Source organism: Streptomyces marianii, assembly GCF_005795905.1.
Taxonomy (GTDB): Bacteria; Actinomycetota; Actinomycetes; order Streptomycetales; family Streptomycetaceae; genus Streptomyces; species Streptomyces marianii.
The window spans coordinates 8119678-8176028 of sequence record NZ_VAWE01000001.1; the positions used below are offsets into that span (position 1 = coordinate 8119678).

Annotated in this window: 52 protein-coding genes and 4 pseudogenes (2 of these 56 only partly in view); 35 read left to right on the plus strand and 21 right to left on the minus strand. The window is 71.3% G+C overall.

From position 1 onward, the window contains the following. Positions 1-39, minus strand: a pseudogene (locus tag FEF34_RS36560) (IS701 family transposase) (it extends 1219 nt beyond the left edge of the window). 145 nt (positions 40-184) lie between these two features. After that, complete coding sequence (locus tag FEF34_RS36565) at positions 185-688, minus strand: MarR family winged helix-turn-helix transcriptional regulator (RefSeq protein ID WP_138056994.1); 504 nt, start codon at positions 686-688, stop codon at positions 185-187. Between the two features lie 638 nt (positions 689-1326). Between FEF34_RS36565 and FEF34_RS36575 the strand changes: the two genes are divergently transcribed. Then, positions 1327-1719, plus strand: a complete 393-nt coding sequence (locus FEF34_RS36575; RefSeq protein ID WP_138056995.1) for a nuclear transport factor 2 family protein — start codon at positions 1327-1329, stop codon at positions 1717-1719. 287 nt (positions 1720-2006) lie between these two features. Further along, the gene (locus FEF34_RS36580; protein ID WP_138056996.1) at positions 2007-2234 is read left to right on the plus strand and encodes a hypothetical protein; all 228 of its coding nucleotides are present in this window, start codon (positions 2007-2009) and stop codon (positions 2232-2234) included. A gap of 337 nt (positions 2235-2571) precedes the next feature. Here the strand turns inward: FEF34_RS36580 and FEF34_RS36585 are convergent, their stop codons facing one another. Further along, positions 2572-2793 carry a recombinase gene (locus FEF34_RS36585; RefSeq protein WP_234042768.1) on the minus strand — a complete coding sequence of 74 codons (222 nt, stop codon included), beginning with the start codon at positions 2791-2793 and terminating at the stop codon, positions 2572-2574. A 217-nt stretch (positions 2794-3010) separates the two neighbouring features. On the opposite strand from FEF34_RS36585, the gene FEF34_RS42180 reads away from it, so the two are divergent. The 10 genes and pseudogenes from FEF34_RS42180 (at position 3011) to FEF34_RS36630 (ending at position 11277) form a co-directional block, all read left to right on the plus strand. Beyond that, positions 3011-3562 carry a site-specific integrase gene (locus FEF34_RS42180; protein WP_407698374.1) on the plus strand — a complete coding sequence of 184 codons (552 nt, stop codon included), beginning with the start codon at positions 3011-3013 and terminating at the stop codon, positions 3560-3562. Continuing rightward, positions 3559-3651 (plus strand): annotated as a pseudogene (locus FEF34_RS43435) (site-specific integrase); the annotation flags it as partial. The gene FEF34_RS42180 and the pseudogene FEF34_RS43435, both read left to right, overlap by 4 nt. 253 nt (positions 3652-3904) lie before the next feature. Beyond that, a complete protein-coding gene (locus FEF34_RS36595) occupies positions 3905-4366 on the plus strand; it encodes a tyrosine-type recombinase/integrase (RefSeq protein WP_234042782.1) in 462 nt (153 codons plus the stop codon). A gap of 17 nt (positions 4367-4383) precedes the next feature. Continuing rightward, positions 4384-4734 (plus strand): helix-turn-helix domain-containing protein, encoded by a 351-nt coding sequence (locus FEF34_RS36600; protein ID WP_138056997.1) that lies wholly within the window; start codon positions 4384-4386, stop codon positions 4732-4734. 1090 nt (positions 4735-5824) lie between these two features. Continuing rightward, positions 5825-7147 carry a hypothetical protein gene (locus tag FEF34_RS42190; RefSeq protein WP_199800724.1) on the plus strand — a complete coding sequence of 441 codons (1323 nt, stop codon included), beginning with the start codon at positions 5825-5827 and terminating at the stop codon, positions 7145-7147. A gap of 25 nt (positions 7148-7172) precedes the next feature. Beyond that, a complete protein-coding gene (locus tag FEF34_RS36610; RefSeq protein WP_138056998.1) occupies positions 7173-7682 on the plus strand; it encodes a GNAT family N-acetyltransferase in 510 nt (169 codons plus the stop codon). Beyond that, positions 7679-8251, plus strand: coding sequence for an integrase (locus FEF34_RS36615; protein WP_234042790.1), 573 nt, complete (start codon positions 7679-7681; stop codon positions 8249-8251). Before FEF34_RS36610 ends, FEF34_RS36615 begins: the two co-directional genes overlap by 4 nt. Further along, a complete protein-coding gene (locus tag FEF34_RS36620) occupies positions 8241-8708 on the plus strand; it encodes a hypothetical protein (protein WP_138056999.1) in 468 nt (155 codons plus the stop codon). The genes FEF34_RS36615 and FEF34_RS36620 overlap by 11 nt, the downstream gene beginning before the upstream one ends. Before the next feature lie 110 nt (positions 8709-8818). After that, positions 8819-10546 carry an IS1634 family transposase gene (locus FEF34_RS36625; RefSeq protein WP_138051768.1) on the plus strand — a complete coding sequence of 576 codons (1728 nt, stop codon included), beginning with the start codon at positions 8819-8821 and terminating at the stop codon, positions 10544-10546. A 206-nt stretch (positions 10547-10752) separates the two neighbouring features. Next, positions 10753-11277 carry a hypothetical protein gene (locus FEF34_RS36630; RefSeq protein WP_138057000.1) on the plus strand — a complete coding sequence of 175 codons (525 nt, stop codon included), beginning with the start codon at positions 10753-10755 and terminating at the stop codon, positions 11275-11277. Between the two features lie 47 nt (positions 11278-11324). Here FEF34_RS36630 and FEF34_RS36635 read toward each other — a convergent pair whose 3' ends face one another. From FEF34_RS36635 to FEF34_RS36650, 5 genes are all read right to left on the minus strand, one after another. Continuing rightward, positions 11325-11927, minus strand: a complete 603-nt coding sequence (locus FEF34_RS36635) for a tetratricopeptide repeat protein (RefSeq protein WP_171053231.1) — start codon at positions 11925-11927, stop codon at positions 11325-11327. Positions 11928-12693: 766 nt separating this feature from the next. Next, positions 12694-12834 (minus strand): DUF6126 family protein, encoded by a 141-nt coding sequence (locus tag FEF34_RS41665; RefSeq protein ID WP_171053232.1) that lies wholly within the window; start codon positions 12832-12834, stop codon positions 12694-12696. Continuing rightward, positions 12824-13501 (minus strand): helix-turn-helix domain-containing protein, encoded by a 678-nt coding sequence (locus FEF34_RS36640; protein ID WP_138057002.1) that lies wholly within the window; start codon positions 13499-13501, stop codon positions 12824-12826. The genes FEF34_RS41665 and FEF34_RS36640 overlap by 11 nt, the downstream gene beginning before the upstream one ends. A 611-nt stretch (positions 13502-14112) precedes the next feature. Next, positions 14113-14409: a WhiB family transcriptional regulator gene (locus FEF34_RS36645; protein WP_138057003.1), complete on the minus strand. Its 297-nt coding sequence runs from the start codon at positions 14407-14409 to the stop codon at positions 14113-14115. 253 nt (positions 14410-14662) lie between these two features. After that, entirely contained in the window at positions 14663-14917 is a 255-nt protein-coding gene (locus FEF34_RS36650) for an EF-hand domain-containing protein (protein WP_138057004.1), read from the minus strand. A gap of 1114 nt (positions 14918-16031) precedes the next feature. Here FEF34_RS36650 and FEF34_RS36655 point away from each other — a divergent pair. Both FEF34_RS36655 and FEF34_RS36660 read left to right on the plus strand, forming a co-directional pair. Beyond that, a complete protein-coding gene (locus tag FEF34_RS36655; RefSeq protein WP_138057005.1) occupies positions 16032-17300 on the plus strand; it encodes an ROK family transcriptional regulator in 1269 nt (422 codons plus the stop codon). A gap of 41 nt (positions 17301-17341) precedes the next feature. Continuing rightward, the gene (locus tag FEF34_RS36660) at positions 17342-17827 is read left to right on the plus strand and encodes a hypothetical protein (RefSeq protein WP_138057006.1); all 486 of its coding nucleotides are present in this window, start codon (positions 17342-17344) and stop codon (positions 17825-17827) included. Positions 17828-17849: 22 nt separating this feature from the next. On the opposite strand, the gene pspAB is transcribed toward FEF34_RS36660, so the two are convergent. The 3 genes from pspAB to FEF34_RS36675 form a co-directional block, all read right to left on the minus strand. Continuing rightward, positions 17850-18467: a PspA-associated protein PspAB gene (gene pspAB / locus FEF34_RS36665; RefSeq protein ID WP_138057007.1), complete on the minus strand. Its 618-nt coding sequence runs from the start codon at positions 18465-18467 to the stop codon at positions 17850-17852. A gap of 88 nt (positions 18468-18555) precedes the next feature. Further along, a complete protein-coding gene (gene htpX, locus FEF34_RS36670; RefSeq protein ID WP_138057008.1) occupies positions 18556-19470 on the minus strand; it encodes a zinc metalloprotease HtpX in 915 nt (304 codons plus the stop codon). 191 nt (positions 19471-19661) lie between these two features. Beyond that, the gene (locus tag FEF34_RS36675) at positions 19662-20156 is read right to left on the minus strand and encodes a peroxiredoxin (protein WP_138057009.1); all 495 of its coding nucleotides are present in this window, start codon (positions 20154-20156) and stop codon (positions 19662-19664) included. Positions 20157-20641: 485 nt separating this feature from the next. Between FEF34_RS36675 and FEF34_RS44520 the strand changes: the two are divergent. After that, positions 20642-20777 (plus strand): annotated as a pseudogene (locus FEF34_RS44520) (L-lysine 6-monooxygenase); the annotation flags it as partial. 101 nt (positions 20778-20878) lie between these two features. Here the strand turns inward: FEF34_RS44520 and FEF34_RS36690 are convergent. Beyond that, entirely contained in the window at positions 20879-21292 is a 414-nt protein-coding gene (locus FEF34_RS36690) for an arsenate reductase ArsC (RefSeq protein WP_138057010.1), read from the minus strand. Between the two features lie 133 nt (positions 21293-21425). On the opposite strand from FEF34_RS36690, the gene FEF34_RS36695 reads away from it, so the two are divergent. Continuing rightward, on the plus strand, positions 21426-21740 hold the full coding sequence (locus tag FEF34_RS36695) for an ArsR/SmtB family transcription factor (protein ID WP_138057011.1): 315 nt from the start codon (positions 21426-21428) through the stop codon (positions 21738-21740). A gap of 40 nt (positions 21741-21780) precedes the next feature. Next, positions 21781-22572, plus strand: coding sequence for an aquaporin (locus FEF34_RS36700; RefSeq protein WP_138057012.1), 792 nt, complete (start codon positions 21781-21783; stop codon positions 22570-22572). 378 nt (positions 22573-22950) lie between these two features. Here FEF34_RS36700 and FEF34_RS36705 read toward each other — a convergent pair. Further along, positions 22951-23333: pseudogene (locus tag FEF34_RS36705) on the minus strand (ArsR/SmtB family transcription factor). A gap of 305 nt (positions 23334-23638) precedes the next feature. On the opposite strand from FEF34_RS36705, the gene FEF34_RS36710 reads away from it, so the two are divergent. The 5 genes from FEF34_RS36710 (at position 23639) to FEF34_RS36730 (ending at position 28212) form a co-directional block, all read left to right on the plus strand. Next, entirely contained in the window at positions 23639-24994 is a 1356-nt protein-coding gene (locus FEF34_RS36710; protein WP_138057013.1) for an NAD(P)-binding domain-containing protein, read from the plus strand. A gap of 27 nt (positions 24995-25021) precedes the next feature. Next, positions 25022-25489, plus strand: a complete 468-nt coding sequence (locus FEF34_RS36715) for an ArsI/CadI family heavy metal resistance metalloenzyme (protein ID WP_138057014.1) — start codon at positions 25022-25024, stop codon at positions 25487-25489. Between the two features lie 160 nt (positions 25490-25649). After that, positions 25650-26171, plus strand: coding sequence for a putative immunity protein (locus FEF34_RS36720; protein ID WP_138057015.1), 522 nt, complete (start codon positions 25650-25652; stop codon positions 26169-26171). A 300-nt stretch (positions 26172-26471) separates the two neighbouring features. Then, the gene (locus FEF34_RS36725; protein WP_138057016.1) at positions 26472-27212 is read left to right on the plus strand and encodes a lysophospholipid acyltransferase family protein; all 741 of its coding nucleotides are present in this window, start codon (positions 26472-26474) and stop codon (positions 27210-27212) included. 349 nt (positions 27213-27561) lie between these two features. Next, entirely contained in the window at positions 27562-28212 is a 651-nt protein-coding gene (locus FEF34_RS36730; protein WP_138057017.1) for a TOPRIM nucleotidyl transferase/hydrolase domain-containing protein, read from the plus strand. Between the two features lie 217 nt (positions 28213-28429). On the opposite strand, the gene FEF34_RS36735 is transcribed toward FEF34_RS36730, so the two are convergent. The 3 genes from FEF34_RS36735 to FEF34_RS36745 all read right to left on the minus strand — a co-directional run bounded on the left by FEF34_RS36735 (position 28430) and on the right by FEF34_RS36745 (position 31824). Further along, the gene (locus FEF34_RS36735; protein WP_171053358.1) at positions 28430-29476 is read right to left on the minus strand and encodes a polyprenyl synthetase family protein; all 1047 of its coding nucleotides are present in this window, start codon (positions 29474-29476) and stop codon (positions 28430-28432) included. A 59-nt stretch (positions 29477-29535) separates the two neighbouring features. Next, entirely contained in the window at positions 29536-30708 is a 1173-nt protein-coding gene (locus FEF34_RS36740; RefSeq protein ID WP_138057018.1) for a tetratricopeptide repeat protein, read from the minus strand. A gap of 345 nt (positions 30709-31053) precedes the next feature. Further along, complete coding sequence (locus tag FEF34_RS36745; RefSeq protein WP_138057019.1) at positions 31054-31824, minus strand: MerR family transcriptional regulator; 771 nt, start codon at positions 31822-31824, stop codon at positions 31054-31056. A gap of 46 nt (positions 31825-31870) precedes the next feature. Here FEF34_RS36745 and FEF34_RS36750 point away from each other — a divergent pair, with 46 nt between their 5' ends. Further along, positions 31871-32350, plus strand: a complete 480-nt coding sequence (locus FEF34_RS36750) for a DUF6194 family protein (RefSeq protein ID WP_138057948.1) — start codon at positions 31871-31873, stop codon at positions 32348-32350. Positions 32351-32437: 87 nt separating this feature from the next. Here FEF34_RS36750 and FEF34_RS36755 read toward each other — a convergent pair whose 3' ends face one another. Continuing rightward, the gene (locus FEF34_RS36755) at positions 32438-32983 is read right to left on the minus strand and encodes a hypothetical protein (RefSeq protein WP_138057020.1); all 546 of its coding nucleotides are present in this window, start codon (positions 32981-32983) and stop codon (positions 32438-32440) included. Between the two features lie 445 nt (positions 32984-33428). On the opposite strand from FEF34_RS36755, the gene FEF34_RS36760 reads away from it, so the two are divergent. Further along, positions 33429-36143 (plus strand): LuxR C-terminal-related transcriptional regulator, encoded by a 2715-nt coding sequence (locus tag FEF34_RS36760; RefSeq protein ID WP_234042804.1) that lies wholly within the window; start codon positions 33429-33431, stop codon positions 36141-36143. Positions 36144-36348: 205 nt separating this feature from the next. Here the strand turns inward: FEF34_RS36760 and rfbB are convergent, their stop codons facing one another. The 4 genes from rfbB to FEF34_RS36780 form a co-directional block, all read right to left on the minus strand. Next, entirely contained in the window at positions 36349-37302 is a 954-nt protein-coding gene (gene rfbB, locus FEF34_RS36765; RefSeq protein ID WP_138057022.1) for a dTDP-glucose 4,6-dehydratase, read from the minus strand. Continuing rightward, positions 37299-38363 (minus strand): glucose-1-phosphate thymidylyltransferase, encoded by a 1065-nt coding sequence (locus FEF34_RS36770; protein ID WP_138057023.1) that lies wholly within the window; start codon positions 38361-38363, stop codon positions 37299-37301. The genes rfbB and FEF34_RS36770 overlap by 4 nt, the downstream gene beginning before the upstream one ends. 210 nt (positions 38364-38573) lie before the next feature. Beyond that, positions 38574-39794: a cytochrome P450 gene (locus FEF34_RS36775; protein ID WP_234042813.1), complete on the minus strand. Its 1221-nt coding sequence runs from the start codon at positions 39792-39794 to the stop codon at positions 38574-38576. After that, entirely contained in the window at positions 39791-41050 is a 1260-nt protein-coding gene (locus tag FEF34_RS36780) for a glycosyltransferase (protein WP_234043291.1), read from the minus strand. The genes FEF34_RS36775 and FEF34_RS36780 overlap by 4 nt, the downstream gene beginning before the upstream one ends. A 406-nt stretch (positions 41051-41456) precedes the next feature. Between FEF34_RS36780 and FEF34_RS36785 the strand changes: the two genes are divergently transcribed. The 11 genes from FEF34_RS36785 to FEF34_RS36835 all read left to right on the plus strand — a co-directional run. After that, a complete protein-coding gene (locus tag FEF34_RS36785) occupies positions 41457-42971 on the plus strand; it encodes a flavin monoamine oxidase family protein (RefSeq protein WP_138057025.1) in 1515 nt (504 codons plus the stop codon). Then, positions 42968-46234: a ferritin-like domain-containing protein gene (locus FEF34_RS36790; RefSeq protein ID WP_138057026.1), complete on the plus strand. Its 3267-nt coding sequence runs from the start codon at positions 42968-42970 to the stop codon at positions 46232-46234. The genes FEF34_RS36785 and FEF34_RS36790 overlap by 4 nt, the downstream gene beginning before the upstream one ends. An 80-nt stretch (positions 46235-46314) precedes the next feature. Then, the gene (locus FEF34_RS36795) at positions 46315-47574 is read left to right on the plus strand and encodes a cytochrome P450 (RefSeq protein WP_138057027.1); all 1260 of its coding nucleotides are present in this window, start codon (positions 46315-46317) and stop codon (positions 47572-47574) included. Between the two features lie 43 nt (positions 47575-47617). Next, the gene (locus FEF34_RS36800) at positions 47618-48445 is read left to right on the plus strand and encodes a methyltransferase domain-containing protein (protein ID WP_138057028.1); all 828 of its coding nucleotides are present in this window, start codon (positions 47618-47620) and stop codon (positions 48443-48445) included. Between the two features lie 17 nt (positions 48446-48462). Next, complete coding sequence (locus tag FEF34_RS36805) at positions 48463-49908, plus strand: NDP-hexose 2,3-dehydratase family protein (RefSeq protein WP_138057029.1); 1446 nt, start codon at positions 48463-48465, stop codon at positions 49906-49908. A 1-nt stretch (position 49909) separates the two neighbouring features. After that, the gene (locus tag FEF34_RS36810) at positions 49910-50914 is read left to right on the plus strand and encodes an NAD-dependent epimerase/dehydratase family protein (RefSeq protein ID WP_199800725.1); all 1005 of its coding nucleotides are present in this window, start codon (positions 49910-49912) and stop codon (positions 50912-50914) included. Between the two features lie 67 nt (positions 50915-50981). Continuing rightward, positions 50982-52091, plus strand: coding sequence for a DegT/DnrJ/EryC1/StrS family aminotransferase (locus tag FEF34_RS36815; protein ID WP_138057030.1), 1110 nt, complete (start codon positions 50982-50984; stop codon positions 52089-52091). A gap of 55 nt (positions 52092-52146) precedes the next feature. Next, entirely contained in the window at positions 52147-52767 is a 621-nt protein-coding gene (locus FEF34_RS36820; RefSeq protein WP_138057031.1) for a dTDP-4-dehydrorhamnose 3,5-epimerase family protein, read from the plus strand. Between the two features lie 233 nt (positions 52768-53000). Further along, positions 53001-53843: an SAM-dependent methyltransferase gene (locus tag FEF34_RS36825; protein ID WP_138057032.1), complete on the plus strand. Its 843-nt coding sequence runs from the start codon at positions 53001-53003 to the stop codon at positions 53841-53843. Between the two features lie 105 nt (positions 53844-53948). Then, on the plus strand, positions 53949-55589 hold the full coding sequence (locus FEF34_RS36830; protein WP_138057033.1) for an FAD-dependent monooxygenase: 1641 nt from the start codon (positions 53949-53951) through the stop codon (positions 55587-55589). A gap of 252 nt (positions 55590-55841) precedes the next feature. Continuing rightward, positions 55842-56351: the 5' portion of a DUF4396 domain-containing protein gene (locus FEF34_RS36835; protein ID WP_234042821.1), read on the plus strand. It continues 405 nt past the right edge of the window; the window shows 510 of its 915 coding nt (coding positions 1-510); it begins with the start codon at positions 55842-55844; its stop codon lies beyond the right edge, outside the window.

Consider the following 56351-nt stretch of genomic DNA (forward strand, 5'->3'; position numbering starts at 1 on the left):
CGGCTCAACACGGCGAAAGCGGCCCGCGATCCGGGCCATGACCTGGTCGAACATCATCCGCCAGAGGGCAGGATCCACGTCATGGCCCGCGGCCACCGAACGATCTTCGTTTGTCCACACACCAACCGGTAATCACGCGGTGGCCGCTCCCGTTCCCAGCCGGGCCCGTCACAAGATCGCGCAATCAGAACGGATTACCAGGAGCCCCGTCGCCGTCGACATTGGCCACCATTCTGCGCAGCACCTTGAGCGCGGCCACGTACTCCTCGTCGCTGATGCCCTGGTGGACCACGGCACGCACCTCGGTCGCCAGCTCACGGAGCCGTACTCTGGCGGCCTCCCCTGCATCCGTGAGGTGCAGACACTGCCCGTCGTCGATCCGGAGCCATTCGCGGTGGAGCAACTGGTCGACGACCCTGGCGATCTCGTGCGGCCCGTCGGCAAGGTGCGTCAACTGCGCGACGACATCCTCGCGGCTCGGCGCCGCGGGGCCACCGTTCACGCGGTTGAGCACCCAGTACTGCGGCTGCGTGACGTCGATCCTGGCCATGCCGTCACGCAGATGCCGGGTGACGGCCGCTTGGGTCAGGCCGCACCAGTACCCGACTGGCTGAGTGGCCAGCATGTCATCGGTGGCGGCCGGGTTCGCCGGCGCCTGGTCGGTGGTGGATCCCGTCAGTAATTCCATGATCGCGACGCTACACTCCTCCGGCGCGCCGAACCATCGGAATGCGACATCTACTGCAACTCACCCCGGGTGCACATCGGAACCACCAGCCACCGTACTCTTCGGGCGCGTCGCAGCCCGGGCCGTCATGCCGAAGCCCACCGCGGCCTATGCCGACGATGGCTCACCCACGCAGCCAGCGGGTGCATCACGAAACCGCACTGGAGTACTAACGGCCTCGCCCGCGATTGAGGTGTGAACTTGCTGGGTTGTGGTTCGGCTGGTGGGTGATCAGCAGGCAGTGTCGCGTGCGAGTACCAGTTCGGTGCTGTGTTCGTGGTGGGTGGGTCGTTTGGTTGCTCGGTCGGAGACCAGGCCGGCGATCGCTCGTGGGGTTTGCGTGTAGGTTTCGCGGCGTTGGGTGAATCTGCGCATGGCTGCCCATTGCCGCAGTTCGGCATTGGTGTGCTCGACGCAGATCCGGGCCGAGGACTGCCGGCGTCTGGCCTCGCGCCAGGCTCTCTTGTCGCCGTCGCAGGCGCAACGTAGAGGCGACCAGGCACGCCGCGGCCCCGGAATGCCATGTTCTCCACTTTGGTCAACGGACAAGGACCCGAAGAGCCTTTGCCGAGGGCTCCGGGGCGAGAGAGGATGTGTCGATGATCGACACGGATGAGAACCCCGAGGAACAGGTGGCAATCGCTGCGGCGAAGGACGGTGAACTGCGCCTGCATGACCCCGCCGTCCGCGCCTCCGCGGTCGGCGTCCGGCTGTTCGACCCAGATTTCGTCGAGGTCGGTGCCTCCGGGCGGCGCTGGACGTACGAGGAGATGGTCGCGGCCCTGCCCACCCTGCACGGCGGAGCGGACAGCCCGCACATCGAGGCCTCCGGCATGCGCGGGGTGCTCCTCGCCCCGGACCTCGTGCACCTGACGTACGAGAGCGTCATCGCCGGCCGCCGGGCCCGCCGCAGCTCCCTATGGCGCAAGGGCGAGGGCGACAGCGGATGGCGGCTCTACTACCACCAGGGCACCCCCGTCCCCGAGGGCTGAACCGTCCCCGGGTCTACTCCTGAACGATGTCGTAGACAGCCCGTTGAGGGTCGGTTTTGGCGATGAGCCCGTCCGCGCACAGGTCGCGCAGGATCTGCCGGACCCGTTTCTCCGCTGCCCGTTGGTCTTCCCACGTGTGACCGTGGTCGCCCAGTGTCGAGTACGGCGGTGAATGGCTCGGGTGGAACGTCGGCGTCTACTCCGGCTACCACTGGCTGCCCGACACAACAAGCCTTGCGAGCGAGCAGGAGCCCACGCGTCCGACGTGGGCAGGCAAGGACGGCGCCGTGGACTTCAAGAAGGTCCCGGCTCGCGTTCAGGTGGCCGACGAGGACGGCACGCCGGCCATGAACAGCGACGGTTCCGCCGCCACCGTACCCTTCCCCGGAGCTGACGACGCACCGGGAAGGAACAAGCGGGCGCCGTCTGATGAGGCACAGCGTTCCGTCACCGTCGACGATGACGGGCGCGTCGTCGAAACCGCGGTGGTGCCACTCAAGAGGCCGCTACCGTAAGACGTCAGCGCGCGAGGTCCGATGGCCCCTCCCGGGCGCACGCGCCGCGCCCGGGAGGGGCCCGCTGAGAGGGGGGCCCAAGAGTGGCTCGGAATGACAGCAACGAACCTCAAGCCGTGGGCCGGCGTACTGCCGCGCAGATGTGCGGCGTACTTGCTCTCGCCGCTGTGGCGGCCTTGCTCATCGTGACATTGGTATTGCTTCTCCAAGGGCCCGAGTTCGCTATGAGCCGCCTCATCAAGGAGGGCAGGCTGCTCCCCTTCGCTGCGGGTGCGGCGTTCTTCGGCGCGGCATGGGGCTTGCTCCGGCGCCCGTGACGAACGCGACGACGGGGACTCTAGTTCCGCGCCGAGCGCGGGCGGGGCAGCCCGAGATGGACGGTTGGCCTGTGAGTGAGGCGGGCTGCCTCCGCCTGTTTGGTGCGCAGGAAGGTGATCGTCATGTCGATACCGTCGATCTCGCCCGGCCACTGTTCTTCCTCGGCGCGTTTGCGGCGGGCGAGGAGGTCCTCTTCCAGTTCCGCGAGGCGGAGCAGCACCTTCGGGTTGACCTGGAGCATGGGGCAGCAGATGCACCGTTGACTGAACGAACCACGTTGATTGTGCAGTTCAGGGCGCGGGTGAGGTTGTCGCCCAGTACGGTCTGCGGTCGTGATGAACGATGGTGTGCCCGAGCGGAATCTGTCGAGGTTGACCGTTCCTCGGTGGGGCCGGCTGGTGGAGACCGGCGACCGGTACGAGCCCTACCGGCTCGTCGACGCCGACGGCGCGGCCGTGATGCCTGCTGCGGTGTTCTTCCAGGAGCTGCTCGCAGCCGGGAAGACGGCGGCGACCGTCCGCTCGTATGGCATGGACCTGCTGCGGTGGTGGCGGTTCCTGCATGCGGTCGAGGTGTCGTGGGATCGAGCGACACGCGTGGACGCTCGGGATTTCAGCTGCTGGATCCAGCTGGCGGTCAAGCCGCGAGCGACCGCAGCCAGGCGGCGGTCGGCCCGTACAGTCGGGGCCCCGAACCCGGTGACTGGGAAAACGGGCCCTGGGCTCGGCTATGCTCCGTCGACCGTCGCCCACAGTGAGACGGTGCTGCGCAGGTTCTACGACCTGCACCGTGATGCCGGATCGGGGCCGTTGCTCAACCCGTTCCCGCTGGACCTGGCTCGTCGTTCCGGCCGCGCGCACGCGCGCACCACAACCCGATGGAAGTCTGGGCGCCAGAGCGGACCGGCCGCTACCGGCCCACGGTTCCCCGCCGGATTCCGCGCTCGATCCCGGACGAGTGGTTCAACTCGCTGTTCGCGGCGCTGCGGTCGAACCGAGACCGGGCCATGATCGCGTTTTGGATCTCCAGCGGAGCCCGGGCCTCAGAGTTGATCGGCGTCCGGCAGTGCGACGTCGCCCCGGGGCAGCAGCTGATCAGCGCTGTGCGGAAGGGCTCCCGGGCCCGGCAGCAGGTGCCAGCCTCGGCAGATGCGTTCGTGTGGCTGCGGCTCTACCAGCAGGAGTTACATGGGCGGGTGCCGCGAGGCCGTACGCAGCCAGTGTGGTGGACGCTGCGGCGTCCGTTTCAGCCGCTGACCTACCACGGGGCCCATCGCATGTTCGAACGGGTAAACGCCACCTTCGGCGCAGACTGGACCCTTCACGACCTTCGTCACAGCGCCGCGCGCCCGCATGGTGCGCGACCCGGCGCTGACGCTGACCGACCTGCAGTGGGTCCTCGGGCACACGCATCTGACCACGAGCGAGATCTACCTCAACCCTGGGGAATCGGTGATGGACTGGGCCGTCGAAGCGGTCGCCGACTACGTCGAGAACGTCCGCCCCCGCTTCGGATTCCCTGATCACCCTGCTCTGTGGATCACCGAGCGCGGTGGCCGCCTGCATCCCGGCTCGATCAACGACCGATTCGAGGCATACCGGGACGCTCTCAGGCTGACGAAAGAGCTGACCCCGCACAGTCTTCGGCATTCGTACGTCACGCACCTGACCGAGGACGGCGTGGACCGGCGCTTCATCCAGCAGCAGGTCGGCCACGAGTGCGACAGCTCCCTGGCCATCTACACGCACGTCAGCGACGACTTCATGAACACTTCCCTGCACAAGGCACTGGCCCCGGCGTTCGCCGGGGCCTGATGAGGAGGGATCCGGCGATGGCCGCCAAGCTCGACTACCACTGGCACCTGCGCAAAGTCATGGCCGACCGCGGGATGTTCTCCACCACCGACCTCCTTCCACTGCTCGCCGAACGCGGCATCACGCTGTCCACGAGCCAGGTCTACCGGCTCGTCGTCGAGCGACCGGAGCGACTGAGCCTGAAGATCCTCATGGCCCTGCTCGACATCCTCGACTGCACCATGGACGACCTCATCGAGCCCATCGCGGCAGCCGGCACCGCGAAGAAGCCGAAGAAGGCAGCCGCCGCCGGCTCGGCGCCCGAGTCGGAGGGACTCGGCGGACTGCTGCCCAAGCGAGCACGGATCAGAGGAGTTGACGGGCCTTGACCACGGCTGACCAGCTGGATCGTGCCGTCGCGGACCCGATCGGCCTGATCACAGACCTTGTCGCCGATGTCGAGAAGGAACTCGGCGCCGAGAGGACCCGAGCCGTGGTCACCGCGGTCGTGGGCGGTCGAGCGAAGTCCCGCCAGGTGGCCAAGGCTTTGGTGATGCGGTCGGCCGTCCTGACCGACGGCAAGACCCCAGCGCCCCGGGCGATCGGCGATCTGCTCATCGAGCTCCGCAAGGCCGGCGCCTCGGCGATCGCGGCACCAGTCTGCGCGGAGTGCGGCAAGCAGCTGCGAACCATCCGGCGCAAGGGCCAGGACTGGTACTGCTCGGTCTGCGGGCAGCAGACCGTTGAGTGCACCACCTGCGGAAACGTCCGACGCATCAGCTTCCGGGACCGCAAGGGCCTACCCCGCTGCAAGATGTGTCCCGACAAGGATGACCGCGATCCCGTGACGTCCGTCCACGAACTGATCACCGCGATCGCCCCGGGCGCTGACCGCGACGTGATCGCCGAAGCCCTTTGCCGCACGGCACCCAGCTGTCCCACCTACCGGCAGAGACTGGTCTGGGCTCTGGAGGAGAACCCTCGTCTGCTGACCGGGGAGGGATACCTGGCGCCGCATCGCGCCATCCTGCGGTTTATCGACCTGCTGCACGAGGCTGGCGTCGCCAGGATCGTCCGGCCCGCCTGCCCTCGCTGCCACCGGGTGGTCCGCATCGACAAGCCGCTCGACGGGCAGCGGGTCTGCCGAAACTGCATCGCCAAGTCCCGACTCGAGGAATGCGTACGCTGTGGTGCTCGGCGAGAGCCAGCCACCAGCGACGCCGACGGGCGACCACTCTGTCCGAGCTGCCTGGTCAAGGACCCGGCAAACCTGGAGACCTGCATCGTCTGCGGCGAGTCACGCATGGTCAGCAACCGCACCGCCGACGGGCCGATCTGCCCCAACTGCCGTCCCCTGCCCATCCTGCCTTGCTCGATCTGCGGCCGCACCGCACCCTGCGCATGCTCTCGAAGCTCACCGGTCTGCCCCGCTGCGGCGGCTGTGACAGGCGCCAAGGCCACTGCACCGTCTGCAGACGAATGCGAGGCATCCACTCCGGCACCGCCGACGCCCCCGTCTGCGGCCCCTGCACCACGCCGGACGCCGAGCTCTGGCGCCCCTGTCCCACCTGCGGACAAGCCGAACGGCTGCACGCACCGGGACCGTGCCCCCGCTGCACCCTCAAGCAGCGGCTCCACGAACTCCTCGCCGATGGCACCGGCTCCATAAACCCGAAGCTACAGCTCCTTCACGACGCCCTGGCCGACACCGAACGGGCCGGCACCGCGATGCGCTGGCTCTCCCAGGGCATCGTCTCCACCGTCCTGTCCGATCTCGGCTCCGGCCGCAGGCCTCTCACTCACAAGGCCCTGGACGAGCTCCCTGAAGGCAAGGTCGTCGAGCACATCCGCAGCGTCCTCGTCGCCACCGGAGCCCTGCCTCAGAGAGATGAGCAGATGGTCCGTCTCGAACGGCACGTGAAGGACCTCGTCTCCTCCCACGCGACGGCCGAGGGCCGGAAAATCCTGCACCGCTACGCGACATGGCACCTCCTGCGCCGGCTCCGCCGACGCAGCCGCGGCAAGGACATCACGCACTACCAGCTCACGGTCGCCCGCCAGCATCTGCGGGCGGCAGTCCACCTCCTGGACTGGCTCGAAGAACATAACCTCACCCTGACCACCTGCCGCCAGGCCGACCTTGAACGCTGGATGACCAGCGACGACGCCCGCCACCGCCCAGGCCACTTCGTGCGCTGGGCCCTGGCCCAGAAGATCGCCCGCGACCTCAGCTTCCCGGCCGAGCGGTGGAACGGCCCCTCCCAGGCCATGGACGACGAAGCCCGCTGGGACACCGCCCGCCGCCTGCTGCACGACGACACCCTCAAACCCGAAGACCGCCTGGCCGGACTGCTGTTGCTCCTCTATGCCCAGTGGCCCGCGGCGATCTCCCGGCTCACCATCGACCACATCGAGGAGACGGACGGAGCCGTCCACATCCGCCTCGGCGCCGTCCCAGTCGAGCTTCCCGCACCCGTCGCTGACCTGGCCCTGCAACAGGTCGCGGTTCGCCGCAGCCATGCCGTCCTCGCCCAGACAGACTCACCCTGGCTCTTCCCCGGCGGCCAGCCCGGCCGTCCGATCAGCGCCTGGGCCATGGGCGAGAGGCTCCGCAAACTCGGCATCCGGCTCGCGGAAGCCCGCTCGACCGCGCTGTTCCAGCTCGCCACCGAGCTGCCCGCCGCAGTCCTCGCCCGCACCCTCGGCATCGACATCACCGTCGCCGTCAAATGGCAGCGAGCCGCCGCCGGGGACTGGGGGGCCTACGCGGCCGAGGTCAGCCGCCGTCACCATGACGTCTGAATCCAAAGGCAAGGGAGCAACACAGATGCTGCTACGTGATGTTGAGTACGGCGACGTCGACGCCTACGTCCGGATGCGATGCGACCCGGTCATGATGGCCGAGCTGGGCGGACCGGTGCCTCGCGAAGGCATGGAGGCAAAGGTCCAACGTGATGTTCAACGGGTGGCAGCGGACACCGACTGGACAAAGATGATCGTGCCCGATGAGGCCGAGCCGGGCGTGGTCGCGGGAACCGTGACGTTGTGGCCCCACGACGCAGACGGCGAGCGTATCTCCGAGATCGGCTGGATGGTGCTGCCGGAGTATCAGGGACGGGGACTCGGAAAGCAGGGCGTCCGCGCGCTGCTTGAACTGGCCCGCAACGACGGCCGGTGGGGCGTGGTACACGCATTCCCGGCGACAACCAACGCCCCGTCCAACGGCATCTGCCGCACGCTCGGCTTCCGATTCCTGGGCAAGCAAGACGTGCCCTTCGCCGGTCGAGTCCTGCAAACCAACCACTGGGCTATCGACCCTCGCACCGACCTGACATGATACATGTCCGCAGCACGCCGGGGACCCACGCAGGGCCTCGGGGGCGGGAGGCATTCGCAGAGTTCCAATACCCGACTCCACCATTAGCGATCTACCCGGCCGAGACCATCGAGGCTCACCGCGCCTTCATCACCCGTCGCAGGGCTGCCCGGCCCAGCGAAGAGTATCGGACCCCCACCGAGGAGGAATGGGACGCTTTCCTCAGGCACTTCGAGAAGCGCAAGGTCTCCATCGGCACCTGCGGCCGCGCGTTTTCAAGCCCTTGTGTCCATGAACACGCCTGCGTTCGTTGCTCGCTTCTCCGGCCGGACCCGGCCCAGCGCGGCCGGTTGGAGGAGATCCGCGACAACTTCGTCGCACGCATCGCCGAGGCCGAGCGCGAGGGCTGGCTCGGGGAGGTTGAAGGGCTCAGGGTCAGCCTGGCTGGCGCCGAAGACAAGCTTGCTCAGATGGACCGACGAGCTACCGGCGGTACGGCGATCGACCTCGGTATGCCGCGCATAGCCGCAGCTCGATCCACCCAGGCGGGGGGAACGGCTTCGCTGACGCAATCACTGGATGACCAGTAATGACATCCGGTTCGACTGCCAGCACTGTGGCGATGGCGGCCCGCTCGTGATCGTCCCCCGCATCGACGGAGCACCACTTACCGAGCTGATCGACGGGTTCGAGATCGCCGCCGGGATGCAGCCCGCAGGCGACGCCTACGGCGGTCTGATTCCGGAGTTCTTCCGGTTCGGCCCGATGCCGGGCCACTTCCTCGGACGGTCCACGAACGCGATGGGGCCGAAGACACCCGTTCTCGATTGTGAATGCGGCGAGTGGGGATGCTGGCCCCTCATGGCCCGCATCACCGCGACGGCCGACTTCGTGACCTGGGACGCCTTTGAGCAACCGCACCGCAAGGCCCGCGACTATGTGGCATTCGGTCCGTTTCAGTTCGACCGTCACCAATACGATGGCGTTTTGCGGGCCCTGACCTGCGTTCCGCGTAATTCGGGGGTTCTGGAGTCCCTACCGGGCTGAAGGTGCAGGTCAGCGGGCTGGAGGCTGGTGACGCGGGCAGATTCGCCTAGAGACGCGATTCTGCGGATTCGCCTGCGCTGACCTCGAGTTGCTCCGTAGGGTCTGGAGTCGTGTATGTGAAGACGACGAAGCGGGAGAACAAGTCCGGCACGGTCCGGTACCTGCACCTGGCCCACAACGAGTGGGATCCGGTAAAGGGCCGGGCGGTCCCGAAGGTGCTGTTCACGTTCGGCCGTGAGGACGACCTCGACCGGGACGCAGTGAGGCGCCTGGTCGCGTCTCTATCGAGGCTGCTGGAGCCGGGTGAGGCACTGGCGTCGACGGCGGCGGGTGACCTGGAGTTCGTCTCGTCGGTCCCGTTCGGCGGCACCTATGTCCTCGATCATCTCTGGCGTCGGCTGAGGATCGACAGGATCGTCGGGCAGGTCGGGCAGCCCAAACGGGGCCGGCGCCGGGACATGTCGATGACCGAGCGGGTGCTGTTCTCCCTGGTCGCGAACCGGGCCCTGGCTCCGTCGTCCAAGCTGGCCGCCGCGGACTGGGTCACGCACGACGTGCATGTCGAGGGCCTGCCGGCCATCGACGACGACGCCTGCTACCGGGCGATGGACTGGCTCCACGAGGTGACCGACGACCTGGAGAAGCGGGTGTTCGACGAGGTCGCGAACCTCCTCAACCTCGAGGTCGACCTGCTGTTCTTCGACACCACCAGCACCTACTTCGAACTGGAGGAGGCCGACGGACCCGTCGCCCGCGACGACAAGGGCCGCCTCCTGACGGACGACCGCCCACCCGCTGAAGAGGACGGCGAGAGCGCGGATCAGGCCGGGTTCCGTGCCTTCGGCAAGTCGAAGGACTCCCGCGACGACCTGCCGCAGATCGTGATCGGGATGGCCGTCACGAGGGACGGGATCCCGGTCCGCGTCTGGTCCTGGCCCGGCAACACCGGTGACAGCAAGCTGATCCGGCAGGTCAAGGACGACATGCGGGACTGGACCCTCAGCAAGATCGTGTGGGTCACCGACCGGGGATTCTCCAGCGAACGCAACCGCCGCTACCTCCGCCAGGGCGACAACGCCTACATCGTCGGCGAGAAACTCCGCTCAGGCAGCCCGGAGGTGAAGGCCGCCCTGTCCCGCCAGGGCCGCTACGGCGAGATCGCCCAGAACATGCGGGTCAAGGAGGTGCGGATCTCCGACACCGAACGGTTCGTGATCTGCCACAACCCCGAAGCCGCCACCCGTGACCAGCACATACGCGAACAACTCGTCTCCCAGCTCACGACCCTGATCGAAGACACCGACAAGCTCAGCGACTTCAAGCGTGGCGAACTCCGCGGCAAGATCGCCGACAAGCCCGGCCTCAACCGCTACCTCCGCACCACCCCGTCCGGCAAGCTCCGCATCGACACCGCGAAGATCAAGACCGAGGAGAACCTCGACGGCAAGTACCTGCTGCGATGCTCCGACCCGGACCTGTCCGCCGAGGACATCGCACTCGGATACAAGCAGCTCCTCGAAGTCGAGCGGGGCTGGCGGGACATGAAGCAGATCATCGACCTGCGGCCCGTCTATCACCGGCTCGAGGAACGCATACGCGCACACGTCGTCCTCTGCTGGCTCGCCCTCCTGTTGATCCGCATCATCGAGACCAGCGCCGACGCGACCTGGACGACCGTCCGCCGCGAGCTCGACCGGCTCCACCTCGGTACGTTCACCGGCCCTACCGGCCTGTTCCGCCAGGTCACCGCCCTCACCAAGCCCCAGAGGGACCTGCTGGCCAAGCTCAACATCCCCGCACCGAAGCAGATCATCGCGCTCGAACCCGCACCCCGCTGACCAGCACGAACACCAGCGCCTAGAGAAACGCCTCTCAGGCGCCCTCACCCATGTCCGCGCAGGTCAGACCCCAGATTCGTGACTCTAGGACGCTGAATTACGCGGAACGCAGGCCTGAGCACGGTGATCGGCTCCAACGTCGACGACACGCGTGCATGAGCGCCACCAGGCGCGGCCTGTTGAGCTAAGGGATGGGGAAGCGGTTCATGGAAAGGTTCGAGACGGAGAGTCTGGCGCTCATGCCTGGCCAGAAGGTGCAGGTCAGGGTCCTCAGCCATCACCCATGGGGTGTTCTCGTTGAGATCGTTGGTTACGAGAACGCTGGCCTGTCTGCCTCTATCGACATGATCCAGCAGTTCTCCCAGACCACGCGCAGCCACGACGAACTACTCGCACTCTTTCCACCCGTCGGTTCGCAGATCGATGCAGTGATCGAGCAAATCCACCGCTGGCATCCGCCGGTATCCGTTCGGCTCACCATCCGACCTGCCGACCTGGAGTCGCTGGTCTGGAGCTGCGATTTCTGTGGTGAACCGATCACGTTGGGCTCAGGTGGAGACGCCCTCGTCCTGGACTCGCGCAGCAGCGACGGTCCAGGAAGCCACACCATCATCTCCCACCGGCACTGCCTGGCCGAGCGCATCCGCCCGGAGAACAGTGGAGAGCGGGCGCGAGCATTGAAGATCGGGAAGATGTGCCGAGGTCGTGAGGCCCGCGCCTGCCGGCAATGATTCCGATGTTCCTCAACCCCCGTATCGCGTTCGGCGCCATCTGGCGGCTACCTGTCCGCGCCCGTATCGGATGAGGTGCTCGGCCGCGTGGCGTCCCTGAACTTCTTCGGTACCTGGGAGTGCAGCGACGGATCGGCCGCGACGGCACTGCGGTAGGCGGTCCGCGCCTCGCCGTCCCGGCCCTTCCTCGACAGCGTGTCGCCGAGCTGGAAATGGGCCGTCGACGCCTTCGGATTGTTGGCGACGGCCCGCTCCAGCAACGTGATCGCCCGGTCGGGATCACTCGTCTTGAGCAACACGGCCTGGTTGAGGAGGGCCGAGGTGAACGAAGGGTCGATCTTCAGCGCGGCCACGTAGGCCTTCAGGGCCTCGTCCGGCCTGCCGTCCCGCGCGGAGACGACGCCCACGTTGTACCAGGCGAGCTTGTTGCGCGGTTCCATCTCCAGGACCCGTTTGTAGGTGGCCTCCGCTCCGTCGAAGTCCTTGTGCTGTGCCTGCACATGGCCGGCCTGCAGCAGTGCGTGCGCCGTGAGCGGGGTGAGGGGTGCCTCTTCGGACTTGCCGTCCGGGGTGGTCGCGGGGTGGGACATGACCGCCCAGGTGACCGCCCCGGCGGCGACCGCGGCCGATGCGCCGAGGCCTGTCCACAATCGCCAACTTTTCACTTGGCCACATCTCATGGGGTGGGAGCGGCCGTCCGGTTGCCGCCGGACGGCCGCAGGAGGGATGTCGGGGACGGTGCCGACGGGAGGGAACCGGAACCACCGTCACTGCCGCCAAAGTTACGAGTTGTTCCGGTATGTCGTCAGCTGTCATGGGCACTTGAGGCGAACAGACCACCCGAACGTACGCACTCCGGTACCGGTCACACGCGATTCCCGTGATCGTGAAACTGGCTCAGGAGATCGCCCGCGAGGTGCTCACGCCGTGGGGGAGGCCGGTCCGGCGGGAGTCGTTGGCCGGGAGCCGGACCGCTTCGGCAGCCGTCGGCCGGGGCGCGGTGAGCGGTACGTGCGGCCGTCCGGCGTACAAAAGTCACGAGACGGCACGGGATCCCGTCCGTTCGATCAAGGGAGTTCGTCGAAGGGTGGATGGCCGCCGGCAGGAGCGGTGCGATCCGGGCACCGGGGAGGCGTTGACACGGAGCGGGAACGCATAGCCGCGGACGAGGCCCGAGCGGCGCGTGGGTTGCGGTTCTCGCAGCTGCCGGGGCGTGTCCGGTGGGACGGCATGGTCGAGGAACGGCCGGCCGTTGACGCACGAACCGGCGCGGTTCGCGTACGACCCGGACGAGTGGCTCGTTCGCACCCGCCTGTGAGCCGTCGTGTTGTGACGGCAGGCGATCGTGTCCGGCCCGTGCGCCTGAGGTGGTCGGGCGAGTGCCGGGTCCGAGGCGCACGCCGCTTCGCGGACCGCCTACTTCGCGCCGACGGAGAACAGCAGGTAGAGGAAGCCAGCCACGAGGTGCCCCGCCACGATGTAGGCGAACAGGCGCAGCGCGAACCCCTTGGGGAACCGGCCGTCCCCGCGTTCGACACCCGTCTTCTCACTCGGCACGGTCGTCTCCTTCGGGAGGGCTCGTGCGCCGTCCGGCGCCGAGCGAGGTCGGACGCTCCCCGCCTCCTACGCACAGATCACTCGCGTGGCTCTGCAGGAGGGTGTGGACGAAGAGGAGGTCCGCGCCCCCCGGCGACACGGCGCTGATCCGGTGGGGGGTTTGGCTGTCGTAGTGGGCGGAGTCGCCCGGCTCGAGGGTGTGCTCCTTGCCGCCGAGCGTGAGCCGGAGCCGGCCCGTGAGCACGTGGAGCCACTCCTCGCCGGCGTGGACCCGGACCAGCACGTCCCGGACGGTCCGCGGGACGTGCAAGCGGAGCGCCTGCATCGCGCGCTGTGAGCCGCCGGCCTGCCGGTAGGTCCACCCGTCCGCTCCCACCGACCCCGTCACCGAGGCCCGGATGACGGGGTCCCGCTCGGGAGGGGTCTCGCCGAGCAGATCGGAGACCGTGGTGCCGTAGATGCGGGCCAGAGTCAGCAGCATGGGCAGCGACGGCTGGCGCTGCCCGGTCTCCAGTCGGGAGAGGTGCGCCGGGGACAGCCCCAGCCGCAGTGCGGCGGCCTCAACGGTGAGGCCGCTGCGTTTGCGCAGGTCCCGGAGCTGTGATGCGACACTGGAGAGTGCGGCACTCGTCTCCCCGGTGTTCCTCGCCGTGGTGTCTTCGGGCATGCCGCCATTGAGCCACACTCATTCCCTCTGGGGCAAATGTCTTGCCTCAGAGGCAAGGGGCTGCGCTCCGAGGGCCCTGCCGATGTCGCAGCGTTGCCGGATCGTGCGCCCCCGAGCTCTCCGGAAGTCGCACGGGCCGGACTGCGGCCCCTGCTTCCGCGGCCCCTGCTTCCGCCGCCCCGGCGGCCGGCCGACGAGCTTGCGTCGACGTTCCGTTGCCCGGCCGGCAACGAGGGGACGGGTGGGGCCGGGAGCGGAGGGAGGTCCGGAAGCGAGTCCTCGGCGCGTTGAGCGCGCGATCAACGGAGCCGTCGGCGGCAGTCAGTCGCCGTTCCCCCGATGCTGTCACGGCTCCACGCCGTGGTCCTCAAGGGGCACCCACCGGGCACGCTTCTGGGCGGGCCGGGGGTGGAGGCCGACGGATCCCGAGGCGACGTCCCGCGTGGGGCGACCGAGGTCCCCCGGGGCCGGCGCGTACGGCTTTCCGCCGGCCGTCCGATGCCCGGGACAGCAGGACCGCAGCCGTGGCTGCCTCGTCCGACGGCTCGGGAGACCGCTCGACGGCGGCGCCGCGCGCCAGTGAGGCGCCCGTGCGCGGCCGGCTCCCTCGCTCAGCCGGCGCGCCGGCGGGCCGCATCGAGCGCGCGACGCCAGGAGGCGACGTGCGGGGACCGGCGCAGCAGCGCGCGACGTTCCCGCTCGGTCATGCCGCCCCACACGCCGAACCGGACCCCGGTGTCGAGTGCTTCGGCCAGGCACTCGGTCTGAACCGGACACGTCGCGCAGATCGCCTTGGCCTTGTTCTGCTGGGTGGCCTCGGCGAACAGCTCGTCCGCCTCACTGCCGCTGCAGGCCGCCCGCTCCCGCCAGTGCTCCCCCGACTCCATACCGGGCTTCCCCTCTTCCATCTTCTGTTCTTCCCAGTGCCGACATCCCGTGCCACGCCGCTGGTGCGCGGACGAACGGCCAGTGGACGATCAACGTTCGCGTCGCTCTCACCGCATTGCCCGCGAGGGCCGGGCCATGCCTGCGCGACAAGGGACGGCTCCTCCGGCTCCCCTGTGAGGCCGACGGGTGGGGTACGCAGCCGGCGGGCGACCGTGGCGGTGCCGCTCGAGGACCCGTTCACCGCCCTGGCGGCGAGCCGGGCCGGTTCGGATGTCACCGCCAGCCGAAACGGCGGTCCACCACCGCGGCGAACTCCTCGAGGGTGAGCACCGCGTCCCCGTTCTGGTCGGCTGCGTCGAACAGCGCCGAGGAGGCATCGGCGTCCCCCACGCCCCAGAACGGAAGATCGCCCGCGGCGGCCAGGTGCGGGCCCTTCGTCCGCAGGGCCGTGATCACTTCCTCGCGGGTCAGCGTTCCGTCGCTGTCCAGATCGAGCGCCTCGAACAGCTTGCGGGCCTTGTCGCTCATCACGTCGTCCCCGTCCCCTTCGTCTTCACGGATGGGCGGCGCGGCCGGCCGCTCAGGGGATCAAACGCCGATCGCCGCGTCCTGGTTCCGTCGTGCCGGTACGCGTGACCGGCATCGCATCCGCGGGCGGCGTTCGTCGTGCACGGCCGCCCGGGCGGTGGGACGCCGCCGGCCGGTCCCCGAGGACGCGCCGCGCCCGCGGGGGGGGCCGGCCTCCCCCGGGGCCGGTGTGCCGGACCCGAAGCGGAGGAGCTGAGGGCATCGGCGGGCCGGACGGGCGGGCGGCCCGGATCCACGACCTCGACGGTGCCGCGGTGTTCGCGGAACTCGCAGTCCACGGCTCATGGTTCGCGACCGACGGCGCGTGGGGGCGCGGTCGGCTGCGTGAGTGGGGTGCGGCACCGTCGGGTGCCGCGGCAAGACCCCTGTCCGTGCCGCTACACCCCGGGCGCGACGTGGCGCGCGGGCCCCTGCCGTGGTCGCGGAGCGCTTGGGCGGCGGGCCGTGCCGGGCCACGCCCCGCGCCGGCCCCTCGGATCAGGAGTACCGCCGTTTCAGGGGGGCTGCCTGGGCGGGGGAGACCTGCCGTGAGTGTGGGTTCGGGCCTTCAGCGGGCCCAGGCGTTCATGGTCCTGGCGACCGGCCTGTACCGGGCGGGCCACCTGGTGGTGGGTGAGCTCGCGGTGGTTCAGCACCAGCGGGGCAGTGCCCTGTCCGGGGCCGGGATCACGGGCGCCGTGTCGACGAGTCTGCTGGTCTTCGGCACGGCCCGGGCCAAGGGCTGGTTCGGCACCTGGCCGCCCCTGATGGACCTGGGGCTCGTGGGATGCGTACTGCCGTTCCCTGTGTACGCGGGTGGTGCCCACCGGCCGGCGGACATCGCCCGGAGTCCCGCCCGGGAACCGCGCCGCAATCACCGGAAGGGACCGGCGGCTGGCCCGAACGGCTGTCCGTGCGGCCCCCGCTCGCCGGTGGGAGCCATGACCGGCCGAACCGGCGGCCCGGCCCGATCCGGCACGGACCGTTCAGCGGGCGCCGGTGACGTTGGAGGGGCGGAACTCTTAGACAACGCCGTTGCCGAACCGGACGGCGGGCGCACAATGAGAGTGTGCGTGTGCACTGGGCAGATGCCATCGTCCCGTCGGGCGAGGAGGCGGCCGTCCCGGCGGTCGCCGACCAGGTGAGCGGCCAGGGCGGGAACCTGTCCCTGCTCAGGAACCACAACGCGTCGCTGGTGCTCGATCTGCTGCGGACGGCCGGGGAGGTCGGCATCAGCCGTCCCGAGATCGCCGACTACACGGGCCTCACCCCGCAGGCGGTCAGCAAGATCACGGCCCGGCTCCGGGATGCGGGGCTCCTGGCGGAGGCCGGACGGCACACGTCGACCGGGGGCAAGCCGCGCACGGCGCTGCGCCTGGAACCCTCGGCGGCGTACGCCGTGGGCGTGCAACTCGACCGGGACGAGATGACAGCGGTCCTGGTGGACCTGTCCGGTGCGCGGGTGGCGACACGGGCGGTGCCCGCAGACCTCGGCGCGGGGCCGGACGTGGTCACCGACCGGGTGGCGGACCAGGTGCGCGCGCTGCTGGACCAGTCGCTGGGCGGCCGGCCCGGAGGCGGCTACGGCCGGGCGGGCGCCGGCGGAGCACTGGAGGCGGGGGAGTCCGGCCAGGGGCGGCAGGGACCCGAGGGCGCTGCGGACGCCGGCGGCGAGGGGGCGCCGCGGGTGCTGGGAGTCGGAGTCGCGATGCCGGGGCCTCTCGACCACCGCGCGGGCGTTCCGCTGCGGGTCACGGGCTACCCGGAATGGGACGGTTACCGGCTGCGCGACGAACTGGCGAGCCGGCTGGGCCTGCCGATGGCCCTCGACAAGGACACCAACGCCGCAGCCCTGGGGATACTGCTGCAGGGCGAGAGCGGCTCCTTCGCCTACCTGCACCTCGGCACCGGCATCGGCGCGGGTCTGGTACTGGAGGGGGCCGTGTACCGGGGCGTGCGGACCGGGGCCGGGGAGTTCGGGCACCAGGTCGTCCAACTCGACGGACCTGTCTGCGCCTGCGGCAAGCGAGGGTGCCTCGAAGCACTGTGCCTGGCCGCGATCGCCCGTGGTGACGTCGCCGAAGCCGCCCGCGTCCTCGCCGTCGGTGTCACCAACCTGGCCGAACTGCTCGACATCGACCAGGTGTTTCTCGGGGGCCGGGCCGTCGCCGCGGCGGAAGCGGAGTTCGTACGCGGTGTGCGGGCCGAGCTCCGGTCCCGGACGCACCTGATGGTCGCACCGGCGGGAGGCAGCGCGTACCGCATCGCCGAGGGGGCGGCCCAGCTGATTCTCGCGCCCGTGTTCGGGCGCACCGAGACCCCCTCCGGGCTGCGCATGCACTGACTGGGTGCCGCCGCGTCCCGCTCCGGGACCCCTTCAGCCGGTTGCCGGAGGGACACCGCGCCTTCGCGCACCTCCGCGTCCTGTTCACCCACGCGATGCTCGCGGAGCCGCGCCTCGCCCTCGGCCGGCTCGCTCCGCTGGGGCCCCTCATGGCCGAACCCTGCCACCGCAACGTCCAGATGTTCCTCGACCTCGGCCGGTCCTTCCCGCCCGAGTACCCGGTGACGACGCCCGTCGAGGAGACCGTTCTCGACGAACACGCCCTCGCCCGCATGCTCGACTACGGTCTGATCGCTCCACGGCTGACCTCGCTCTACGAGTTCTCCGCCGCTTCGCTGGACGAGCCGCGGCTCACGACCCTGCTGGACGACGGGATTCCGTCCTATGCGTGGCCGCACACGGACGTGGCGATCTGGTACGTCGGCAACACGGGCCGCCACCTCCGGGCCATCGCCCGTGCCAGCGGAGCACACCTTCGCCGGGGGCCGTCGCCGGTGCGGCCTCCCCACCGCGGACGCCGCCGGTGATCGCACTGCGCACGGACGCCCGTCATCCGTTTCCGCCGTCCTCCACTTGCGCGGCGATTCCGGGTGCGCCCCAGAGGGGGAACCACCGGCTCAGATCGTCCTCGACGGGCAGGTCGTCCGCGAGCAGGGCCCGGACCTGGAGTTCCAGGGCGTTGTCGCGCTTCTCGGCGCCTCCTGGAAGAGGGGCGAAGGGATAGAAGGTGCCCCGCTTGTAGAGGTACACCAGGGCGAGGTCCCGGTCTGCGGTGGTGTCGCGGAACCCCACCAGCGAGCAGAGCAGTTGCGGGCCGAATCCGGCGTCCTGGAGGAGGATGTTGACGGCATGCAGGTCGTTCACCAGTGAGGCCGTGTCGTCGGCCGGGTGTCGGGCCAGGAGCCACGTGTAGCCGTACGTGTCCCGGGTGAACTCCACGGGCGTGCCGCCCCGGCCGGTGTCGGCGTCGAGCAGTTCGCGCACGTCGCCCTGGATCCTTGCGAAGGCTGCGCCCTCGACACCGGCGAAGCACACCGAGCCGGCCCCGGTCGGGGAGAAGCCGGCTCCCGCCTGGAGGGTGATCGCCGCGGCGGGCAGGCCGAAGAGCCGGTCGAGGTCGGGCCGCACCGGCTTGCTGCGGCCGAGGATGGCGTCGAGGAGTCCCATGGAGAAGTGTCCCCTTCCTGGAGAAGTGTCCCCTTCCTCGGGTGCCGGCCCTTTCCCCCGGGTACGGGCCGGGAGGGTGCCGGGCCCGTCACGAGCGGCCGAGCCGCTGGGAGATCCTGCTGAGCTGGTCGAGGCGCTGCTCCAGCGTCGGGTGGGAGGAGAGCAGCCGGCTCAGGCTCTCCTTGGAGGAGAAGGCCGGGGCGAACCAGAAGGCGTTGAACGGCTCCGCCTTGCGCAGGTCCTGCGTCGGGATCCTCGCCATCTGGCCGGTCACCTTGGTGAGTGCCGAGGCGAGTGCCGACGGGCGGCCGGTCAGGAGTGCGGCGGCGCGGTCGGCGGACAGCTCCCGGTAACGGGAGAGCAGCCGGGTCAGCAGGAAGCTGATCACGTAGACCGCAGCGCTCACCAGGGGTATCACGAGAACCGCTATGGCCGTGTTGCTGTCGCGGCTGCTCCGGCCGAGCCCGCTGTAGAGCCAGACCCGGGCCATCATCCCCGCGAGTACGCCCAGGAAGGAGGCCACGGTCATCACCGCGACATCGCGGTGGGCGACGTGCGACAGCTCGTGCGCGATCACTCCCTCCAGTTCCTCCGGCTCCAGGCGGCGGAGAAGGCCGGTGGTGGCGCAGACGAGGGCCGTCTTCTCGCTGCGCCCGGTGGCGAACGCGTTCGGTACGTCACTGTCGGCGATCGCCACCCGCGGCTTCGGCATGTCGGCCAGGGCACAGACGCGGTCCACGGTCCCGTGCAGCTCGGGCGCCTGCTCGGGGGTGACCTCGCGGGCACCCATGCTGTACGCGGCGATCCGGTCGCTGAACCAGAACTGCGCGATGAACAGGCTGCCCGCGATCAACAGGACGAGGGGCCAGGAGTCTCGCAGGACGGCGAGCAGCACGCCCACGAAGACGACGTACAGCAGCCCGATCAGGAACATGGTCGTCACCATGCGGGTGGTCAGTCCCCGGTCGGCCGCATAGCGTGAATGAGAACGGGTCCCTGGCATCGCTCACACTCCAGGCGGAATGGTTCCCCCACCCCTCGGTACCGAGTATGCGCCGATCCCGGCTATGGCGTGGATAAGGGGGACCTGAGGCCTCGGGCGTGACGGGCGCTTGAGCGCTTGCACGGACTGCGGTGGCGGCGGCTGTGCCGGGAGGATGTCGCCCGCACCCTCGACGCCGTGCGGCCGGAGCACTACCGAGTGCCGTCCTTCCGCAGCGCCTCCAGGTGGCCGGACAGGGTCGAGACGCTCTGGAACGTCATGCCGAGCAGGGAGACGTGCTTCCAGTGGAGGGACCCGTCCGGGGCGATCAGGAACACGGCCCGGCGCAGACCGATGCCCGGGGCGCTGATGCCGAACGCCTTCGAGACCGTGCGGTCGGTGTCGGCCAGGAGCGGGATCCGCAGCGAGTGCTTGCGGGCGAAGGCCTCATGGCTGTCCACGCTCTGCGGGCTGACGCCCCAGACCAGTGCGGCGCAGTCCTCGAACGCCTCCAGCCCGCTGGAGTAGGAACACAGCTGCCTGGTGCACACCGGGGTGTCGTCACCGGGGTAGAACGCGAGTACGAGCGGCTTGCCCCGCTGTTCGGACGCGGTGAACTCACGACGCTCGAACACGTCGCCCACCAGGACGCCGCCCGGCAACGAGAAGTCGGTGATCTGCTCGCCTGTCCGAGGGCTCGTGCTCATGTCCGCCTCCGCATCGCAACGACCGTGATGAGCTGTCACCGCCCGTGTCCGGTGCAGCGGCGCCCATGCTGTCAGGCAGTCCGGAGGGCGGCGCCACCGGGGCGCTCCGGCACGCCGGACGATCCCCCGGCCTCGTCGAGTCCGGCACCCACGACGAACTGCGCACCACCGGGGGCCCTACGCGGCGCTGTGGGAGGCCTGGTCGGACACGCGCGACACCGGGCTCCCGGCCGCCGTCCGGCACGACCGTTCCCGTCGCCCGCACGCCCGCTGAAGCCGACACCGTACGCACGCTCCACCCTCACCACCGCTCCGCCGGAGTCCGAACGAAGGGACGACCGATGCTCCGCTCCCGCAGAGCCCCACGCCTCGCCGCCGCGCCGGCGTCCGCCTTCATGCCGCTCGCCACCGCAGCGTGCGGAGGCGGCCCCGGTACCGGCGGCCTCGGACCCGGTGCGAGCACGTCCGGCGGCGGCTGAGGCGCCGATGTGACGGCGGCCGTCCACCTCCAGGGCGGCACGGAGCACACCCACGGTCTCGCGTCGACCCTGCGGTCGACCACCGCGGCCCCGTGCCGGGGAGATCTGCGGCGCGCTCTTCGCGCGGCGTGGGGTGAGCGCGCCGGGAAGGGGGTTCCGCCGCCTGACTTCGCCTCGGCATCCCGGGACGAGGCGAGGCCGGCGGCCGTGTCGGGAGCCCGTCGCGACGGCGCCCGGCTCCGCTCACCCGGTCTTCTCGGGCGCGAGTTCCTCGATCAGTCCCTCGACGAGCCTCCTGATCTGGTCGCGGATCGGGCGTACGGCCCCCACCCCCTGGCCCGCGGGGTCCTCCAGCGCCCAGTCCAGGTAGCGCTTGCCGGGGAAGACGGGGCAGGTGTCGCCGCAGCCCATGGTGATGCAGACGTCGGACTCCCTGACCGCGTCCACGGTCAGGATCTTCGGCGTCTCGGCGGAGATGTCGATGCCGACCTCTCGCATGGCCTCGACCGCGGCCGGGTTGACCTGGTCGGCGGGAGCGGATCCGGCGGAGCGGACCTCGATACGGTCGCCGGCGAGGTGGGACAGCCACCCGGCGGCCATCTGGGAGCGGCCGGCGTTGTGGACGCAGACGAACAGGACGGAGGGCTTCTCGGCCATCGCGGGTCTCTCTCTTGTCTCGCGTACGGTGTCCTGCCGTGTCGCGGTCTTGCCACGTCACGCAGGGGCGTCAGGCGGGAATGACATCAGCACCTGGTGGCGTCAGCGGCCACTGATGTGACAGTATCAGCCCATGATGACGTCAGTCGACGCTGACCTGATTCGGGTTCTGGCCGACCCGCTCAGGCTCCGGATCGTGACCCTCCTCGCCCAGGAGACGCTCTGCACCACCCACCTCGTCGAGGAGACCGGCGCCAGGCAGACGAACCTCTCCAACCACCTGAAGGTGCTGCGCGAAGCGGGCGTCGTCGAGACCGAGCCGTGCGGGCGCTTCACCTACTACCGGCTGAAGCCCGACGTCCTCGACTCGCTGGCCGGTCAGTTCGCCGATCTGGCCAGGGCCGCGCACGCCACGGCCGAGGCGAACACCAAGCGTTCCTGCCCCTGAATCACCGCGCACCCGCGACCGCACGCATCAAGGAGTTCTGTTGAGCGCCACCGAGGCCGCCTCCGCCCGCCCGGCCGGTTCCGCCATGGCTCCGGCCGCGGACCCGCGGCCCGCGCCGGGTGCCACGCCGCCCCGCGCCCCCCTCCTCGCCCGGGCGGCCGCCGAACTGGTGGGCACCGCCGCCCTGGTGGCCGTCGTCGTCGGCTCCGGTATCCAGGCGACCGAGCTCACCCGGGACGTCGGCCTCCAGCTGCTGGCCAACTCGCTCGCCACGGTCTTCGGGCTCGGCGTGCTGATCGTCCTGCTCGGCCCGGTCTCCGGGGCCCACTTCAACCCCGCCGTGACGCTCGCCGAGTGGTGGACCGCCCGTCGAGGCGGCGGCGTCACGGCCCGCGAGGCCGCGGTCTACATACCGGCTCAGATCACGGGTGCGATCGCGGGCGCCGTCCTCGCCGGCGCCATGTTCGGTGAGCCCCTGGTGAAGTGGTCCACACACGAGCGGTCCGCCGGCAACCTGCTGCTCGGCGAGGCCGTGGCGACGGCCGGACTGATCCTGCTCGTCTTCGGCCTGGCGCGCACCGACCGGCTCCGCTTCGCCCCGGTCGCGGTCGCCTCCTACATCGGCGCCGCCTACTGGTTCACCTCCTCGACGTCCTTCGCCAACCCGGCGGTGACCGTCGGACGGGCGTTCACCGACACCTTCGCCGGCATCGCCCCCGCCTCCGTCCCCGGGTTCGTCGGCGCCCAACTCGCCGGTGCCGTCGTGGGCCTCGCCCTGGTCGCGCTCATCTTCATGCCCGGCCGCACCGCCCAGGCGCAGCCCGCCGCATGATCCGGGCCGCGCGGCGGTCCCGGTCGTGGCCGTCCGGCCCCGCCGCCGGCTGCTCCGTTGCCCACCTCGCCGCCGAGTCGGCCGTTCCCGTCCCCCTCGCCGAGACGGCGTGGCACACCGCCATGCAGGCCGCCATGCGGACCGCGGCGGCGAGGAAGGCGGCCGCATCCGCCGGGGTCGGGCCCGATGCCGCGAGGTGGCCGCCAGTCCAGGACGGGAACGACGCGCCGGCTCCGACGAGGGTCCGCACGGGTCAGGAGGGGCTCCGCCACCGCCCGGCGTCTCACGGTGGGCGGTTCTCCGGGGTGCCGCCGCCTTCGGCCGGAACGCCTGCGGGACGCCCTCGGCCGGCCGGCGTCCCGGGGTCCCGTCCGGCGGTCACACGGCGGGGGCCGCGGCCGTGGCCGTCGTGAGGAGTCTGCCCATGGCCGCAAGGACCGACGGCTCCACGCGGTAATAGACCCACGTACCGCGCCGCTCCGAGGTCAGCAGCCCGGCCTCCTTGAGCTTCTTCAGGTGGTGGGACACCGTCGGCTGGGACACGCCGACGTCGGAGATGTCGCACACGCACGCCTCACCGCCCTCGTGCGAGGCGACCGAGGAGAACAGCCGCAGCCTGACCGGATCGCCGAGCGCCTTGAACATGCGCGCGGCCGTCTCCGCCTCCTCGGCCGTCATCGGCCGCTCGGTCAGAGGGGGCAGCACGGCACGGCGTCCTCGTCGGTGGGCTCGACCAGCGGCAACGTCTTCGCGTTCGACATGCGTCTATGTTGACATGTGTCGAATCAATCGCCCAGTGGCAGGTGTGGCCCGCCCTGTCGGCCCCTGGTCCCAGGTGGGATGGCGCGCTGCGTCGCCCCGCTCCCCGCTCGCGCAGTCCGGCTCTGTTCGGGCGTGTGCGGCGGAGGCTGTCGCGCCGCTCCGGTCCCTCGCGCGCCGGACGTGGATCGTGGGCGGCGACCGGAAGTCGACATCGATGCCTGTCTATATTGACTCACATCTAAGCAGGTGCCATGCTGGCGGAAACAGGTCATCGACGGATGTCGAAACAGAATGGGGAGTCATCGTGAACGTGCCCACCGCCACCCTGCCCGTCGTGGTGATCGGGGCCGGCCCGATCGGTCTGGCCGCCGCTGCCCACCTCGTCGAACGAGGTCTGGAGCCCCTGGTCCTGGAAGCCGGAGCCGGTGCGGGCAGCGCGGTGCGGGAGTGGAGCCACGTGCGGCTGTTCTCCACCTGGGCCGAGCTCGTGGATCCGGCCGCAGAGAAGCTCCTGGCACCCACTGGCTGGGTGAAGCCGGACGGCGCCGGCTACCCGACCGGCGGCGACTGGGCACAGCGCTACCTCCAGCCCCTGGCCGATGTCCTCGGGGGCAGGGTCCGGTTCGGTGCCCGCGTCACCGGTGTCTCGCGCGTCGGCCGCGACCGCGTCGTGGACGCCGACCGCGGACGGCAGCCCTTTACCGTCCACCTCGTCCACGTCGACGGCACCGAGGAGCGGATCACCGCCCGCGCCGTCATCGACGCCTCCGGTACCTGGTCGACTCCCGGGCCCCTCGGCGGCGACGGCCTGCCGGCCCTCGGCGAACGGGCAGTCGCCGACCGCATCTCCTACCGTGTGCCCGACCTGCGCGATGACGCAGTACGTGCCCGGTACGCGGGCAGGCGCACCGCCGTCATCGGCACCGGCGCCTCCGCCTTCACCGCCCTCGCCCAGCTCGCGGACCTCGCCGTGGACGCCCCGGGCACACACGCGGTGTGGATCCTGCGGCGCGGCATCTCCGGCTCCACCTTCGGCGGCGGGGCGGCCGACGAGCTCCCCGCCCGCGGCGCGCTGGGCCTGGCGGCGAAGGCCGCCGTGGACGAGGGCTGCGCCGATGCCGTCACCGGCTTCCGGACCGATGCGATCGAGAGGAACGGCGAACAGCTGGTGCTCGTCGCCGAGGACGGCCGCCGGCTGGACCCGGTGGACGAGGTCATCGTCCTCACGGGCTTCCGCCCCGACCTGACGTTCCTGACCGAGCTGCGTCTCGGCCTCGACGAGCGCCTCCAGGCCCCGGTGGCGTTGGCACCGCTGATCGACCCGAACGTCCACTCCTGCGGAACCGTCTACCCACACGGAGCGGGAGAGCTGTCGCACCCGGAGGAGGACGTCTACCTCGTCGGCATGAAGTCCTACGGCCGCGCCCCGACGTTCCTCGCCATGACCGGCTACGAGCAGGTCCGCTCCATCGCCGCCGCCCTGGCCGGTGACCACGAGGCCGCCGCCCGCGTCGAACTCGCCCTCCCCGAGACCGGCGTCTGCGGCGGAGCCGGCCTGTTCGACGAGCCCGAAACCGCCCAGGCCGGCGGCGGCTGCTGCGCCACGCCCGGCGCCCTTCAGATCGGTGCCGGCGCCCCGGCCGCCTCCGGCGGCTGCTGACCACCCACTCGAGCAGGAGGCTCCTTCATGTCCCGCCTACAGCTTGCTCTCCGTGTCCCCGACCTCGCCGCTTCGGTCGCGTTCTACACCAGGCTCTTCGCCACCGAACCCGCCAAACTCCGCGACGGCTACGCCAACTTCGCCATCACCGATCCCCCGCTCAAGCTCGTCCTCGTCGAAGGGAGCCCGGAGGAGGCGACCCGCATGGACCACCTCGGCGTCGAGGTGGACAGCACCGACGCCGTCCACGCCGCCGCCGGCCGCCTCGCCGAAGCGGGGCTGTCCACCGAAGAGGAGAACGACACCACCTGCTGCTACGCCCTCCAGGACAAGGTCTGGGTCCACGGCCCCGGCCGGGAGCCGTGGGAGGTCTACGTCGTCAAGGCCGACGCCGACACCCTGACCAGACAGCGGGGAAGCACCTGCTGCACCGGTCCCGGAGCCTCCCGCACACACCCCACCCACGCCCCGCGCAACCCCGCACATCGAAGCTGAGGCAACGTCACCCGAGTGTCCCGGCGCCGCACTGCGGTGAACGGGCCACTTCGGGGGGCGGGTTGGGCCTCGCGGCTCCCGATCCGTACGAGGCGGCCGGCTCCGTCACCGGTGAGCCCGGCAAACGACGGACAACGCCCGAACGGGGCACAATGTGCGGATGGACGAAGTGCCCATCAGTGACGAAGACCGGCGGCTTCTCGGCCGCTGGGCCGCAGACTGCGTCGAGCGGGCGCTCCCGCTGTTCGAGGCTCGGGCTCCCGGCGACTTCCGACCTCGCGAGGCGATCGAGGGCATCCGGGCCTTCGTGCGCGAGGGGAAGCGGACCGGGCGGCTGCGCTCCCTCGCCTGGGCCGCCCACGCGGCCGCACGCGCAGTCGACGACCCGGCTGCCGCAGCCGCCGCCCGCGCCGCGTGCTACGCGGCGGCGACCCCCTACATCCACCCCCTGGCCACCCCTCACCAGTCGAAGCACGCCCTTGGACCTGCGGTCCATCAGGCACGGGCCCGTGAGCTCGCGTCGGGCGACGACCCCGGGGTCGGTGACGAGGAGCTCCGGTGGGCGATCGAGCACGCCCCGGAGGAAGTCCGGGCGCTCCTGCGGCGGATGCCGGCGCGCAGCCCGGGCCGCAGCCGCCTGGACACGCTTTACCACCGGCTCGACGCGGCCCTGCGCAGCTGACCGGCGAAGTGCGCTCCGCCTCGATCGTTCCGGAATCCTCGTGGTGGCCGCACGAATCCCGATCTCGTTACCCGTCCCGCCCGCGTCGGCCGGCGGGGGCGCCGCCCCGCGGTGGCGGTGCTGGGTCCGCGCACCGCGCCCGTATGCCGGCTGTTCCGCTCGACGACCGCGCCCCGGGGGCGCGTGCCGGCACCGCCGGTCTGGGTATCCCGCACCGGTGACGGTGAGTACGTGCGCTCATGCCCGCCGGCGTCCCGCGCCCGACGATGGGGACCACCATCGCCGAGACCGGGAGCCCACATGCTCAGCAGCCTCGCCAAGGTCCTGGTGCCGGCCGTCGGACGGCTCACCGTGACCACGGACGCCGGTACCGTCCTCGCACCGGGCAGCATCGTCGCCGCCAACCACACCTCGCTCACCGACCCGGCCGTCGTCCTCGCCGCGCTGCACCACCTCGGCGTCGAACCCGTCGTCATGGCGACCGCGGGTCTCTGGCGCATCCCCCTGCTGGGTCGTGCGCTCGCCGGCGGAGGCCACATCCCCGTGCACCGCAACGACCGGCGCGCCGCCCGATGCCTCGACCTCGCCGCAGCGGCCCTGGCCGAGGGGCGGCTGGTCCTCATCTACGGCGAGGGCGGACTCCCGCCCCGTACGGACGCCGCCGAAGCCCCGCCCGTCGCCTTCCGCAGCGGCTTGGCGCGGCTCGCCGGGCTCACCGGTGCGCCCGTCGTACCCGTGGGCCAGGCAGGTGCCCGCCGGATCACCTCGGGGAGCGCCGCCAAACAGATCGCGGGGCTGGCCACCGCTCCACTGCGCCGCCCGGCCCTCCACGTCCACGTCGGGACACCGGTGCGTCTCAGCGGTGACCGGTCCGCCCGTACGGCGGAGGCGCACGGCGTGGTGACGGCCGCCTGGCGGACGGCGGCGGCCCGACTCGGCGAGCCCGCCACGCGCCGGCCGCTGAAGCCGGGCACTGCCCCGGCACGAGGCGTGGCGCCGGAGGAGCGCGTCGCACTTCCCGAGCTCGTGCGGAGGCGGTGACACCGCACTGTGCTGCTCCCTTCCGCCGGCGGCGACCCGGCTTCCTGACGGACGTGCTGAGGACGCCGTGCCGGCCTGCGCCTGCGGCGCGACAGCCTTGGACCAAGGGCGCCCGCAGGAGTCCGAGCGCCGTTCACCCCCAGGACGGCCGTGCAGCGTTCGCCCGGACGTGCCAGACGGCGGGGCGACCCCGTCACCGCACCGCGAGAACCTCCCGGGCGGACGGTCCGGTGCCCCGTTCCGGAATCCGCAGGACCGATGAGGGCCCCGGCCTCGACCGCTCACCGCCGATCGACGCGCCCGCGGCAATTCGCTACCGCGGCGGCCGGAACCGGCGGAGACTGCTCCCATGACTGACATGGGGGCGTTCCGGGAAGCGGTCACCGCGTGGGCGGCAGGCGGCCCCGGCGACCCCGCGCGGGACCTGGCCGCGCGACTGCGCGTCCGGGCCGTCGTCCTGCTCGAAGGGCCGAGCGACGTCGCTGCGGTCGGCGCGCTCGCCGCAGGCCGCGGCCGGAACCTTGCGGCCGAGGGGGTCTGCGTCCTGTCGATGGGCGGCGCGATGAACGTCGGGCGCTTCGCCTCCCTCCTCGGGCCCCCCGGTCTGCGGCTGCGCCTCGCCGGGCTGTGCGACGAGGGGGAGCGTCGCCACTACGCGCGCGGCTGGGAGCGGGCCGGCGAAGCACGACAGGGGTTCTTCGTGTGCACGGCGGACCTGGAGGACGAACTCGTCCGCGCGCTGGGGGAGACACGGGTGGAGGAACTCGTCCGGGCCGAGGGCGACCTGCGCGCCCTGCAGACCTTCCTGCGCCAGCCCGCACAGCGGGGCCGCCCCACACGGCAGCAGCTGCGGCGCTTCTTCGGCACGAAAAAGGGACGCAAGATCCACTACGGCCGCGTTCTGGCCGAGGCCCTCGACCCCGAACGCGTACCCGCGCCCCTCGACGAACTGCTGGCACACGTCCGACGGTCACCCGCGCCCCCGTCCCCGATCCCCTGAGGTCGTTCCCGGCCCGCAGCGTGATCCTCTACGAAGCCGGGAACGGGGCCGTACCGACCGGCACGAAGATGCGCTCCCAGGGCGACGAACCGGTCCAGGACTCCGCCGCGCCCCCGGCGACAAGCTGCCGCAGGCCGCGCGCCCGTACCCGAACATGTCCCGCGTCCGCAGATCGGCCGCGCGGCCGCGACTGTCGGCACCCTCGCGACCGCCCGCTTCACCGGCTGCGGTCCAGCAAGGAGACGAACAGCGAGTCCAGTTCCCCCGCCGCGTCCGGCGCCAGTGCCGGCCCCCGCAGCGCCCGGCGCGCGGCGTCCAGATGCCGGCGGGCCTCGCCGCGGGTCGCGGCCCGTCCGCCGGCCTCCTCGACGAGCACGGCGGCACGCGCCGCCGTGGCGCGGTCCGGCGGCTCCGGCGACTCCAGCAGCGCCGCCAACTCCCTTGCGGCCGGCCCCTCCCCGGCGAGCGCGGCGAGAACCGGGAAGGTCTTCTTGCGCTGCCGCAGGTCGCCGTGGACGGGCTTCCCCGTCACCGCGGGCTCACCCCAGATGCCCAGCAGGTCGTCCACCGCCTGGAAGGCCACACCCAGATGCCGCCCGGCCCGCTCCAGCTCCGCCACCGTCGCGGCGGACCCGCCGCCCAGCACCGCGCCGAGCGCGACCGCGCAGCCCAGCAGGGCCCCCGTCTTGTGCTCCGCCATCGACCGGTACTGGTCCATCCCCACCGCACCGGGTCCGCTCCACGGCTGCCGCTCGAAACGCAGGTCCTCCGCCTGGCCGCGTACCAGCGCGTTGAGCGTCCCGCACAGCCGCCGGACCGCCTCCCCCGTCCACGGACCCGGTGCCCCGGCCAGGCACTGCACGGCGAGGGCGTGGAGCGCGTCCCCGGCGAGGACGGCCGGACCCGTCCCGTAGGCCTTCCACACAGCCGGGCGCTGCCGCCGCAGCGCGTCACCGTCCATGATGTCGTCGTGCAGCAGGGAGAACGTGTGCACCAGCTCCACGGCGACCGCTCCCGCGACGGCCGCACCACCGTCCGCCCCGACCGCCTCGGCCCCCAGCACGGCCAGAGCCTGCCGCACTCCCTTGCCCTCGGAGCCGTCCGGATCCGGTGTCCCCGCCGCATCGCTCCAGCCCAGCGCGTACGCGGCCATCTCAGCGGTCCACGGATGCAGCCGCCCCACCGTCTCCACCAGCGCGGGCCGCACCAGTTCCCGGCATCGACGCAGAACACCGCCCACCGTGGAGTCGCGGCCGTGCGGCACACCTGCCGCAGCGATGTCCGACGGTCCGGAAGGGGAGCACACCGGCGAGAGGGAGGAACTCACCGCAGCCCCTCCGCGTCCGCCGTCCGCAGCCCTTCGACGTCCGCGGTCCGCAGCGCCTCCGCGCCGCCGGCGGGCAGCACCCGCTCCCCGCCCCCGGCGGCCGCGTGGCCGTCCGGCATCGGCCCCACACCCAGCTCGGCCGCGGCCTTCTCGACCATCTCCCGGGCGTGCCGCAGTCCGATGCGGTCCAGGGCCGAGCGCAGTTCAGCCAGTTCGGCGGCGGTCCGAGCCGCGTCCCGGCCGAGCCGGGCGCGCGCCTTGACCAGCCCCAGCCGCGACAGTGCCGTCCCCCGCGGCTCCTCGATCTCGCGGAACTGCTCGAGCGCCCGCTCGTACAGTTCACGTGCCTCGGCATACCGGCCCGCCCGGTACAGCACGTTGCCCCGCATCTTGTGGTTGTAGGCGAGCGCGCTCGACAACCGCATGTCCCGGCAGGCCTCCTCCGCCTGCGAGAGCAGCGACAGGGCACGCTCCACATCACCGTCACGCACGGACACCACATCCGCGATGCCCCGCAGAGCCCACGCCCACCCGCGCCGGTCCTCCGCACGCAGCGCCGTGTCCGCCGCCTCCTCGAACAGCGCCAGCGCCTCGTCGTAGGCGCCGGTGTTGCGGTGCATCTGCGCGATGCCCTCGAGCGCCCACACCGTGTGCCTGGCCTCACCGCGGCGGCGGGCCTCGGCCAGCAACTGCTCGTGCAGCCGGCCCACGGCCTCGTAGTCGCCCTGAATGCGCCCCGTTTCGGCGAGTCCCGCCAGCGAGTAGCCCCGTACGACGACATCGTCGCCCCGCTCGCCCATCTCGGCCGCCAGCCGCAGCAGCCGGTACGCCAGAGCGAACGAACCCCGCTGGCGGGCCAGCGTGCCCCCGCTCCACAGGGCCCACGCCATCGCACCCTCGTGGCCGGCCGAACGAGCCGCCCGGTAACTCGCCTTCCACGCCCGGTCGGCCTCCTCGATCCGCCCCAGCCTCCGGCTCGCCTCCGCGACTGCCAGCCCGCAGCGCGCCACCTCCTGCCGGTCACCGGCCCGCTCCGCCGCCCGCAGCTCCTCGGCGCCCCGGGCGAGCACCTCCGGAAGGGAGGCGTTGACCGACAACGACCCAAGAGCTCCTTGGTATTCCGGAGCGGAAGCCTTCGCCCGCTGCGTCCCATTCACCTGACTGGCCATCAACTGTCTCTCTTCTCCGGTCGACTCGGTGATCAAGATGCCGACGGAGAGCGGAGGTTCCGCGGAAGCCGCGATATCGGCCTGGATGGGGGGGCCGGGTCATACTCAAGTGCTACGGGCACGCGTCGAGGTCGTCATCGAGACGTACGGCGGACCCGTGATCGTCCGGGCGCGCCCATGACGGGGTACTCGAGCGACACGTTCCGGCGGCACCGCCGCGGGCGCGTCGTCGGGCCCAACTGCGGGTCTTTCAGGACCGGCCCGCCGCCGGCGCCCTGTCAGCGGTGACCGTCCGGAGTGGCTGCCGGTGCGCTGCCGACATGCCGCCCCGGTCCGGCGCCTGGGTCACACGACGCCGACCCGTCCCGAGTCCGGCGGCGGTTCCCGCCCGGTCGTGACGACGGCTGCCAGGTCGGAGCCCGCTCTGAGCAGCGCCACGGTCCGCGCGGCGATCCCGTCGAGACGCGTCCGCACAACGCGCCGGGTCTCCTCCAGGCCGGCGGGCCGGTGCAGGGTGCCGAGCAACTCGCGCACGGCGGGAACGCCGTAGCCGGCGCTGCGGAGGGCCGCGACGATCCGGGCCGCCCCGATGTCCGGAAGGTCGTACCGACGTGCTCGCAGCGACGTCACCCGCTCGGGCGCGAGCAGCCCTTCCTGCTCCCAGAACCGCAGGGTCGAGGGGCGTACACCGAGTGCTCCGGCGAGTTCGGTGATCGTCATGGCGTCGCCGTCCCGCTCGATTCCCGCGGTGCCGGTCTCGGCCCGTACCGCATCGAGCGCTTCCTGGGCCCGCAAGGCCTCCTCCCGTTCCCGCGCGAGCCGCACATGCAGTGCGCCGACCGCCGCCGCCGCCTCCGTGACGGTCGCGGTCCACAGCCCCGGCAGTATCCGGCGTGCCTCGACGGGTCCGACGGCGGCCGCGAGCCCTCGGTACGCGCGAAGGGCTCGCACATGGGCCGGTGTGTAGGAGCGGTAGCCGTTGTCCGACCGGGCAGCCGGGGGGATGACCCCCAGCCGCTCCAGGTCGCGTACCTGTTGCAGCGAGTAGCCGGACTGTCTCGCGACGTCCGCGGTGCGCAGCGGCCCCTGGTGCCGGCCGCTCGGCTGCTCGTCCATGGCCAACCCCACACAAGCACTTGAAGGTGATGCTCGAAGCATGAGTATGCAGCAGATCATCACCGTCGTTCGGGGCTTCCACGGCGCCTTCGTCCTCGTCCCGGAGCCGGGGAGCGACTTTCCCGAGCCGGCGTGGGGGGACGCCTTCTTCTACTACGCACCCGACGGGCGGATCCCTCGGAACCAGCAGCCGTACGCGACCGTGGTCACCAAGGACCAGCCCGACGACTCCGCCTCCGTTCTCGACCCACCGCACCGATGGCGGGTGAACATCCACGTCGACCGGGCGACCTTTCGTGAACTGACCGGGGAGGACCCGCGCAGCCTCGGCCGGGAGCGCGACCACGCGGCAGCCGACCAGGTGATGCCGCACCCGGTCTACGGTGCGCTCGGCTGGGTGTCGGTCGTCAATCCCGGAGAGCGCACGAGGAACACGGTCATACGGCTTCTCCACGAAGCCCACCACGCAGCTCGGGCACGATTCGAGCGGCGGCACGCAGGAGGGAGGCCGCCGGGAGGCGACTGAGACGGCCCGAGGGCGCGGAGAGCCACAACGGCGCCGCGCGCGGCGGCCCGAAGCACGCGGCGGCCGTGCCCTCCACGGCGTGACGCGTCAGCCTGGGGAAGGTGCGGACCGGGCCTCGGCGAGTTCCGCTCGCGCCGCCTGCTGGGCGATGTCCGGGTAAGGGCTGCCCCGGGGACTGCGGGACAGCCCTTGGGCGTAGGCGCCATCGCCGACGGGAATCATCATCGCCGCCGACGCGCCGGCGGCGATGATGCCGAGGACCCGGGCCGCGAGGTTCTCGGGTCGTCCGGAGGCCGGGTCGCGGTCAGCGCTCCGGGGGCGTGCGAGGGCGCACCCGGAGCGCTGCCGGGGCGCTCCCCGCGCAGGCCATGACCGGTCGACGACCGCTGGCGGCCGCGACGGCCGCGTACGGCTGGGGCGTCGTCCCCACGGCCGGCTCCTGTCGCGGCCGTGCCAAGATCTGAGGCTGTAGTACTCGTCCGCGAAGCGCCGAAGCGGGGTCGATTTGCCGATGCCAACGGGCGCGGTGAGGAAGAGCACCGCGAAGGAGTCCGCCGGGCCCTCGACGACCGAGCGGAATTGAGCCAATTCCTCGTGCCGTTCGACGAAGGTGCGCAGTCGGTTGGCGCTCAAAAATTGGCCATGAGTGGCGGGAAAACGGTCGTCACTGCGAGGCGTCTTCGGTAGGACTCCATGGGGGAGTGAACGGCTTTGCGAACAAGACGGTCACTGCAATGATCAGGTCCCGCGCGGCGCGCCCGGGGGCGAATCCCTTGCGTGCATGGGGTGGTGACCCTGGAGGATGGCTTGTGGGCCGGCGCCTGCCGACTCGCTGCTCATTTTCGCCGAGTGGCTTTCCGGGCGGTTTCCGGGTGATTTCCTGGCGGCGTCGGCGCGGTAAAGAGCCGCTATGGGTGGTCTTGCCTGCCGGGCCACCTTATGATCGGATGTGAAATTGCGTGATCGAAGTTGGTCGATGAGGGGGAAAATGCACGCCTCTTCGTGGTCGATAATGGAGAGAAGCGAGAAAGTGATTTCTGGCCCGGCTTCCGCGAGGGATCCCATTTCCCGAGCAGAAGTGCGCGGTCGGGAAAAACAGCTGGCCCAGACCAGCGCTCAGCTGCGCCGAGTGGCGCGCGGCGGGCGCGGTACGGTCCTCCTGGTGGCGGCGGCACCCGGCGCGGGGAAGACCCGCCTCCTCGCGGAAGCCGCCAGGCTCGCAGACGCCGACGGCTTCGTGGTCGTGGGCGGTGTCCCGGCCGGTTCCGACGCCGCGATCGAGGCGGCACGGACCCGGCTTCGCCATGCCGGTGGCGCCCGCACCGCCGTCGTGCTCGACGATCTGCACCTGGCGAGCCCGCCCGCCCTGACAACGTTGTGCGACGTCATGGTGGCCCTCAGGGGGCACCCGATCCTCTGGGTACTCGCCTTCGCGACGGACCGGGGTGACGCGCCGCACGAGCCGCTGAAGGACTGTCTCGGCAGGCTCCGGGCCGTGCTTCCGGTCGAACGGGTCCGGGAGTTGGGGCCGATCGAGGGCGAGGCGCTGGCGCTCCTGGTCGCCGACTGCACCGGGGCCGCCCCCGACCCGGCGCTCCTCGCCCTGGCGGAGAGCGTCAACGACACACCCCGTGCCGTGATCGAGCTCCTGCGCGGGCTCGCGGACGACGACCTGTGCGCGGTCGACGGCACCTCCCGGCCACGGTTCGGCCCGATCGGCGGCCCCCTCGTCGGGGGCGGTGTGCCCGCGCCGGTGCCGAAACGATTCTCCATGCTGATCCAGCAGAATCTCCGGTCACTCTCCGAGCCCACCCTGAAGGCGCTCAGGCTGGCCGCGGTGCTCGGATCACCGTTCGCGCCGGAGGATCTGTCGGCCCTGCTCGGCGAAGCACCCGTCGGCCTGCTCGCGGCGGTGGACGAAGCGGTCGACCGGGGGCTGCTGGTCTGCGGTGAACACGACCTCGCCTTCCGGACAGAGCCGATCTGGCGTGTCCTGCTCGACTCCGTACCGCCGCCGGTGTGCGCCCTGTTGCGCCGACAGGCGGCGGCGATGATGCTGCCGCGTTCCGACGGCGTCGAACGCGCCGCCCTCCAGCTGGTCCACGTCGCCCAACCCGGCAACGCGGACGAGATCCGCGTCATCTCCGAAGGGGCACGGAAGTTGCTCATCGCCGATCCGTCCACCGCGGCGTCGCTGGCGACCCGTTGCATGGAACTGCTGCCGCCCGGGCGGGCCGAACGCGTACGTCTGGCGCGCACCGCGGTCGAGGCGTGCACCAGGGCGGGCCACCTGGAGCGGGCGATCACCCTGGCCAAGGCCGCGATCGACGACACGGCGCCACTGGCTCCCCCGTTACCGGCGGAACTCGCGGAGGACGTGGCCGCGCTGCAGGCGTCGATGTCGACCGCGCTGCTGCTACTGGGGAACGTGCAGTCGGCGCGCCGTGCCGCGGGCGACGCGCTGGCGGCGCGACACGGCGGCGGCCAGCACCGCGAAGCCATGATCGCCCACCTCGCCGCTTCCTATCTGACCGGCGACGGTACCGCGGTGGACCGTGCACACAGGATCCTCGACGCTCCCGACCGCCACACCCGCGCCGTACTGGTCGGTGCGATGACCTTCCACGCCTTCGGCCAGTGGCGTGACGGCGAGGTGGGAGAGGCGGTGAGCACCCTGCGTGAGGCGGTCGCGCTCGACCGCACGGGGGAGGAGGCGCAGATCCTCGATCCGCGCTGGTTCCTCGCCTTCGCCCTCACCAGGACCGACGAGTACGAGCAGGCGGCGGCCGTCATCCAGAGTTCCGCCGCGACGTCCGCACCGGAGTCCGGAGCGCTGACCGCCGCCGTCCCGGCCGTGCTCCGCGCCCAACTGCATCTCGCCCAGGGCCGGCTGGACGAGGCCGAGGGGGAGGCCAGGACCGGTGTGGGCACCGACGGCTCCCACGTCCCGATGCTCGCACCGCAGGCGTGGCTGGTCCTGGCCTCCGTCGCGCTGCGCCGGGGGTCGCTCACCCAGGCCGAGGACCACATCAGGACCCTGGAGAAGGACTTCCCCCAGCACGCCTCCAGCCCCTGGTGGGCCGCGCGTCTCCTGCTGAACGCCCAACTGGCCGAGGCTCAGGCCGACCCCCTGGCGGCGGCGGACGTGCTCGCGGAGATCGGTGCACGGGCCGGTGCGCTCCGCGAAGCCGTCCTGGAGGACCCGGCCGCCGCGGCCTGGTGCGTGCGCTCCATGCTCGCCGCGGACCGACCGGATCTCGTCGGGATGGTGATCGACACGACGGAGCACCTCCTGGTACGCAACCGTCGCCTCCCCTCGGTGCTGGCCACCGCCATGCACGCTCGCGCGCTCGCCGAGGGCGACGCCGACGCCCTGGCCCGCGCCGGCCGGCTGCACCGCAACCCGTGGGCACAGGCCGCGGCAGCCGAGGACCACGCCGCTCTCCTGCTCGACCGCGGGGACCACGAGAACGCGATCAGCGAACTGGACCGGGCCATGAGCGCCTACGGCGCGCTCGGCGGCGAGCGGGACGCCGCCCGGGTCCGGGCCCGCCTGCGCCGGCTCGGTGTACGACGCCGGCACTGGACGCACGCCAAGCGGCCCGTCTCCGGCTGGGAGAGCCTCACCAAGACCGAGCGCAAGGTGGCGGAACTGGTGGCCGGCGGCCTCACCAACCAGCAGGCCGCCCGTCATCTGTTCATCTCCCCGCACACGGTGGGGTTCCATCTGCGGCAGATCTACCGCAAGCTCGGGATTCGGTCCCGTACGGCGCTGATCCGTCTCAGGGCGTAGCGCTCCGCGACGGGTTCGGCGATCGCATTCCGGTGCGCAGGGGCTGTGTGGCCGAGCGGCGGCTCCCTCGTACGGCCCGGCGGCGCCGTCGTGTGCGCTCGCTCCCTCCGCTCTCGACCGCTCTCGACCGCTCTCGAGCCGAACGGGCTTCCGCGGAGGAGCCGCCTGTCGGCGCAGCCCCGTGCCGCCGTCGGGCCTTCGCCCCTCAGGGCGCCCTGCGCTTCCTCAGCGGCTCCCACCACTCGCGGTTGGTCGTGTACCACTCGACGGTCTCGGCCAGGCCCTGGTCGAAGGGGATGCGCGGGGCATGCCCGAGGGCCCGCAACTTGGCGTCGGTCAAGGAGTAGCGGAAGTCGTGGGCCTTGCGGTCCGGGACCCGCTCGACGCGCCGCCGGTCGGCGCCCAGTGCGTCGAGCAGCCGGACCGTGAGCTCCAGATTGGTCAACTCGGCGGTGCCGGCGACGTGGTAGACCTCACCGGGTTGCCCGCGGTCGGCGACCAGCCGGACGGCTCGGCAGTGGTCGGCCACGTGGATCCAGTCGCGTACGTTGGCGCCGTCGCCGTAGAGCGGGACGGTCAGGCCGTCGAGGAGGTTGGTGACGAAGAGCGGGATCACCTTCTCCGGGTACTGGTACGGCCCGTAGTTGTTGCCGCAGCGGGTGATACTGACCGGCAGCCCGTGGGTGCGGGCGTAGGCGAGCGCGATCAGATCGCCGCCGGCCTTGGAGGCGGCGTAAGGGGAGTTGGGGCTGAGCGGGGCGGTCTCGTCCCAGGAACCGCTGTCGATGCTGCCGTAGACCTCGTCGGTGGAGACGTGGACGATTCTCGGGGTGCCCGCGTCGAGGCAGGCCTGCATGAGGGTCTGCACCCCGAGGACGTTGCTCCGGACGAACTCCTCGGCGCCGGCTATCGAACGGTCCACGTGCGACTCGGCGGCGAAATTGACGACGGCGTCGTGGCCGGGCACCACCTCGGCCAGGAGCGCCGCGTCGCAGATGTCGCCGTGCACGAACGTGAAACGCTCCTCCACGGGCTCCAGGCTGGCCGGGTTCCCGGCGTAGGTCAGCTTGTCGACGACGGTCAGCTCGTCCTCGCCGGCGAAGGACCGTACGAAGTGGGAGCCGATGAAGCCGGCGCCGCCGGTCACGAGGATTCTCATGACGCCACCTGCACCTTGCTGTGGTCGCCGAGGACGAGGCGGTGGGCCCGCAGGACGCGGGGCGTCGACGTCACCTCGACCTCGCGTCCGATCAGCGAGCGCTCCACGCGGCGCACCCCGGCGATCGACGCCCCGCGCAGCACGATGGAGTACTCCACTTCGCTGTCGACGACGGAGCAGCCGCTGTCGATGGAGGTGAACGGACCGATGTAGGAGTTGTGGATGCGTGAACCCGCCGCGACGACCGCGGGACCGACGATCCGCGATCCCGTGACGGTCGCGCCCTTCTCGATCACCACCCGGCCGATGAGCTCGCTGGACTCGACCTCGCCGGAGCAGTCGGTCTCGACGCCGTCCAGGACCAGACGGTTGACCTCCAGCATGTCGGCGACGTTGCCGGTGTCCTTCCAGTAGCCGGTGACGAGCGTCGACTCCACACGGCAGCCCGAGTCGATCAGCTCCTGGATCGCGTCCGTGATCTCCAACTCGCCCCGCCACGACGGCTTGAGCCTGCACACCGCGTCGTGCACGCGGGCGGTGAACATGTAGACGCCGACCAGCGCGAGGTCGCTCTTCGGGTGCTCCGGCTTCTCCTCCAGACCGATCACCCGGCCGCTGCCGTCGAGTTCGACCACACCGAACGCACGCGGGTCCGACACCCGGGTCAGCAGGATCTGGGCGTCCGGACGGTTCACCCGGAAGCGGTCCACGAGTGCGCCGATGCCGCCGACGATGAAGTTGTCGCCCAGGTACATCACGAAGTCGTCGTCGCCGAGGTAGTCCCGGGCGATCCCCACGGCGTGGGCGAGCCCCAGCGGTGCCTCCTGAGGGAGGTAGGTGACGTCCAGACCGAACCGTGAGCCGTCGCCGACCGCGGACTCGATCTCGGCGGCCGTGTCGCCGACGACGATGCCGACCTCGCGGACGCCCGCCAGGGCGATCGACTCCAGGCCGTAGAACAGGACCGGCTTGTTGGCGACGGGCACGAGCTGTTTCGCCGACGTGTGGGTGATCGGCCGCAGCCGGGAACCGGAGCCGCCGGCGAGCACGAGCGCCTTCATCGGCACCCCGTCGGTACGTCGGCCGCAAAGGTAGGAGTCATCATCTCCCCAACTGTCCATGGCAGGGCTGGATGCCCGAGCCGTCCTGGTGAACGCTGGGCGCCCGCACCTCCGGGGCCGGTCGGCACGGGTGGGTCTCCGGGCGCCCCGTACGGGCGTCCTCCGCCTCCCGGCGTCGAGAGGCGGGGAACGCCGGTGGGCATCTCGTCGTCAGTTCAGTACGGCGGGCAGGGCGCTCAGCCGGCGGATCATCCACTCCGACTCCCACACGACGGCGGCCTCGCTGCTCAGCCGCGCCCTCGGGAAGCGCCGCAGGAACTCGCGCACGGCGATCTGTGCCTCCAGCCGGACCAGCGAGGCGCCGATGCAGTAGTGCATGCCGAGGCCGAAGCTGACGTGGCCGTGCCCGCCGCGTGCCGCCTCGAAGCTGTCGGCTCCCTCGCCGGGCTTCCGGTTCGCCGCCGCGATACTGACCTGCACCGGGGCGCCCTTCGGGATCAGGTAGCCGCCGAGTTCGATGTCCTCGGTGGGGAAACGCCATGTCGGGTGCGGGAACGGCGGGTGGACCCGGAGAGCCTCCTCGATCCAGCCCTTGATGCCCTCCTCGGACTGCGGCCGCTCCTCCGGTGGCCGGCGCAGCGCCTCGTACAGCGAGGCGGAGATCAGGCTCCCCGTCGTCTCGTATCCGGTGATGATCATGCCCACGGTCCAGACGACGACCTCGCCCTCGGTGACCGCGTCCGGCCCGTCCGCCGCGGCCAGGAAACCCGTGATCACCCCCTCCCGCAGCGGGGCCGGGTCCTTCACCCAGCCCTCGACCGCCCCGAACAGTGCGCCGACCGCCTCCCGGCGTGCGGGGTAGTCGGAGGAGTAGAGCATGACGTCGGTGATGCTGCGCAGCCGTCGCTCGGCTTCCAGGGGCAGGCCGAGCATCTCGGAGATGAAGGCCAGCGGGACCCGGTGGGTGTAGTCCGTGACCACATCGACCTCGGCGGACGCGCCGGCCCGCGACTGCTCCAACTCGGTGAGGAAACCGCCGACCTTGACGCCGACCCGTTCGCCCCACTTCTCGGTGTTGCGCGGGCTCAGCACCGGCTGGTGCACCCGCCGGATCCGGGCATGGTCCGCGCCGTCGCTCATGATCATGGCGCGGGCGTACTCCGGGGGCGGCTGCGATCCCACCATCAGACCGGGGCGGCGCATGAAGTCGGGGACCAGGGTGATGTCCTTGGCCATCCTGGGGTGGGCGAGCGCGGTCCGCACCAGCTCGGGGTCGCAGACGACCCAGGCGTGCTCGCCGAGGTAGGGGATGCGGACGACCGGCGCCACGCGCGCTGCGGCCAGCAGTTCCGGCATGCAGTCGAAGGGACCCGGGTCCACGGGCATGCTGGTCTCGGGGGCTTCCTTCAGGTCGGTCCTCGTGGTGTTCACCGTGTGATACCTCCTCCGGTGGGGATCTGGCCCTGGGAATCGGCCATGGACTCGATGAGATCGGCGGCCCTTCGCGGGGCGTCGCAGGCCTGGTGTTCCCGGGCCAGTGCGCGTGCCCGCCGCCGGTGGCCGCCGTCGCTCAGCACGGTGGCCACCGCGTCGCGCAGGTCCGCCCTCGACACGGGCCGTTCGAGGACGACACCGGCGCCGGCCCACTCGACCCGCGCGGCCACGTCGGGCTTCTCCTCCGAACCCGGTACGACGACCAGGGGCACGCCCTGGGCGAGGGCCGCGTTGACTCCGTTGTAGCCGCCGTTGGTCACCATCACGTCCACGTGCGGCAGCAGATGGTGGTAGGGGATGAACCGCTCCAGCCGTACGTTGTCCGGAAGCGGCCGGAGCCGGTCGACGTCCAGGTCGGTCCCGGTGGTGACCACGAAGAGGACGTCCTGTTCGGCCAGGGCGCGTACGGCCGGGACGAGCAGCCCTTCGACGTCGTTGGCGGTGGTGCCCTGGGTGATCAGCACCACCGGCCGGCCGCCGTGCAGGTCATCCCACCAGGCGGGCGGGTCGAAGTCCTCCGGGGGCAGCCCGAGGAGCGGGCCCACGAAATGGGTGCCCCGGAGCAGATCGCTGCGGGGGAACTCGAAGGACGGGACGGTGCCGAGCAGATAGAGCGCCGGCGGGCGGGCGATGTTCTCCATGGCGGAGGTGTTCAGCCTCGGCAGGTTCACGGAGGCGCGGACCCGGTCGGCCTCCCGGCGGAGGTCCCGCATCGCCACCTGGTCCGCGACGAAGCGGAGCAGCGCGTTGCGTATCCGGCCGAGCGGCGACGCGCTCGGTCCCAGCCCCCGGCCGAGGGGGGCGGTGTCCCTGCTGCCGAGGATGTAGACCGAATTGGCCAGCCACGCCAGCGGGATGCCGCTGCGCTCGCTCGCGAAACAGGCGCCGTAGCACATGTCGTCGGCGAGGACGCAGTCGGCCGGGAACCGTTCGAGGATCGCCAGGAGGTCGTCCATCTGGCGGGGTGCGGTCCGGTAGAAGATGTCACGGACACCGGTCTTGAAGTTCGCGAGTCCGGTCAGCCCGGCGTGGTCGGGGTAGGCCTCCTCGCGGCTGCTGCCGCCGAAGTCGACCTCGGGGTGCATGGGTTCGAAGTGCGCCCCGGCCTGTTCCACCTGCCGCTGGAAGGCCCGGCCGGTGTACCACCGCACCTCGTGGCCTCGCCGGGCCAGTTCGCATGCGACCTCGAGCATGCTCACGACGTGCCCCTGTGCCGGTGTGGTAGCGATCAACACGCGTGCCAACGTCGCCTCCTCACGGGTCTCGTGTCACGGGTTGCGTCGGTGACCCGGGCACCCTCGGGGGCCCGGGCCGACCGTCCACGCACGCCAGCATCACCCTGTCGGGGGCCTGGACGGCGGCGGTGGGAAAACCCCGCGCACTCGCGCAGGATGGCGCCGCCGCGGCGCCCCGGTCACGGCGACGGACGGCCCGTCGAACCACTCGTGCGCAGGTCCGCCGGGGGATACGGACGCAACTCCGCCACCCGAAGAATTGCCGATGCGCAATCCCCGGCATCGCCCCTTCCGAAACACGGAAAGGCGCCGCGTTCATCCCACACAGCCCCCGGCCTTGGACATCGCGTACTGGAGGAAACCTGTGACGGCACCCTTGCAGGACAGTGACGGGCCGGACGGCGCCATCGGTGGACCGAAGAAGGTGACCGTCATCGGCGCCGGCATCGCCGGTCTGGTGACGGCCTATGAACTGGAACGCCTCGGGCACGACGTCCAGATCATCGAAGGAAGCCGCGAGGTGGGCGGCCGGATTCACACCCACCGCTTCGCCGGTGCCGGTGAGACCGGGCCGTTCGCCGAGCTCGGCGCGATGCGCATCCCCGCCGGGCACCGGCTGACCATGCACTACATCGCCGAACTCGGTCTGCAGAACCAGGTCCGCGAGTTCCGGACGCTGTTCTCCGACGACGCCGCCTATCTGCCCAGTTCCGCCGGATACCTTCGCGTGCGCGAGGCGCACGGCACCCTGGTCGACAACTTCGCCGCCGGACTGCCGAGCGCGCACTACCGGCCCGACACCCTGCTGTTCGGGGCGTGGCTGGATGCCAGCATCAGGGCCATCGCACCCCGCCAGTTCTACGACGGGCTGCACAACGACATCGGCGTGGAACTGCTCGATCTCGTCGACCACATCGACCTGACGCCGTACCGGTGCGGTACCGCGCACAACAGGATCGACCTGCACGCCTTCTTCGCCGACCACCCCCGAATACGGTCGTCCTGCCCGCTCCGGCTGGAGCGCTTCCTCGACGACGTGCTCGACGAGACCAGCTCCAGCATCGTGCGGCTGCGGGACGGCATGGACGCGCTTCCCCGGCGGCTCGCCTCGCGGATCCGCGGAAGGATCTCGCTGGGCCAGGAGGTCGTGGGCATCGACGTGCGGGACGACGAGGTGGTCCTGCGGATCCGGCAGGGCGTCACGACGGTCACCAGGACCTGTGACTACGTGGTGTGCACCATTCCGTTCACCGTACTCCGGAAGATGCGGTTGACCGGCTTCGACCAGGACAAACTGGATATCGTCCACCAGACGAAGTACTGGCCGGCGACGAAGATAGCCTTCCACTGCCGCGAGGCGTTCTGGCAGAAGGACGGCATCAGCGGGGGCGCCTCCTTCACCGGCGGCCACGTCCGGCAGACGTACTACCCGCCCGCCGACGGCGACCCCGCGCTGGGCGCGGTGCTGCTCGCCAGCTACACCATCGGCCCGGACGCCGAGGCCCTCGCCCGGCTGAGCGAGGCCGAGCGGAACGCCCTCGTCACCAAGGAACTGAGCGTGATGCACCCCGAGTTGCGCAGGCCGGGCATGGTCCTGGGGGTGGCGGGCCGGGCCTGGGGAGCACGCCGATGGTCCTGGGGAGCGGCCACGGTCCGGTGGGGCCAGGAGGCCGCCCTCCGCGAGGCCGAACGACGCGAGGCCGCCCGGCCGCAGCGGAGCCTCTTCTTCGCCGGCGAGCACTGCTCGTCGAAGCCCGCGTGGATCGAGGGCGCCATCGAGTCGGCGATCGACGCCGCGCACGAGATCGAATGGTGCGAGCCGCGCGCCAGGGGCGTGTTCGCCGCCACCCGCCCGAGCCGCTCGGACCGGTCGGCGTGAGCGTCTTCGACCTGCCCCGGCTGCACTTCTCCGGAACCGCCACGGCCCATGCGCCCACCGGCGCCCGCAGCGGCCTCGTCGACCTGGCCACGAACACGGCACTCACCGCCGACGGGCAGCCCTTCCCGGCCCGCCGTCCGCCGGGTGAGTACCACGACCACCTCGACCGGATCGGGCCGCGGTACGACAGCACCGGCCGCCCGGCGCCCGACGGACCCTTCAGCGCGTCCAAGGGCGAGGACTTCGCCGGCAACGGACACTTCGCCGTCGACGCGCGGATCGTCGGCGTCGAGCGCCGCGCGGGCGACCTGGAAACCGAGGACCCGGTGATCGGGCGCTCCGTCGACATGTGGGGGCACTACAACGAGTACCTCGGCACCACGGTGAACCGAGCCCGCGTCTTCGACGTCGATCCGGCCTCCGACTGGACGACGACCCTCATGGTCGGACAGTTCTGCTTCGGGCGTGACGGCCGCTCCCACGACGTCGGCTACATGGCCACCGGCACCGTCCACGGCTTCCACCCCCCGAGGTGGCACAACACCCACCACGTGGAAGACGTCGGTGAGCACTGGCTGGCCAACCGCCTGCGCCGCTCCGTGGTCCACCAGTTCGTCGTGACCGAGGACGCCGAACTGACCTGGCTCGACGAGGCGGCCGTCTCACCGGCCGTACGGCTCCTGCGGGACACGGTGGCCTGCGGGCGGGCCGGAGGGCTGGTCGTGCAGTTCGCACTCAGCCACTTGTCCCCACCCGAGGCGCCCGACCGGCCGAGCCGCTGGCGACTGCGCGGAACCGTCGCTCCCTGGCGTCCGTGCGAGCCGCGTACCTACCCGGCGGGCCGTCTGCTGGTTCCGTGCCGTCCCGGGCCCGGAGGGCCGCACAACCTCACCCTCGAACTGACGGACGACCATGCCGTGCTCAACATGATCACCGCGGTGCCCGTCTCCGGCTCGGTGCGAGACGGCCGGTCCGTGGCCGTGCCACTCGACATCGGCGATCTCGAACTGCGGACGGCGGACAGCGATCGACTGGTCGCCCGGGTGCCCCGGCAGACCTACCTCGGGGAGGCGTACGCCCTCGCCGGCGGCGTGGTGACGGTCCCCATCGAGATGTCGGCGGGGGAGGCTGCCGAGGAGGCGCTGCACCTGGTCGGGACCGGCCCCGACGGCCCGGTGGTGCACCTGCGCGAGAAGGAGGTCAACGTCCAGGTCGACGACGCGGCCGTCATCCTGGAGCACCCCCGGGACGCGGACGACGCGGACCACGACGTCGAGGTGCTCGTGCGGTCCTTCGTCCGGGGCCGTCCGGCCGCCGTCGCCGGGGTCGGCGTACGGCAGTTCTTCAACCCCCGGGCCCTGCCGCGTGACCCGGCCGCGGCGTCCCCCGACGCGCGGTGCTCGGACATCGACGTCGTCCGGGTGCGTGCGGGACGGCGGGGCGGTGACGGCGCATGGTCGAGCACGTGTGCTCTCGGCACGGACGACGCGGGCCGGGGCTGGTTCACCCTGCGGGGCGCGGCGGCCGGGACCGCCCGGGTCCTGCTGTCCACGGGCCCCGACGACCTGCCGTGCGACCCGGACCGACCCGGCTCCGCCACGCTCGGCCACGACCACGACGACGCGCTCGGCTACTGGCCCGGCGCCGGCTATCTGACGGTGCGGGTGCTGCCCGACGACTGGCGGCTGGCCGGGATAGGCCAGGACGAGGTGACCTTCGACCTGGTGTACGAGGAGGTCTTCGCGTTCTACGAGCACACGTACTCGTTCATGAAGGCGGAGGTCTTCAGCCTCGCGGACCGCTGCAAGGTCGAGACCTACGCCAAGCTGATCTGGCAGATGTGCGACCCGCGCAACAAGGCGAAGACGTACTACATGCCGCCCACGCGGGAGCTGTCCGAACCGAAGGCACAACTGCTGCTGACGTTCCTGCGCGCCCAGCAGAAGCCCGACGAAGTGCTGTTGGCGGTGCCGGCCACGGGCCGCAGAAGCCGGAGGATCACCACCCGGGACCAACTCGTCAAGGTGCTGCGCGACGCCGCCGCGATCGAACTGGCCGTCATGCTCCAGTACCTCTACGCCGCCTACTCGGTGCCCACCCACGGCGCCGGGGCCGAGTACGTACGGCGGGGGCTGTGGACACCCGAGCAGCTCCGGCTCGCCTGCGGTGACGGCGGGGAGACCCTCGACGAGGGCGTCCGCAGCATGCTCATGAACATCGCCCGCGAGGAAATGATCCACTTCCTGCTCGTCAACAACATCCTCACCGCGGTGGGCGAGCCGTTCCACGTGCCCCGCATCGACTTCGGCACCGTCGACCACGAGCTGGCGGTCCCGCTGGACTTCTCCCTGGAGCGGCTGGGACCCGGCAGCGTGGAGCGCTTCGTGCAGATCGAGCGTCCGGAGGACCTCGTCGAGGAGGTACGGCGCGGCGACGGACCGGCGGCCCCCGCCGCGTACGACGAACGGCACCCGTACGGCTCGCTGAGCGAGCTCTACGCGGACCTCAGGGAGGGACTGCGGAACGTCCCGGACCTCTTCATGGTGGACAAGGGCAGAGGAGGCGGGGAGCACCACCTGTTCCTGCGGGAGTCCCTCAACCGGACCCACCCCGACTACCAGCTCGAAGTCGACGACCTCGCCGGCGCGTTGTTCGCCATCGACGTCATCACCGAGCAGGGAGAGGGAGGAGTGCTCGACCCGCGAGGCGAGGAGACGTCCCACTACCACGCGTTCCTGCGCATCTCCGAACTGCTCCGCAGCGCGCCGACCGACGGGCCGCACCCGGGCGCCGAACGGTGGAACCCGGCCTACCCCGTCGTACGGAACCCGACACTCGGTCAGGGGAACCCGGCGATGGAGACGGTCACCGACGCCGGGGCCCGGGCGGTGATGAAGCTGTTCAACCGCGCCTACTTCATGGCGCTGCAGCTCATGGTCCAGCACTTCGGCGAGTGCCCCGACGCCGCCCTGCGGCGGTCCGACCTGATGAACGCGGCGATCGACATGATGACGGGCCTGATGCGCCCGCTCGCGGAACTGCTCGTGACCATGCCGTCGGGGCGCCGGGGCATGACCGCCGGGCCGTCGTTCGAACTGATCGAGCAGCCGACGGCCGTCTCCCGCCCGGACGTGGCCCGGCGCGGTATAGCCCGGCGCCTCGACGACCTCGCCACGGAATGCGGCAAACATCCCGTCGTGCCCGCGCGCGTCGGCGAGATGAGCGCGTTCTGGGCCGACCACTTCCGGCCGCCGGACCGCTAGCGGCCCGGCCACTTCCGGCCACCCCGCAGCCGGAGAGTGCCCCGAACCACACCGCCGCACTGCCGACCGAAGGAGACCGCATGTCCCGCGCCACGCTGCCGCGGTTCGACCTCATGGGCTGGGACAGGAAGGACATCAGCCACCCGTACCCCGTGTACCGGCGTTACCGGGAGGCCGCGCCGGTCCATCGCACCGCATCGGGCCCGGACAGGCCGGACACCTTCTACGTCTTCACATACGACGACGTCGTCCGCGTCCTGTCGGACCGGCGGTTCGGACGGAACCCGCGCGCGGCCTCCGGCGACACCGGCACCCGCACGGCCCCCGTCCCGATCCCCGCCGAACACCGGGCCCTGCGGACCATCGTCGAGAACTGGCTGGTCTTCCTGGACCCGCCGCGCCACACCGAGCTGCGTTCTCTGCTCAACTCCCGGTTCTCGCCCTCGATCGTCACCGATCTCCGCCCGCGCATCACCCGGCTCGCCCAGCAACTCGTGGAGCGGCTGGGAGGGCACCGCGAGGCCGACCTCGTCGAGGGCTTCGCCGCACCCTTTCCCATCCTCGTCATCTCCGAACTGCTCGGCCTGCCCGAAGAGGACCGCGCCTGGCTTCGCGCGGGCGCGGTCGCCCTCCAGGAGGCCAGCACCACCCGATCACGCGGCGCCGGCGGTTACGAACGGGCCGAGGCGGCCTCCCGGGAGTTCGCGCGCTACTTTCGGCGGGAGGTGGACCGGCGGAGCGGGAGCGACGGTGGCGACCTGCTCACCCTCCTCGTCCGGGCCCGGGACACCGGCACACGGCTGAGCGTGGACGGGATCGTCGGCACCTGCGTCCATCTGCTCACCGCCGGACACGAGACCACCACCAACTTCCTGGCCAAGGCCGTGCTGGCCCTGCGGGCGCACCCCGAGATCCTCGCAGAGCTGCGTGGCGCACCCGAGGTGACGCCGCTCGCGGTCGAGGAGCTCATGCGCTACGACCCGCCGGTGCAGGCGGTGACGCGTTGGGCGTACGAGGACGCGCGCCTCGGCGGGTACGACGTGCCGCGCGGCAGCCGCGTGGTCGCCCTGCTGGGCTCGGCGAACCGGGACCCCGCGCGCTTCCCGGACCCCGACGTCCTGGACGTCCACCGCGCCGCCGACCGGCACCTGGGCTTCGGCCTCGGCATCCACTACTGCCTGGGCGCGACGCTGGCCCGCGCCGAGGCCGAGATCGGCCTCAGGACCCTGCTGGACGGAATCCCCGGGCTCGGCCGCGGCGGTCACCGGGTCGAGTACGCCGACGACCTGGTCTTCCACGGCCCGACTCGGCTGGTCCTCGACCTGTCCGACCTCCCGTGACCCGTTGCGAGGCATCGACAACGCACGACAGGAAGGCACGACCATGACGCAGCAGTCCGACACCTCCGCCGACTCCGTGGGCGAGGTGTACGACCAGTTCGCCGACGCCGGGGCCACCACCGCCATGGGCGGCAACATCCACGTGGGCTACTGGGACGACGATCCCGGCGTCCCGCTCGCCGCAGCCACCGACCGTCTCACCGATCTCGTCGCCGACCGCCTCGCCCTCCGGCCGGACCAGCACCTGCTGGACGTCGGCTGCGGCATCGGGGTACCGGCCCTGCGCATCGCCGCCGGGCACGGCGTGCACGTCACCGGCGTCACCGTCAGCCAGCAGCAGGTAGCCGAGGCGGCGGAGCGGGCGGTCGGGGCCGGCCTCGGCGGCCGGGTCTCCTTCCGGCTGGCGGACGCCACGGATCTGCCCTTCCAGGACGGTTCCTTCGACGGGGCCTTCGCGATCGAGTCGCTGCTGCACGTGACCGACCAGATCGGCGCGTTGAGGGAACTCCGCCGAGTCGTCCAGCCCGGCGGCCGACTCGCCGTCGCCGACCTGTGCCTGCGGCGGCCGTTCAGCGGCGACGACAAGGCGGTGCTGGAGGGGATGCTGCGCATGTACGAGATCGCCGGGATCAACACGCCCGACGAGCACCGCGCCCGTCTGGCGGCAGCCGGCTGGGAACTGCTGGAGCTGACGGACATCGGCGAGCAGGTCCGCGCCAGTTACGGGCACGCCGCGGCCGCGTTCCGGGGGCTCGCCGACTCCCTCGACCCCGGCGCGGCGGAGCAGATGACCGCGGCGGCCGACCTGATGGAGGGCGTCGGGGAGAACCCGCACACCGGCTATGTCCTGATCACCGCGCAGCGGTCCTGACCGGCAAGGAGTCCTCGATGTCGTCTGGGATCGTTCCACTGCCCGCCGCCCCGGCCGTACGTCCGCGCGAGGACCGGCGGTTGGCCGACCGCATCGCCCTGTCTGCCGCGAGCGGGCGAGGTGCGCGGGTACGGACCGAGGACGTGCGCGCCTGGCTGGCCGAGCGTCGCCGGGCCCACGTCTTCCACGTGGAACGGATACCGTTCGCGGAGCTGGGCGAGTGGCGGTTCGAGCAGGGCACCGGCAATCTCGTGCACCGCAGCGGGCGGTTCTTCACCGTCGAGGGCATGCACGTGGTGGAGCTCGACGGGCCTTCCGGCGACGGCCCGTACCGGGAGTGGCAGCAGCCGGTCGTCAGACAGCCCGAAGTGGGCATCCTCGGTATACTGGCCAAGGAGTTCGACGGGGTGCTGCACTTTTTGATGCAGGCCAAGATGGAGCCGGGCAACGCCAATCTGCTCCAGCTCTCCCCGACCGTGCAGGCCACCCGCAGCAACTACACGGGGGCCCACCGGGGCACGGACGTCAAGCTCATCGCCCACTTCTTCCGCCCCGATCCCGACCGCGTCGTCGTCGACGTCCTCCAGTCCGAACAGGGCTCGTGGTTCTACCGCAAGACCAACCGCAACATGATCGTGGAGACCGTCGACGACGTCCCCGAACTGGACGACTTCCGCTGGCTCACCCTCGGCCAGATCGCCGAACTGCTGCACGAGGACGACGTGGTCAACATGAACGCCAGGACCGTGCTGTCCTGCCTGCCGTACCGGGACACGTCCCCCGGCGCGCTGCTGTCTGACGCGCAACTCCTGTCCTGGTTCACGGGCGAGCGCTCCCGCCACGACGTGTGCGCCGAGCGCGTACCGCTGGCCGACGTGCGCGGCTGGAAGCGCGGCGCCGAGGCGATCGAGCACGAGGACGGCCGCTACTTCAAGGTCGTCGCCGTCTCCGTGCGGGCCGGCAACCGCGAAGTGGTCAGCTGGGACCAGCCGTTGGTCGAACCCGTGGGACTGGGGACCGCCGCGTTCCTCGTCCGTGAGATCGACGGGGTACCCCATGTGCTGGTGCACGCCCGGGCCGAGGGCGGCTTCCTGGACACCGTCGAGCTGGCCCCGACCGTTCAGTGCACCCCCGGCAACTACACCCATCTGCCCCCGTCGGACCGCCCGCCGTTCCTCGACGCCGTCCTCGACGCCCCGCCGTCGCACATCCTCTACCAGGCCGTTCTCTCCGAGGAGGGCGGGCGCTTCCTCAACGCGAGGAGCCGGTACCTCGTCGTCGAAGCCGATGACGCCCCGCTCGACCCGCCCCCCGCCTACACCTGGGTCACCCCGGGCCAGCTCACGGCCCTCACCCGGCACGGCCACTACGTGAACGTGGAGGCCCGCACGCTGCTGGCCTGCCTCAACGCCGCCATGGCGCGGCCCCGGGGAGAGCAGCGCCATGGAGGAGGGCATCGCTGACATGAAGAAGAGGAACGCCATGAAGCGCACACCGCTGGTCACCGTACTCGGTGCCTCCGGCTTCGTCGGATCGTCCGTCACCCGCGCACTGGCCGGCCGCCGGATCCGGCTGCGGGCCGTTGCGCGCAGGCCGAGCGCACCTGCTCCCGGCCCGGCCGAGACCACCGTCGTCACCGCCGACCTCACCGACCGGGACGCCCTCGCCGAGGCGGTCGCCGGCTCGGACGCGGTGATCCATCTGCTGCTGGGGGAGGGCGGCTGGCGGGCCGCCGAGAGCGACCCCGGCGCCGAACGCGTCAACGTCGGGGTCATGAGGGACCTCGTCGACGTACTGCGACCGGCTCCCGGCGAGGAGACGCCCCCGCTGGTCGTGTACGGCGGTGCCGCCTCGCAGGTCGGTGTTCCGCAGCGGGAGCCGCTGGACGGCACCGAACCCGACCGCCCCGAAACCGCCTACGACCGGCAGAAGCTGGCCGCCGAGCAACTCCTGCTGAAGGCCACGGCCGAGGGCCGGGTACGTGGCATCAGCCTGCGCCTGCCCACGGTGTTCGGCGAGAGCGCGGCGCCCGGCGCGGGCGACCAGGGTGTCGTGTCCGCCATGGTGCGGCGGGCGCTCGACGGTCAGACGATCACCATGTGGCACGACGGCACGGTGCGCCGCGACCTGGTCCATGTCGACGACGTCGCGGCGGCGTTCAGGGCCGCCCTGAACCACCCGGACTCCCTGGTGGGCAGCCACTGGCTGATCGGCGCCGGCCGGGGCGACGCACTCGGCGACGTCTTTCGGCTCGTCGCCCGTACCGTGGCCGACGTCGTGGGACGGCCCCCGGTCGACGTGGTGTCCGGCGAACCACCCGCGCACGCCCCCGCGACGGACTTCCGCAGCGTGACCCTTGACTCCTCACCGTTCCGCGCGGCCACCGGCTGGCACCCCCGGATCCCGCTGCCCGAAGGCGTGCGCCGCGCTGTGACCGCCCTGGCCCGGGAGCGGGACGCCCCCCGGTGACGGCACCCCCGACACCCACCTACCGCAGGCGCACGGCCGTGCGCCGCCGTTCTGGAAAGGCTGGAAGATGACAACGCGTGTATGGGACTATCTGGCGGAGTACGAGGCCGAGCGCCCGGACATCCTTGACGCCGTTGAGACGGTCTTCGCCTCGGGTCGGCTGGTGCTCGGCGCGAGCGTGCGCGGCTTCGAGGAGGAGTTCGCCGCCTACCACTCGGTGGGCCACTGCGTGGGCGTCGACAACGGGACGAACGCGATCAAGCTGGGACTCCAGGCCCTCGGCGTCGGCCCCGGCGACGAGGTGATCACGGTGTCGAACACCGCGGCACCCACCGTCGTGGCCATCGACTCCACCGGCGCGACTCCCGTCTTCGTCGACGTCCGTGAGGACGACCACCTCATGGACACCGGCCAGGTCGGGGCGGCCATCACGGAACGCACCCGGTGCCTCCTCCCCGTCCATCTGTACGGCCAGTGCGTGGACATGGGCCCGTTGAAGGAACTCGCCGCCCGGCACGGGCTGGCCGTCCTGGAGGACTGCGCCCAAGCCCACGGCGCCCGGCAGGGCGGGACCATGGCCGGCGCCACCGGTGACGCCGCCGCCTTCTCCTTCTACCCGACCAAGGTACTCGGCGCGTACGGCGACGGCGGCGCCACGATCACCTCGGACCCCTCCGTGGCGAAACGACTGCGCCGACTGCGCTACTACGGTATGGACGAGCGCTACTACACCCTGGAGACCCCCGCCCACAACAGCCGCCTCGACGAACTCCACGCCGAGATCCTCCGCCGCAAGCTGAGGCGCCTCGACGGCTACATCGCCGGCCGCCGCGCCGTCGCCCGGCGCTACGCCGAGGGTCTCGCCGACACCGACCTCGTCCTGCCGCGCACCGTGCCCGGCAACGAGCACGTGTACTACGTGTACGTGGTCCGCCACCCCCGGCGCGACGACATCATCGAGCGCCTCAAGGCATACGACATCCACCTCAACATCAGCTACCCGTGGCCGGTGCACACCATGACCGGATTCGCCCACCTCGGATACGCCAAGGGGTCGCTCCCGGTCACCGAAGCGCTGGCCGAGGAGATCTTCTCGCTGCCGATGTACCCCTCGCTCGCTCCCGACCTCCAGGAGAAGGTCATCCAGGCCGTGCGCGAGGTACTGGGGACGCTGTGACACGCAGCCTCCCGCCCCGTTCCACCGAGCCGACCACCGAGCCACCGGAGAAGATGTGAAAGCACGCACACTCACCGTCGAGGGAGCCATCGAGTTCACCCCCCGCGTCTTCCCCGACGACCGGGGCAAGTTCATCTCGCCCTACCAGGAGGAGGCGTTCACCGAGGCCCACGGCGCTCCGCTCTTCCACGTCGCGCAGACCAACCACAGCGTGTCCCGGCGCGGCGTCGTACGCGGCATCCACTACACGGTGACCCCACCCGGCACCGCGAAGTACGTCCACTGTTCCCGCGGCAGTGCGCTGGACATCGTCGTCGACATCAGGGTCGGCTCACCCACGTTCGGCCGCTGGGACGCGGTACTGATGGACCAGCGCGACCACCGGGCCAGCTTCATTCCGGTGGGAGTGGGCCACGCCTTCCTGGCACTGGAGGACGACACCGTCATGTCGTACATGCTCTCCGAGTGCTACGTCCCCGAGAACGAACTCTCCCTCTCCGCACTCGACCCGGCCCTCGCACTGCCGATCACCACGGACACCGAGCCGATCCTCTCCGAGCGGGACCGCGCGGCGATCACCCTCGCCGAGGCCCAGCGGCAGGGCCTGCTGCCGGACTACGCCCGCTGCCGGCAGATCGAGAGGGGCTGGCTCGCGCCGGCGGGGCCCGTGCCGTAACGCCCGCGCACCCACGCGCGGTTCGTATCCCCCGGCGCACCCGGGAGCGCATGGGTCGTGCGGCGTCCGGCCCGGCCCACCGTCCGGGGCGGACGCCCGTCCCCACGCGAACGAGTGGGTCCCGACCGGCGCCCCGGCTCAGTGGCCCGCCCGCCGGGATGCTGTGACCGGCGGGTCCGCGCCCCGCCCGCATGCCTGCTTGCTGTCACCTGCCAACCAGAGAGGCCGTTTCCATGACCGACCCCGTCCAGACCCTGCCCGAGCCGGAAGCCGTCGGCAAGCTGTACGACCGGCTGACGCTGAGCGCGATGAACGACGGCACCTTCAACCCCAACGTCCACATCGGCTACTGGGACACACCGGACTCCGAGGCCACGATCGAGGAGGCGATGGACCGGCTCACGGACGTCTTCATCGAGCGGATGAGGGTGGACGACTCCTCCCACGTCCTCGACCTGGGCTGCGGGGTGGGCGGTCCCGGTCTGCGGGTGGTGACGCACACGGGCGCGCGGGTCACCGGCATCAGCATCAGCGAGGAGCAGATCAAGACCGCGGGTCGGCTGGCGGCCGAGGCCGGACTCGCCGACCGGGCGGTCTTCCAGCACGGCGACGCGATGCGACTTCCCTTCGCAGACGCGTCGTTCGACGCCGTGATGGCTCTGGAGTCCGTCTGCCACATGCCGGACCGGCAGCAGGTGTTCACCGAGGTGTGCCGGGTGCTCCGGCCCGGCGGCCGGATCGTCCTGACCGACGTGTTCGAACGTCACCCGCGCAAGGCGGTACGTCATCCGGGCATCGACAAGTTCTGCCACGACCTGATGTCGACCACGGCGGACATCGACGACTACGTCGCCCTGCTCCACCGCTCCGGCCTGCGGCTGCGCGAGATCCTCGACGTCACCGAGCAGACCACGCTGCGTCTCGCCGACGAACTGGGGAAGCTGGCGGCCGTCGAGGACCGCCCGGTGGCCATGGACGAGGGCAACTTCGACTTCGGCGACGACGCCTTCAAGCCGTCCGACCTGGCGGGTGCCGACGACTTCGGCTGCCTCCTGGTCACTGCCGAACGCCCCTGACCGGATGCGCGCGGGGAGGACGCACCCGCGCTCCCTCCCCGCGCGGTACGGACGGGCCGTGAGCCGAACGAGCAGGACGGATCCACGAGGAGAGGCAGGAACGAGATGACGCATTCCGGCGAGCGGACCGATGTGCTGATCGTGGGCGGCGGCCCGGTCGGGATGGCGCTGGCGCTGGACCTGACGTACCGCGGGGTCGACTGCATGGTCGTCGACGCCGGTGACGGACAGGTCCGGCATCCCAAGGTCAGCACGATCGGTCCGCGCTCGATGGAACTGTTCCGCCGCTGGGGCGTCGCGGACGCCGTCCGGGGGGCGGGCTGGCCCGCCGACCATCCTCTGGACATCGCCTGGGTCACCAGGGTGGGCGGTCACGAGGTGTACCGGTACCGCCGTGGCACCGCCGCGAGCCGACCGGCCTTCGTGCACACCCCCGAGCCCGACCAGATCTGTCCCGCACACTGGCTGACCCCGGTGCTGGCGCAGGCAGTGGGCGTCCACCCGGACGGCCCGCTGCGGTTCCGCACCACCGTCGACCACGTGCTGCCGGCCGACGACCACGTCGACGCCGCCCTCACCGACCAGGCCACCGGTACGACCGGCACCGTCCGGGCACGCTTCCTGGTCGCCTGCGACGGCGCCTCTTCCCCGATCCGCCGGGCCTGCGGCATCGAGGCACCGGGCCGTCACCGTACGCAGGTCTTCCGCAACGTCCTCTTCCGAGCCCCCGAACTCAAGGAGCGACTCGGCGACCGCGCCGCCCTCGTGTACTTCCTCATGCTGTCGTCCACGCTGCGCTTCCCCATGCGCTCGCTGAACGGCAGCGACCTGTACAACCTGGTCGTGGGCGCGGACGGCGACGGCGGGACCGGTGTCGACGCCATGTCCCTGATCCGCGAGGCCCTGGCCTTCCACACGCCGGTGGAACTGCTCGGCGACAGCGAGTGGCGTCTCACCCACCGGGTCGCCGACCGGTACCGGGCCGGGCGCGTCCTCCTCGCCGGCGACGCGGCGCACACCCTGTCGCCTTCCGGCGGCTTCGGGCTCAACACCGGTATCGCGGACGCCGCCGACCTGGGGTGGAAACTCGCCGCCACGCTGAACGGCTGGGCGGGACGGCACCTGCTCGACACGTACGACACGGAGCGCCGGCCGATCGCCCTGGAGAGCCTCGACGAGGCCAACACCAACCTTCAGCGCACCATGGGCAGGGAGGTACCACCCGAGATCCACCTGGACGGGCCCGAGGGCGAGCGGGCCCGCACCGAGATGGCCGGGCGGCTGGAGAGCAGCGGCGCGCAGCGGGAGTTCGACGCCCCGCAGATCCACTTCGGACTGCGCTACCGCTCGCCGGCGATCATCGACGACCCCGACGTACCGGTCCGCCACGGTCAGCCGGACGCCGACTGGCGGCCCGGCAGCGAGCCCGGCCACCGCGCCGCGCACGCCTGGTGGGACGCCGCCACCTCCACGCTCGACCTGTTCGGCCGGGGCTTCGTCCTGCTTCGCTTCGCGGACCACGACGACCTTCCGGCGTTCGAGGGCGCTTTCGCCGGGCGGGGCGTGCCGCTGACCGTGCATCAGGGCGGCGACCCGGAGATCGCCAAACTGTACGAGCGCGCCTTCGTGCTCGTACGCCCCGACGGCCATGTGGCGTGGCGCGGCGACGATCTCCCAGGGGACCCGGCGACCCTCGTCGACACGGTCCGGGGCGAGGGGGGCGAGGCCGCATCCGGCGAGGGGTGACCGCGCGGAGCACATGATGGGGCGAGGGCCACCCGCACGTACGGCAGTTGCCGAACGCGCTCCGGCCCGAACGGTCCGCGAGTGTGCAGGGCCCCGGAAGGCCGGGGTGGCGCGAGCGGGCACCGGAGTGCTCTCCGTCCACACCGCCGCGTATCCCTGCCGACGGCTCCACCGGGGTGAGAGCGAACGCCGGGACGGCGCGGCGGTGGGCCGGCCCACCCCGAGACGTGCCACCACGGCTCATGATTGGCGGTGAAGCCCGGTACAGCGGCCATCGACTGGATGATGAGGGGTACGGCGTACATGGATGTGGCCGGCAGCGGCGTCAGCGGGAACACGGCTGACGCACTGATGTATTTCTGGTTCTTCCTGGTCGTGCTGTCCACGGCCTACGTCGCCTACGACGCGTTCACCAAGAACCCCGAACTGACCGTGATGAAGTGGGGCTGGGTCCTGGTGACGCTCTACATCGGTCCGGTCGGCGCGGCACTCTACGTGCTCTCCTGCAAGGAACCCAGGCCGGGGACCCATGAGCGGTTCGTGGCACCCCTGTGGAAACAGGCTTTCGGGTCGACCATCCACTGTGTGGCCGGAGATGCCACCGGCATCATGATGGCCGCGGTGATCGCGTCGATGCTGGGCCTTCCTCCCTGGGGCGACAGCGTGCTCGAGTACGTTGTGGGTTTCGGCTTCGGACTGCTGATCTTCCAGGCCCTCTTCATGCGGGACATGCTCGGCGGAAGCTACCTCCGGGCCGTGCGC

Excerpts from the sequence above, each read along its gene's own strand:
- FEF34_RS36780 (WP_234043291.1), bottom strand. The coding sequence starts at position 41,050 with ATGCTCGAGGTCGCATGCGAACTGGCCCGGCGAGGCCACGAGGTGCGG.
- FEF34_RS36640 (WP_138057002.1), bottom strand. The coding sequence starts at position 13,501 with ATGCCCGAAGACACCACGGCGAGGAACACCGGGGAGACGAGTGCCGCA.
- FEF34_RS36800 (WP_138057028.1), top strand. The coding sequence starts at position 47,618 with ATGACGCAGCAGTCCGACACCTCCGCCGACTCCGTGGGCGAGGTGTAC.
- FEF34_RS36575 (WP_138056995.1), top strand. The coding sequence starts at position 1,327 with ATGATCGACACGGATGAGAACCCCGAGGAACAGGTGGCAATCGCTGCG.
- FEF34_RS36690 (WP_138057010.1), bottom strand. The coding sequence starts at position 21,292 with ATGGCCGAGAAGCCCTCCGTCCTGTTCGTCTGCGTCCACAACGCCGGC.
- FEF34_RS36730 (WP_138057017.1), top strand. The coding sequence starts at position 27,562 with ATGACTGACATGGGGGCGTTCCGGGAAGCGGTCACCGCGTGGGCGGCA.
- FEF34_RS36750 (WP_138057948.1), top strand. The coding sequence starts at position 31,871 with ATGCAGCAGATCATCACCGTCGTTCGGGGCTTCCACGGCGCCTTCGTC.
- FEF34_RS36815 (WP_138057030.1), top strand. The coding sequence starts at position 50,982 with ATGACAACGCGTGTATGGGACTATCTGGCGGAGTACGAGGCCGAGCGC.
- FEF34_RS36720 (WP_138057015.1), top strand. The coding sequence starts at position 25,650 with ATGGACGAAGTGCCCATCAGTGACGAAGACCGGCGGCTTCTCGGCCGC.
- FEF34_RS36695 (WP_138057011.1), top strand. The coding sequence starts at position 21,426 with ATGATGACGTCAGTCGACGCTGACCTGATTCGGGTTCTGGCCGACCCG.
- FEF34_RS36725 (WP_138057016.1), top strand. The coding sequence starts at position 26,472 with ATGCTCAGCAGCCTCGCCAAGGTCCTGGTGCCGGCCGTCGGACGGCTC.
- FEF34_RS36805 (WP_138057029.1), top strand. The coding sequence starts at position 48,463 with ATGTCGTCTGGGATCGTTCCACTGCCCGCCGCCCCGGCCGTACGTCCG.
- FEF34_RS36825 (WP_138057032.1), top strand. The coding sequence starts at position 53,001 with ATGACCGACCCCGTCCAGACCCTGCCCGAGCCGGAAGCCGTCGGCAAG.
- FEF34_RS36600 (WP_138056997.1), top strand. The coding sequence starts at position 4,384 with ATGGCCGCCAAGCTCGACTACCACTGGCACCTGCGCAAAGTCATGGCC.
- FEF34_RS36715 (WP_138057014.1), top strand. The coding sequence starts at position 25,022 with ATGTCCCGCCTACAGCTTGCTCTCCGTGTCCCCGACCTCGCCGCTTCG.
- FEF34_RS36675 (WP_138057009.1), bottom strand. The coding sequence starts at position 20,156 with ATGAGCACGAGCCCTCGGACAGGCGAGCAGATCACCGACTTCTCGTTG.
- FEF34_RS36620 (WP_138056999.1), top strand. The coding sequence starts at position 8,241 with ATGACCAGTAATGACATCCGGTTCGACTGCCAGCACTGTGGCGATGGC.
- FEF34_RS36770 (WP_138057023.1), bottom strand. The coding sequence starts at position 38,363 with ATGAAGGCGCTCGTGCTCGCCGGCGGCTCCGGTTCCCGGCTGCGGCCG.
- FEF34_RS36630 (WP_138057000.1), top strand. The coding sequence starts at position 10,753 with ATGGAAAGGTTCGAGACGGAGAGTCTGGCGCTCATGCCTGGCCAGAAG.
- FEF34_RS36585 (WP_234042768.1), bottom strand. The coding sequence starts at position 2,793 with ATGCTCCAGGTCAACCCGAAGGTGCTGCTCCGCCTCGCGGAACTGGAA.
- rfbB (WP_138057022.1), bottom strand. The coding sequence starts at position 37,302 with ATGAGAATCCTCGTGACCGGCGGCGCCGGCTTCATCGGCTCCCACTTC.
- FEF34_RS36830 (WP_138057033.1), top strand. The coding sequence starts at position 53,949 with ATGACGCATTCCGGCGAGCGGACCGATGTGCTGATCGTGGGCGGCGGC.
- pspAB (WP_138057007.1), bottom strand. The coding sequence starts at position 18,467 with ATGGGACTCCTCGACGCCATCCTCGGCCGCAGCAAGCCGGTGCGGCCC.
- FEF34_RS36615 (WP_234042790.1), top strand. The coding sequence starts at position 7,679 with ATGATACATGTCCGCAGCACGCCGGGGACCCACGCAGGGCCTCGGGGG.
- FEF34_RS36810 (WP_199800725.1), top strand. The coding sequence starts at position 49,910 with ATGAAGAAGAGGAACGCCATGAAGCGCACACCGCTGGTCACCGTACTC.
- FEF34_RS36650 (WP_138057004.1), bottom strand. The coding sequence starts at position 14,917 with ATGAGCGACAAGGCCCGCAAGCTGTTCGAGGCGCTCGATCTGGACAGC.
- FEF34_RS36745 (WP_138057019.1), bottom strand. The coding sequence starts at position 31,824 with ATGGACGAGCAGCCGAGCGGCCGGCACCAGGGGCCGCTGCGCACCGCG.
- FEF34_RS36645 (WP_138057003.1), bottom strand. The coding sequence starts at position 14,409 with ATGGAAGAGGGGAAGCCCGGTATGGAGTCGGGGGAGCACTGGCGGGAG.
- FEF34_RS36740 (WP_138057018.1), bottom strand. The coding sequence starts at position 30,708 with ATGGCCAGTCAGGTGAATGGGACGCAGCGGGCGAAGGCTTCCGCTCCG.
- htpX (WP_138057008.1), bottom strand. The coding sequence starts at position 19,470 with ATGCCAGGGACCCGTTCTCATTCACGCTATGCGGCCGACCGGGGACTG.
- FEF34_RS36565 (WP_138056994.1), bottom strand. The coding sequence starts at position 688 with ATGGAATTACTGACGGGATCCACCACCGACCAGGCGCCGGCGAACCCG.
- FEF34_RS42180 (WP_407698374.1), top strand. The coding sequence starts at position 3,011 with ATGCCTGCTGCGGTGTTCTTCCAGGAGCTGCTCGCAGCCGGGAAGACG.
- FEF34_RS42190 (WP_199800724.1), top strand. The coding sequence starts at position 5,825 with ATGCGAGGCATCCACTCCGGCACCGCCGACGCCCCCGTCTGCGGCCCC.
- FEF34_RS36595 (WP_234042782.1), top strand. The coding sequence starts at position 3,905 with ATGGTGCGCGACCCGGCGCTGACGCTGACCGACCTGCAGTGGGTCCTC.
- FEF34_RS36610 (WP_138056998.1), top strand. The coding sequence starts at position 7,173 with ATGCTGCTACGTGATGTTGAGTACGGCGACGTCGACGCCTACGTCCGG.
- FEF34_RS36795 (WP_138057027.1), top strand. The coding sequence starts at position 46,315 with ATGTCCCGCGCCACGCTGCCGCGGTTCGACCTCATGGGCTGGGACAGG.